The organism is Castellaniella sp. GW247-6E4, from assembly GCF_040276065.1.
GTDB lineage: Bacteria > Pseudomonadota > Gammaproteobacteria > Burkholderiales > Burkholderiaceae_B > Castellaniella.
The window spans coordinates 169,796-221,237 of sequence record NZ_JBELOI010000005.1; the positions used below are offsets into that span (position 1 = coordinate 169,796).

Below are 51,442 nucleotides of genomic sequence, written 5' to 3' on the forward strand. Positions count from 1 at the left end.
TCGGCGAGGGCAACGCGCCGCGCTCGGTCAATCACCAGGGCCTGCTGGCCGCGGATTCGATTTCCTTCGGACTGGCGCCGGGCGTGTCGCTGGATGAGGCCTTGCGCGCGATCGATGGCGCAGTCGCGCGCATCAACCTGCCGACCCACCTGGTCCAGGCGGGGCTGGACCAGAGTTCGAGCCTCATGCGCGACGCCGTCGCGCAGCAGCCCCTGATGCTGCTCGCCGCGCTGGTGGCGATGTACATCGTGCTGGGCATGCTCTACGAGAGCACCATCCATCCCATTACAATCCTGTCGACGCTGCCATCGGCGGGGGTGGGCGCCTTGCTGGCCCTGCGCATGGCCGGCATGGAGTTCACCCTCATCGCGCTGATCGGGGTGTTCCTGCTGATCGGCATTGTCAAGAAGAACGCCATCATGATGGTGGATTTTGCCTTGCAGGCACAACGCCGCGACGGCCTGGGTCCGCGTGAGGCGATCTTTGAGGCGTGCCTGGCGCGGTTCCGGCCGATCATGATGACCACCTTCTCGGCGATGCTGGGCGCCTTGCCGCTGGTGTTGGCGTCGGGCGCGGGGGTCGAGATGCGCCAGCCACTGGGGCTGACGATACTCGGCGGCTTGCTGGTCAGCCAGGTGCTCACGCTCTACACTACGCCCGTCGTTTATCTGTATATGGATCGTCTACGTGGTCAGCGCCGGCTGGAAGGGGGACTGGAACGTGCGGGCTCGTAGTCTGGCGGGCCGCGTTCGCGCGGCGATCCTGGCGGGTGCCTGTGGTCTGCTGGCCGCCTGCGCGTCGGGGCCGGACTACCAGCGCCCCGCCCTGGACATCGGCACCGCTTATCGACATGCGCCCGAGGGGCAGTGGCGCCGCGCCCAGCCGGGCGGGGCGGCCTTGGCCGCCGACTGGTGGCGGCTGTTCGGCGACGCGGACCTGGGGGCATTGATGGCATCCCTGAACCGGGACAACCTGGATATCGCCCGTGCCGAGGCCCAGTACCGACAAGCGCGCGCGACCCTCGATCGGGCGCGGGCCGGCTTGTTCCCCACTGTGGGGGCTTCGGGAACCTACGAGCGGGCGGGCCGGGGCAATGCGACGGCCGACAACCCTTCCAACGAATATGGCGTCTCGATGTCGGTGAGTTGGGAGGTCGATCTCTGGGGCAAGGTGCGTCGCGGCATCGAGGCCGGGCGCGCCGGGTTGGGCGCGGGCGCCGCCGATCTGGCCGCCGCGCGCCTGAGCATGCAATCCACCCTGGCTCAAACCTATTTCGCCGTCAGGGCCAACGAGGCGCAGGCTGCGCTGTTGGACCGCACGGTCGAGGAATACGAACGCGCCCTGCGGATGACCCGCAATCGCTATGCGGCCGGTGTGGCATCGTCCGCCGACGTGGCGGCCGCCTCGGCGCAACTGGACAATGCGCGCACTCAGAGGATACGGCTGGGCTGGCAGGGCGAGCAGCAAGTCAATGCGGTTGCCGTGCTGCTCGGACGCACGCCCGCGTCATTCACGATGCCGGCGGGCGCCGGGGTGCCCAAGGTGCCGACGGTGCCCGCCGGCATCCCCTCGACCTTGCTCGAGCGCCGGCCGGACGTGGCGGCGTCCGAACGGCGGGCCGCCGAGGCCAACGCGCAGATCGGCGTCGCCGAGGCTGCCTGGTTTCCGGATCTCACGCTGGGGGCGCAGGCCGGGTACCGGGCGGCCGAGTTTGTCGACTGGCTGAGCGCTCCGGCCCGTTTCTGGACCCTGGGCCCCACCCTGGCGCTGACCCTGTTCGATGGCGGCGCGCGGCGGGCGGATGTCGAGTCGGCGCGAGCGGGCTACGACGCCCAAGCCGCCGCCTACCGCCAGACCGTCCTCGATGCGGTGCGCGAGGTCGAGGATGCGCTTGCGCAGACCGATGCCATGGTGCGCGAGCAGGCGACGCAGGCCCGAGCGCTCGAGGCGGCGCGCGAGACCCTGCGCCAGATCACGAACCAGTATCAGGCCGGCCTGGTGGATTATCTGAGCGTGGTCCAGGCGCAGACCAGCGCGCTGTCGGCGGAGCAGTCCGCGCTCGACCTGCGGGCCCAGCGGCTGCAGGCGACCGTACAGCTCGTTGCCGCCCTGGGCGGCGGGTGGGAGGGCCTGCCTCGGCCGCTGCCGCCGGATGATGATCCCCTGGCCAGCGGCAGCGAGCCTTAGGGGCTGTCAACGCGGTCGACGTCCGCGCGAGGGTGCGTCCCCTGTGGGGGGGCTGGCAGGTCCCAGCGTTCCGCGTATCGCGGCGATGCCGTGCGCTCCGTGTCGGCGGGCGGTCTCGGCGGTGTCGGCGGATTGGCCGCCCAGGGCAAAGACCGGCCGTCCGGCCGGGGCGGCCAGGGCCTGAAAATCCATCCAGCCCAGCGGCGCCTTGCCGGCGTGGCTGGGCGTGTCCAAGACGTGCCCCAGGACCAGGAAGTCCGCCTCCAGGGCCCGCGCGTGGGCGATGTCGCGCGCGTCGTGCGCCGAGACCGCGAGCATGCCTGGCGGGCGGGCGTCCGTATCCGCGAGGCTGGCGGCGTCCGCGGCGCGCAGGTGCACCCCGTCGGCGCGCGTCCACCAGTCCCGCGGGTGCACGCTGTTGACCAGGCAGGGCGCCGCGTGCCGCCGGCAGAGAGCCCGCGTGGCCTCGAAAGCGGTCGCCAGCGAGGCGTGATCCCCCCGCCAGCCGGGTTCCCTGAACTGGACCAGGCGCGGGCCGGTGCGCAGCTCGTCCTCCAGCCGGGACAGCCAGCCGGCCAGGCCCTCGGGGCCGCCGATCGCGCTGATCCGGTAACGGGTGGGCAGGCGCAGCCATTTCAGCGGGGGCGCGGCCGCCGGCAGCAGCGAGCCCCCGTTGGGGGCAACGGGGTGGTCCGCCTGATCCAGGCGGATGGCGCCGGGATCGACCCACAGCAGCGCCTGATTCTCGAGGCCGCGGGGCTCGCCGTCCCAGGCGGTCACCTGGCAGAAGGCGAGTTCGACGATGTTCTTGGGGTATTCGTGGACGTGGGTGACCCAGGGATAGACCCGGGTCGCGCGGATGCCGAGCTCTTCGTCGAGCTCGCGCGCCAGCGCCTGCTCGACGGTCTCGCCGGGCTCGATCTTGCCGCCGGGGAGCTCCCACCAGTCCTCCCAGGGCTTGCCCTTGGGCCGCTGGCCCAGCAGCAGGCGGCCGTCCGCGTCCAGAATCAGGCCCGCCGCCACCCGCAGGTAGGGCTTGGCGTGGCTGGTCGCGTCGCGCCGGCCGGCATCAGACATGGCGGGCCGCCCAGTCGCGCGCGAACTGGCGGGCGACCCGGCCCGAGCGTGACCCGCGTTCGAGGGCCCATTGCAGCGCCTCGGTGCGCGCCTGCGCGATGTTGTCGGGGTCGCAGCCGTGCGCCTCGAGCCAATGTCCGACGATGTCCAGGTAATCGTCCTGGCTGAACGGGTAGAAGGACAGCCACAGGCCAAAGCGCTCGGAGAGCGAAATCTTTTCCTCGACGGTCTCGCCGGGGTGGATCTCGCCGTCGGCCTGGTGCTGGGCAGCGAGGTTCTCTCGCATGTACTCGGGCATCAGATGGCGGCGGTTGGAGGTCGCATAGATCAGCACGTTGTCTCCCGGCGCGGCCAGCGAGCCATCGAGCACCGACTTCAGGGCCTTGTAGCCCGGCTCGCCCTCCTCGAACGAGAGGTCGTCGCAAAAGATGATGTAGCGCTCTGGGCGGCCGGCAATGAGTTCGATGATCTGGCCCAGGTCGCCCATGTCGGATTTGTCGACCTCGATCAGGCGCAGGCCCTCTTCGCCGAAGGCGTCCAGCATGGCGCGCACCAGCGAGCTCTTGCCCGTGCCGCGCGCGCCGGTCATCAGCACGTTGTTGGCGGGCTTTCCGCGCAGGAAGGCGAGCGTATTGCGTTCGATGGCGGCTTTTTGCCGCTCGATGTGCCGCAGGTCATCCATGTGCATGGGTGCGATGCGCGCCACCGCATCCAGCCAGCCACGCGCGCCGCGGCGGCGCCAGCGATAGGCGCGGGCCGCCCAGTTGGTGGGGGGCGGAGCGGGGGGCAGCCAGGCCTCGAGCTGGGCCAGCACGCGTTGGGCGCTTTCCAGCAGGGGGTGCAATTGAGGGTCGATCAAGGGAGGTCTCCTGATTTGGATTCGGAAAGTATAATCTGGGTCTTTGTGGCCGCGTTTTGCGGCTGCCGCTTTCAGAAACCCGGGTTTGCCTTGAGACTCTCCGAACTGTTCGCACCCGTCGCCGACGACATGCTGGCGGTCGATGCCGTGATTCGCGCGCGCCTGGACTCCGAGGTCGTCCTGATCCGCACGATCGGAGACTACATTGTCGGTGCCGGCGGCAAGCGCATGCGCCCGGCGATGGTGTTGCTGGTGGCGGGTGCGCTGGGCTACCGGGGCGACGACCACCATCGACTGGCCGCCGTCGTCGAGTTCATCCACACCGCCACGTTGCTGCACGACGACGTGGTCGACGAGTCCGACATGCGTCGCGGCCGCGATACGGCCAATGCCGTGTTTGGCAACGCCGCCAGCGTCCTAGTGGGCGACTACCTGTACTCGCGATCCTTCGAGATGATGGTCGAGACCAACTCCATGGCCGCCATGGCGGTGCTCTCGGCGGCGACGACCATCATCGCCGAGGGCGAGGTATTGCAGTTGCTCAATGTGCATGATCCCGACGTGTCGCGAGAGCGCTACTTGCAGGTGGTGCGCTACAAGACCGCGAAGCTGTTCGAGGCGGCCGCCCAGGTGGGCGCCATCATCTCCGAGGCCACGCCGGCGCAAGAGCAGGCCGCGGCCACTTATGGCAGGCACCTGGGGACGGCCTTCCAGCTCGTCGACGACGTGCTGGATTACAGCGGCGACGCCCAGGCGCTCGGCAAAAACGTCGGTGACGACCTGCGCGAGGGCAAGCCCACGCTGCCTCTGATCCGCGTCCTCGAGGTCGGCACCCCGGCGCAGCGCGATCTGGTGCGCGGCGCGATCCGGACCGGCTCGGCCGATTTCGAGGCCGTGGCGCGGGCCATTTACGACAGCGACGCGCTGGCGTACACGCGCGAGGCCGCGCGCGCCGAGGCGGACTTGGCCCTCGAGGCCCTCGAGGCCCTGCCGGATTCCGCGTATCGGGAAACTCTGGTAAAATTTTGCTCTTTCGCGGTCGACAGAGACCGCTGAAAATAATCCCGGGGTTCTTTGGCGACAGTGTTTGCCGAGGGGCCGTTGCACCGTCGGGGTGTAGCTCAGCCTGGTAGAGTACTGCGTTCGGGACGCAGGAGTCGCATGTTCGAATCATGTCACCCCGACCACTGTTTCCAAAGCAAAAAGCCCTGATCATTCAGGGCTTTTTGCTTTCCGCGCCCACGCAACGCGGATCGGTGGCGGGGCTTGGCCGGGGTGGTGCAGTGCCCCTGCGAGGTTTGGTGTGCAGGTCTTGGCGTATAAAGACAATAGTGCGCCAATCGGCGTCAAAGCCGTCATCATTGACATTTTCCGCGCCCGGACACCTGAAGCCATGACTGACACCCGCGCCGCGCCCTATACCCTGTCCACCGCCTTTCCGACCTACGCCTGGACGCTGGAAAACGGGGTCGTTCGCCTGGAGGGTCCGCTTTCCAGGCCCGTAGCGCGGCGCCGCGCGCTGGATCTGCCGCTGCCCGGGCTGCCCGAATCCTTGCGCGTGGCCCTGCAATCGGATGGCGGTGCGCCAAGCCGGCCGTTTGCCGTCGGCCGGCGCGTCGTCCAGATCATCGTCACGCAACCGGGGGCGGGCGTGCTGTTGCACGTCACGCGCCTGCATCGCTGGGAGCACCGTGTCACCACCTACCTGAACTGGCTCGAGGAAGGCATTAACGCGCTTTCCGAGGCCTTTGTCCTCTATGACGCGGACGACCGCCTGTTGATCGCCAACCCCCAGTACGCCGAGCTGTACCCCACCATCGCCGACGTGTTGCGTGTGGGGGTCACCTTCTCCGAGATTACTGAAACGGCGCTGAGGCGCGGCCAGTTCCGCTATGGCGAAGATGCCGACGCATGGCTGAACAGGCGCCTCGAGTTCCATCGCCGTGGCGAGGGGTTTTTTGAGCAGCATCTGGATAACGGTCGATGGATTCAGTTGAGCGAGCGGCGCACCCGGTCGGGCGGGGTCACCAGCATCCGGGCTGACATCACATTGCTGAAAGAGCGGGAGGAGGCGCTGAGCAGCGCCAAGCAGCATGCTGAGCGTACGTCCGAATCGATGGCCCGCTTCCTGGCCATGTTCAGCCACGAAGTCAGCAACGGATTGAACGGCCTGGCCGGCTTGGCCCAGACGCTGGCGCTGGATGCGGAATCCCCGTCGCAGCGGACCAATACACAATTGATGTTGCAATCCACAAAGCGGCTGACGACGGTGTTGTCGGATCTGCTGGATTATCTGAAAAATGAGGCCGTGGGGGTGGCGATCCGGCTTCGCGCGACGGCGCCCCGGGATCTGCTCGACACCCTCAAGGCCGAGCTCGAGCCGCGGGCGACGCAGGGCCGCGTGCTATTGAAGGGGTTTATTTCAAAGCAGGTGCCCGAGTGGGTAGAGATCGATCCGGGCCGCGTGCTTCAAGTGCTGGTCAACCTGACCGGCAACGCCTTGAAGTACACCGAAAGTGGCGGGGCGATCGCCGTTCGGATCACCACGCAGGGCCGGCGCCTGCATTTTGAAGTCCGGGATCAAGGCGCAGGGATCGAGCCCGAGGACGTCGGCAGGCTCTTCGAGTATTTTTCTCAGACCAGTGCGCAGAAACCCGCCAGTTCCGGCATCGGCCTGGCTATTTGCAAGCAGCTCGTCACGGCGATGGGCGGCGATATTGGTGTCGATACCGAACCGGGGCGGGGCAGCACGTTCTGGTTCAATGTCCCGCTGCATGTGGGTGCGCCCGCACCTGCGCACGGAGAAAAGCCGGTTGCACGGGCTGATGCGGCGCTGCGTGTCGGGGTGGTGGACGACGATCCGCTGAATCTGACGGTGGCCCACGCGCTGCTGGTCCGGTCCGGCTACGAGGCCATGGTGCTCGACGATGCGCAGGATATCGTACGGGCGGTCAAAGACCGCGGCCTCGATGTGTTGCTGCTGGACCTGATGATGCCCAAAGCCTCGGGTTTCGAGATTGCGGCACGCCTGCGGGCGCAAGCGGATCCGGTTTTTTCCCGGCTGATTGTGATCGCGCTCACGGGGAACATCATTTCGGACAATCTTTCGGCGTGCAAAACCGCCGGCATCGACGCCGTTCTGCAAAAGCCGCTCTACATCGAGCAGCTGCAGTATGCCCTGACATGGGCCGCAAGCTTCGATCGCACCGCCCGGGCGCAGGCGCCTTTTGTCTTTTCGCCGATTGTGTTGACGGCGGTGGATGACAGTGGTCGGGGTCATGCCGAGTCGGCCCTGAGGCAGCTCGAACAGGATATCGGCGGCACGCGTTTTCGGCAAAGCGTGCGCTCTGCGCGGGATCTGTTCGCACAGGCGGCGCGCCTGGCCTCGGACGATCTCGCCGCGCTACGCGGCTATGCCCATCGTGTGGCGGGCACGGCCTCGCAAATGGGGTTTCATCGCTTGAGCGACCACGCGCGGACGGTGGAGGCGTTGCTGGCTTCGTCCTCCGGGCCGGATGCGCAAGGCGAAGACATGCATCGAGAGCTGGATAAGTTGCGCAGCGCCGCCGCGGACAGTCTGCCGGTTCTGGAGCAGGCCATGCGGGGCAAGTTTGGCGCCGCTATCCAGTCGTAGCAAGGGGTGGCAGGGGTGCCGCGGCCTGCGGGTCGATGCGGTATCCGATGCCTCTGACCGTCAAGATCAATTTATTCGCATTGCATTCCACGCCCAGTTTTCCGCGCAGGCGGCTGATGAGGGTGTCGACCGCCCGATCCGATTCAGGGCCGCTCGATACCGTGATGGCGTCCAGTATTTGTGCCCTGGAACAGACCCTTCCCTGAGAACGCAGTAGAAAGGCCAAGGCGTCGAACTCGGCGCGGGTCAGCCTGCAGGGCCGGCTGGTCAGGGCCGACACGACGGTACGCGACACCACGTCGACCCGCCATGGGGCGGCCTCGAGGTAACTGACCGGCGTGGGCGCCGGGCTGCGCCGCAAGAGGTTGAGAACCCTGTATTGCAGCTCGCGCGGGTTCAGTGGCTTGATCAGGACATCGGCGGCGCCCAGTTCGAACGCCGTAAGGCGGACATCCATATCCGCGCAGCCCGTGATGACCATGACCGGGATCTCGGAACGGCCCAGGAGCTTGCGCAGCAGCGCCAGGCCGTCCTCGTCGGGCAGGCCGAGGTCCAGCAGAATCAGGCCATAATTGCCGCCCGATATCCGATGCAGCATTTCGTGCCCGGTCGACACCGTTTCCACCGACCATCCCTTTGCTTCCAGGTACCCAGCAAGAATGGCGCGGAATGTTTCGTCGTCCTCCACTAGCAGGAGAGGGGTGTTGGTTGGCATCGATTTTTAGCCACATTTTAGACACAATTCAGAATCATATCAGACATGAATCGAAGGTACAGTGTCGATCCAGCCCTATATCTTTGAAAACTAAAGGAGACAATCATGTCTAAGCGGACCATCTACGCGCCTTCACGGCGTCAATTCATGCAGGCCGCGGCTGGTGCCGGCGTGGGCTTGCTGGCGGGCGCGTCGCCCTTCGCCGCGTTTGCCCAGCCCAGGGGCGAGCTTGTGGTGTCCAACTGGGGCGGCGACTGGAACAGCAACGTCATGAAGGCGTTGGAAACCCCCCTGCTGGAGGACAAGGGCATCAAGGTACGACGGGATTTGGCGAGCGCGCCCGCGCGCAAATCCAAGCTGCTCGCCGAGCGCAACCTGCCGCGCGGCAGCGTCGATATTGCTCACCTGACAGACGCCGACGCCTACGAGCTGCAGGTTCAGGGCGTCCTCGAAGAGATCGACTATGACCGGATTCCCAATGCCAAGAACCTGCTGTCCATGTCGGGCATGGACAATAAGTTCTTTGCGCCTTGGGTGTATAGCGGTGTGGAGCTGATCTATCATCCCGAAAAGATTTCCGCGCCGACCTCCTTCAAGGACTTGATGAAGCCCGAATACAAGGGGCGGGTCGGATTGATCGACCAGATTTATTTCAACTACCTGTATGCCTTCTCGCTGGTCGGCGGCGGCACCATGGGCAATATCGAGCCGGCCTTCCCGACCTTGCTCAAGCTGAAGGAACAGGTCGACCCCAAGATCTATCCCTCGCACCAGCAACTGGTCGCCGCCATGCAGTCCGACGAGATCTGGATCTCGGCGAACTACAAGGCGCGGGCCGCCCAATGGGAAGCGGACGGCCTGCCGGTCCGCGGCGCCTATCCCGCGGAAGGCGGCATCGCCATCCGCTTTGGCGTGGTGATTCCGAAGCGGGCGCCGAACAAGGACCTCGCCTACCACTACATCAATGAGATGCTGACGCCGCAAGCCTGCCACACGCTGGCCGAGCTGACCTACTACGCGCCCGCGATTTCCAATGTGACCCTGCCCGAAACGTTGTCCAGACAAGTGCAGTTCAGCGAAGAACAGCAAAGCCGCCTGCATGTGGTCAACTTCGAGTATGCCGCAAAGCACCAGCCGGAATGGCTTGAATGGTGGAACAAGAACATCAAGGTGTAGGGTTCGGTATGAACGGAGCTGCCCATCGTTCGTTGCTCAAGCCGCGCGGCCTGACCGCCGCCGCGCTGCTGGCACCGTCATCGCTAGCCGTCCTGGCGGTGCTGATAGGGCCGCTTTTCCTGCTGTTTCGCTATAGCCTGAATCAGTTCGATCCGACCGTCCTGATGGTCGAGGCCTGGTCGGCGGAAAACTACATCAAGTTCTTTTCAGACTCCTTTTACAGGGATGTCCTGTTTCGAACCATTTACATCGGGGTCGTCAGTACGTTTGTCTGCTTGATACTGGGTTTCCTGCCGGCCTACTTCATCGCCCGGACCCGTTCGGTGAAGATGAAAAGCATCTTGATCATCACGGTCATCCTGCCGCTGCTGATGGGCAATCCGGTGCGGGTGGCCGGCTGGCTGGTGCTGCTGGGCGACCGGGGCGTCATCAATTCTGCGCTGATGTCGACCGGCGTGATCAGCGAGCCGCTGGCCCTGCTCTACACCGATCTTGCGGTCATGATCGGGACGATTTCCGTGCAACTGCCTTTCATGATCATCACCCTGCAAAGCGTGATTGAGTCGATTAGCCCCTCACTGGAAGAAGCCGCTCTGGGGCTGGGTGCCAGCCACTGGCGCGTGTTCTATCGGGTCCTGTTGCCGCTGTCCACGCCTGGCATTGTCGTGGGCACGGTGCTGTGTTTCATGATGGGCATGAACGCGTATGCGACCCCGGTGCTGATCGGCGGGCCGACCTTCCACATGATGGCCCCCAAGGTCTACGAGCAGATCACCAAGGCGAACAACTGGCCGTTCGGGTCGGCGATTTCCGTCATTCTGATGGTCACGACCTTGCTGCTGACGATATTTTCGTCCTGGCTGGTCGGCCGCATTTCCCAGGATCGCATGATGGCGGCTAGATCATGAAGACACCTCTGCGTACCTGGTCCTATCGCGCGGCGGTGTTCCTGTCCCTCGGGTTTGTCGTGGCACCGCTCGTGGCGGTCGTCTGGGTCAGTGTGTTTTCCAACAAGGTGATCAGTTTCCCGCCGCTGGGCTATACCTTTGGCTGGTATGTCAACGCTTGGGAACTGGTCGATTTCCGCGAAGGATTCTGGCTGAGCCTGCAGGTCGCACTTGTGGCCACGGGCCTGGGGCTGCTGATCGGCGTCCCGGCGTCGCTGGCGCTGGCCCGCGCCGAGTTTCCGGGCAAGGCTTTTGTCAACACCCTGTTGCTGTCGCCCATGATGGTGCCGGCGATTGTGGCCGGCAGTGGCGTGTACATTTACTTCATCCAGATCGAGCTGTTCACCGGCATACAACTGGTCGCCACGCTGCCTGGGCTCATCATTGCGCACGTGGTCATTGTGATTCCCTGGGTCGTGCGCCTGGTGACCACCTCTTTGTTGTCCGCAAACGAAAGCATCGAAGAAGCGGCCCAGAACCTGGGCGCCACCCCGTTGACGACCTTTTGGCGGATCACGCTGCCGATTGCCCGTCCCGGCCTGGTGGCCGGCGCGCTGTTCAGCTTCATCGTCTCGTTTACCGATCTGGAGAAGTCCTTGTTTCTGGTGGGGCCGGGCCGGACGACGCTGCCGATCGCGATCCTGAACTACCTGGAGTGGAACCTGGATCCGACCGTGGCAGCGGTTGCCACCGTCCAAATTTTCCTTATTGGCTTTGCGCTGATCGTCTCCGATCGGTACGTGAAACTGAGCAACGCCTTTTAAAGCCGCCTATGTCTTATATCGAATTCAGAAACGTCACGAAATACTATAACCAGACGCGTGCGGTTGACAGCTTCAACCTGTCGATGGACAAAGGCGAGATGGTTGCGCTGCTGGGACCCAGCGGTTGTGGCAAGACGACGACCTTGCGCATGCTGGCCGGCTTTATCTCGGTCAGCGAGGGCCAGATTGCGCTGGATGGTCGCGAGATTACGCATGTGCCCGCGCATCAGCGGAATATCGGGATGGTGTTTCAAGGCTATGCTCTTTTTCCGCACATGACGGTCGCAAAGAACGTGGCGTTTGGCCTGGAGATGCAGCGACTGAAGAAAAGCGACATCGATCAGCGGGTGCAGGAAGCCCTGTCGCGCGTTCGCCTTGGCGAGTTTGCGGACCGCATGCCGCGCCAGCTTTCGGGCGGCCAGCAGCAGCGTGTGGCACTGGCCCGGGCCATGGCGATCAACCCCGATGTGCTGTTGCTGGACGAACCTCTGTCGGCGCTTGACGCCAGGCTGCGCCATGAGGTTCGCGCCGAGATCAGGCAACTGCAGCGCGAGCTGAACTTGACGACGCTCATCGTGACCCACGATCAGGATGAGGCGCTGAGCATGGCCGACCGGCTGGTCGTCATGAGCAAAGGGTGCATCGAGCAGATCGGCACGCCCGCGCAGCTTTACGAGACGCCCGCCAATCGCTTTGTCGCCGAGTTCATGGGAAAAACCAATCTGCTCGAAGGCTCGCGCGTCGAGGCCGATGGCTTTCGGACCCACAGCGGCATCATGCTCAGGACGACGCAATCGGGCGGCCGGGACGCCAAGTGCCTGAGCTTCCGGCCCGAGCGTGCGCATATTGTGCCGGCGGATGCCGCCGAGGATTCCTCTCTGAATTCGCTGTCGGCCACGATACGTCTGTTTACCTACTTGGGGCCGGTCGTCGAATGCCAACTGGGTCTGCCGGACGGGCAGTCCATCCAGGTCATGCTGCCCAATGTCTCCAGCACGACCTATACAACTTTTGCCGAGGGGACGCCCGTCAAGGTGCGCTGGTCTCCTGACGACTCGCGATTGCTGTCATGAACTACCAGGGGATGCCGGGCTGGCTGCGCAGCGCGTGTTCGGGACGCGTCTTTACCGAAGACGTCTATCCGGACGGCTGCCTGCATGCCGCCTTTGTGCGGTCGCCGCATGCGCATGCTTCAATTATCGACATTCATACGCGCATCGAGGGCATGGAGGGTGTCGTCGCAGTGTGGACCGCGGCTGACCTGCCCGGCCAGCCGCGGCCGATTCCCTGCATCATTCCGCTGAAAAACCGGGATGGAACGGCGCGCGCCGATCCCCCCCGCACGCTGCTGGCGCGCGGCAAGGTGCGCCATCATGGCGAGGCGGTCGCGATGGTGGTGGCCCGCACCGCCCGCATGGCCGAGGCGGCGGCGCGGCGCATCGACGTCGTGTACGAACCCTTGCCGCAGGTCACCCAGGCGGACTTGGCCCTGCAGCCCGGCGCGCCCCGGGTCTGGGACGACATTCCCGGCAATCTTTGCTTCGACTGGGAAACCGGCGATGAGGCGGCCGTTGAGGCGGCCATGCGGACGGCTGCGTCGGTCGTGGAGGCCAGCATCGTCAACAATCGCGTCGTCCCCAGCCCGCTGGAGACCCGCAGCGCGGTCGCCTGGGTCGACCCCGACACCGGAGAGCGCATCCTCATCACCCCCTCACAGGGCGCCCATTGGACGCGTGACGTCATTGCGCGCGATGTGCTGGGCTGGGATCCAGCGACGCTCGAGGTCATCACCCCTCGGGTGGGCGGCAGTTTCGGGATGAAGATCTTCGTCTATCCGGAGCAGGTCCTCGTCCTGCTGGCGGCGCAGCACCTCGGGCAGGCCGTGAAATGGGTGGCGTCGCGCACCGAGGCGTTCCTGAGCGACACCCATGGCCGCGACCATCACACCCGCGTCCGGCTGGCACTGGACGCTGATGGGAATTTCCTGGCGATACGGGCGGATACCGATGCCAATCTGGGGGCCTCCCTGTCCAACTATGGTCCGTTCAATCCGACCATGTGCAGCTCGCCGGTCCTGCCGGGCGCCTACCGATTCGGCGCCATGTACAGCCGTGTGCGCGGCGCGTTGACGCATACCGTTCCGCTCGATTCGTATCGGGGGGCGGGTCGCCCGGAGGCCAACTATGTGCTGGAACGCATCATTGACATTGCCGCGCTTGAGTTGAATCTGGATCGGGCGGCCTTACGCCGGCGCAACCTGCTCCGGCCCGCTGATCTGCCCTATACGACCTCGACGGGCGTGAGGCTCACCGGCGGCCTGTTCGCCGACAACCTGGAGCGCGCGCTCGAGAAAATCGACTACGCGGGATTTCCCGCCAGGCGCGACAAGAGTCGCGCCGGCAACAAGCTCAGAGGCCTGGGCCTGGCCAATTATCTTGAAACCAACGGCGGCATGGCCTTGGCGCGCGTGACCCAGCCGGACGGGGTGTCGCGCGAATCGGCCCGCCTCTGCTTCCGCCGCGATGGCCGCCTGCGCGCCGATGTGGGGACGCAAAGCAGCGGCCAGGGCCATCGCACCTCGTACACGAAGATCCTGGCGGATTATCTGGGCTATGACGCCTCGGCAATCACCGTGCACCAGGGACGCACGGATCGTCTGGCGCAAGGCATGGGGACGGGGGGATCCAAATCCCTGTTGTCCGGCTCGACCGCCTTGCTGCAGGCCGCCGATGCGGTCATCCTGAAAGCGCGCGAGTGGGCTGCCAAGGTGTGGGGCGTGCCGCTGGAACAGGTCCGCTGGGAGGCGGGGCGCCTGAGTTGCGGCGCGCGGCATTTCACGCTGCATGAGCTGGCCATCCTGGCGGTCGCCGATTTGCCGGAGGGCACGCCCCACCCCTTCGAGACCGAAGTCTGCGCCGCGATCACGGAGGGGACGTTTGCCAACGGCTGCCATGCCTGCGAGGTCGAAATCGATCCCGATACGGGTGCCGTGGACATTCTGAATTACGTGTCCGTCAACGACTTCGGCGTGATCATTTCCGACGACAAAGTCCGCAACCAGGTCGTGGGCGGGAGCGCGCAGGGCATTGGTCAGGCCTTGCTCGAAGACTGCCGTTTTGATCCTGATGACGGCCGGCTGATGACGGCCGACTTCGGGCGCTACCACCTGCCCCAGGTTGCCGACATGCCGCCGATGGAGGTCGTCCTGAACCAGGGCAGCGCCGGGGCCAATCGGCTGGGCATCAAGGGCTGTGGCGAGTCTGGCGCGAGCGCCGCGCCGCCCGCCGTCATGAATGCCGTTCAGGATGCCTTGAGCTCGGCGCTGGGCAGACAGGCATCGACGATTCAGATGCCCGCGACGCCTCCGGCCATCTGGGCACTTCTGCACGCTAAAGAGTCAAGGGCATGAACGACATGTTGCCATCGAACGAGCCGGCGCAACCTGGCTTCTGCCGCGTGAACACCGTCACGCGGCAGGGTGCTCCCGGCGGCGAATCCCTGCTGGAATGGTTGCGAGACGAGTTGGACTGCCTCGACGTACGCAAAGGCTGCGATACCGGTCATTGTGGCGCCTGCGCCGTCCTGGTGGATGGCCTGCCGGTCAAATCATGCAGTGTGCTTGCGCAGGAAGTGGGCGCCCGGCATGTCCATACCTTGTCGGGTTTATCGCTGCTCAAAGATCCTGCGGTAGTCGCCGTTTTGGCAGCCGTCGACCAGCGGCAACCGTTTCAGTGCGGCTATTGCGTGCCCGCCTTCGTGCTGGCCGCGATCGCGCTGTTGCGGGAAGCACCCGATCCGATGGAAGCGGACATTCATGCCGCCTTTGCCGGCCTGCTTTGCCGATGCACGGGTTATCTGCCTATTGTGGAAATGGTCATGCTCGCCGCCCGGTCCTTGCAGGACGGAGCGCCGGGTCAAGGGCGCGATGGGCGCACAATCTGAGCCGCGTGCGCCGCATGGCAGGCAGAAACGAGATGGTCATGATGGATAATCCTTTGAATTGGCACCGGCCCGCCGCGCTCGAGGATGCGCGGGCATTGCTGTTGCGCTTTCCGGACGCCGTGCCCATGGGAGGAGGACAGCACCTCATTCCACGTTGGCAACAGTCCGAGACCCCCGGCACGATCGTCAGCCTGAGCCTTGTGCCGGCAATGCGCGGTATCGAACGGAGCGGGCACACCCTCAGGATCGGTGCGGCTGTGACACTGAGCGAGCTTGCCGGATCGGCGGTGATCATGAACAGCCTGCCCGCCCTGTCGAGCCTGGCCGGCAACATGGGCGATCGGTTCATGCGCAACCGTGCCACCCTCGGCGGCGCACTGTGCACCACGTCCCAGGCGGGCTGCATACCCGCGGCCATGCTGGGCACAAAGGCAGTCGTGCATACCACGGCGCGTGATATTGCCTCGCAAGACTGGTTCCGGCCCCACCACGCGGGCCGCACGCTGGAGAAAGGCGAATTGATCGTCGGGGTGAGCCTTGAGATCCCGGATGCGGCAAGCCATCAGTGCCTGCGCCTCGTTCCCGGGCGCTTTGCGTTGCTGACCGTATTTGCGACCCGGACCGGGCACGAATTCGGGGTCGGCATCAGCGGCTTGGCCGCGTCCGCGTTTCGCGCGTTCGCGGCAGAGGCGTGGCTCGCCGGCGGAACAGCCGTCGATGAGGCGTTGGGCCGGATGCTCCAGGAACACCCGGCGCGTAGCGATATTTACGCCGGCAGCGCGTACCGGCAAGCCCAGACGAGGCGGCTGTTGATAAAGACCGCGGCGGCGCTGATTGCCGAGGCCCCCTGCGGGCCATCGGAGATGTGACGGGTCTGTTACGTCCTGCGCAGCCGGGCATTGCACAATCCGGCGGGTAGCCACTATCGTTAAGAGAGGCCGGGACGTCATGCGTGGCGGTGCGCGACGGGTGGACGTCCGGCCATGTGATATCACGGCTGCCGTTCTTCGGGCAGGCGGCCGGAGGTCCAGGCAATCAGGCGGATGCGGGTTTCGATACGACAGGGCAGGATGCGGGCGTTCACGGCATGTGCGCTGTGCGGCCTGGGGGTGTCGTGCGTGTCGCTGCGGTCAATGGCGGGTGTGGGCCCGGCTCTCCTGGATTTGTCCCCCCAGACCTATCCGGTGCGTCCCGTCCCGGAGGATGTGCCCATCGATCTGTCCGGCACCAGCGGTGCCGGGACCGGTGCGGGCCGGGTCGCGTCGTTCGGGCTGGTGCCCGCTGCGTATGCCTTGCGCATTCTGGACGGCCTCTACGGGCCGGACGGGGCGGTTGATGATGATCCCGCGGGTCGCGTCGATTCGGCGATCCCCGGCGTGGCCGATATCTGGTCCTTCGGGTCCAGGAGCTGGCGCTACGCCGGGTCCGCGGGATATGGCCTGACACTGGGCAACGAGCCTGTGCGCGCGCCCTCCTGGAGCCGGCCGACGCGCCTTGCGGGGGTGGGCGTGTACGGCGGCACGCCTCGCGGCATACGGCAGGCCGGCGGCTGGACGTATGCCGCCGCAGCCGGCGTGCTGGACGAGGACCCTTCCAGCACCGTCACGAGCGGCGGGCTGGCGTACGGCCCGGCAGCGTACGATGTGTCCTCGCAGTATGCGGTGGGCCCGGGCCTTTCCCTGGCCTCGCAGGTGCAGGGCATGCCGGAATTGCTGGCGCTGGGATTGGGCGGCGAGTATTCCGCGGGCGGTTGGGGCGCCGTGGCTCTCGGAGTCGCGCGATCCCGGCAATCGCTGGGCAGCGGCTGGCGCTATCAGTTGGGCTACAAGGTCGACGTGTTCAGCGATCTGGGGTTGTCCTGGGTCAACGAGCAGCGGGGCGCCGGCTATGCGGATCTGTCCACGTATCGCGAGGATCCGCTCGCTTGCGATTGCGTGCGCAACCAGTGGCGGCTGAGCATGCCCATGGGTCGCTGGGGCCGGCTCAGCGGCACCTACGAGCAGCGGAGCCGGGCGCTGGACGGGTTGCAGCGCACAGTCGGGCTGGCCCAGGGATTCCGCTATGGCCCGCACCTGAAGGTGCGCCTCGAGGCGAACGGGAATATCGCCACGGGCGCCTATGGGCTGGGCGCCCGCTTTTCGGTGCCGATCGACTAGTGCCCTGTTCGGTTCATCCGTACCTGGAGCGATCGCCTGACGGCGCCTCAGATATCCAGCACCAGCGGTTCGCCAGGATCCGCTCGCGAGACACAGGTGATGACGTATTGCCGGCGTTCCTCCGGGGTCAGGACGCTGTCGCGATGCTCCGGTTTGCCGGACAGGTAGGCAACCTTGCAGGTGCCGCAGGTGCCGTTTTCGCAGACCGAGTCGATCAGCACGGCAGCATCGCGCAGGGCGTGCAGGATCGATTCGTCAGCCGCCACGCTGACGTCCAGCTTGCGGCGCGCGGCGGTGACGGTCAGCGGCCTGTCCCCGGGCCGCGCCGTTGCGGGGTGGAAGTTTTCCTTATGCACCTGGACGGGATCCCAGTCTTGCAGATGAGATTCGATCCACTCCATGAAGCCGGGCGAGCCGCAAAAATACACGTGCCGGCCTGGCCGCGGCACGCCCAGCAGATCGGCCAGGGGTGGCGCATCCGCGGCGCCCGAGGAAATGATCAACCGCCCGCGCCCTGAAGCCAGGTAGGGTTCGAGCAGGTCGCGAAAGGCGACGTCTTGCTCGGTGCGTGTGAAATACAGCAAGCGGTAGTCGACCCCCCGCGCCTGCAGCGATGCCGCCATTGCCAGGAGGGGCGTGATGCCAATGCCGCCGGCGATCAACAGGTGGCTATCACCGTCCGCGAGCGGAAAATGGTTGCGCGCCGGCACCAGCTTGAGGAACCGCCCTTCGCGCGCGGACGTGTGCAACAAGCGTGAACCGCCGCGCCCCTCATCCTCGCGCTGCACGCCGATCAGATATTGGCGCCTATCCTCTGGATCGCCACACAGCGAGTAGTAGCGGGTTTTGCCATCCGGCAGCACAACGCCCACATGGGCACCCGCTTCATAGGCCGGGAGCTCGCCGCCGTTCAGCGCCACCAGGCGATAGGAACGGATGAGGTCGGTTTCCTGGCGAATCCGGTCGATGCGTACGTACAGGGGCTGAGAGGTGGCGAGCGCCGTGTCAGAGCCGCTTGGTGTAGCTTTCATCCAACATCCTCTGCATGTATTCGACGCTGCCGTCGCCTTCTCCGGCGCCCGTATGATCGCGCAGGATCTGGGCCGCGCTGGGCATGGCCGACAAGTCGGGCCAGCCCAGAGGGTTCCACAGGCTTGAGCGCAGCGCCGCTTTAGCGCAATGGATATAGCATTCGTGGACAGTCACACCCACGGCCACACCGACGCCGGGCGGCTGATTGCGCGGCGCCAATTGCTCGAGCAGCGAGCTTTCGGTCGTGATGATCGCGGTTCCATTGATGCGCAGCACTTCGTCGTAGCCCGGTAGCAGGAACAGCATGCCGATCGAGTCGTTTACCAGCAGGTTGCGCAGCGAGTCCACGCGCCGGTTGCCGGTGGATTCGGACCAGGCCAGGTGGTGATTGTCCAGGACCTTTACGAACCCTGGCTCGCCGCCGCGGGGGGAGGCGTCGCAATTTCCATCGCGGTCAGCCGTGGAGATCATGACATAGGGAGAGAAGCCGATAAATGCGCGCACGTGATCGTCGATGTCGGGGATCACTTTGTTCAGTACCAAGTCGGAGGGCGCCGGTATCCACTCTCGGAGCTGTTCCAACGTGTGGATGGTCTTGACGAAAGGGGATATGGTTTTAGCCGTCATGTTGACCTCAGAGTTTGCTTTGCGATGCGGGATCTCGATGCTATTATACTTATTGGATCCAATGGATTCAATGGATCCTAAAAAGCTTGGGCACGTTTCATTGATGCGAGGCGGCGGCAACCGATTGCCGCCGCCTCGCATCATCAAGACATAACAACGAGGAGCAATACATGAAGGCAATTAGAGTCGTCCTGGCGTCCGTTCTTGCGTCAGCGGCGTGCGCGGCCAGCGCGCAGACCGTTTGGGATTTCCCGGTCCCGTATCCGGATGGCAACTTCCACACGCGCAACATCGTCCAGTTCGCGCAGGATGTCGACGCCGCCACACAAGGCGCGTTGAAGTTCACCGTGCATTCCGCCGGCTCACTGGTCCCGCACCGGGAAATCAAGAGCGCGGTTCGGGATGGCCTGGTGCCGATTGGCGAGTTGTTCGCCTCGACGCTGGAAAATGAAAACGCGATCTTCAGCGTTGATTCGCTGCCGTTTCTGGCGACCAATTATGAGCAGGCCTGGAAACTGTACGAGGCCCAGAAGCCGCAAATCGAGGCGCACCTGGACCGCCAGGGCCTGTTGTTGCTGTATTCGGTGGCCTGGCCCGCGCAATCGCTCTACAGCAAGCAACAGTTGAACAGCCCCGATGATCTGAAGGGTCTGAAGTTCCGCGTCAACAGTCGGGCGACAGAGCGTTTCGCCTTGCTTGCGGGGATGACGCCTGTGCAGATCGAAGTGCCGGATATTCCGACTGCGTTCGCCACCGGCCGCGCCGATGCGATGGTCAATTCGCCCACGGGTGGCGTGGACGTCAAGGCCTGGGATTTTGTCGGCAATTACTATGAGGTCCAGGCTTGGTTGCCGCGCAACATCGTGATCGTCAACAAGCAGGCATTCAGCGCCTTGCCGCAAGCCCAGCGTCAGGCGGTGCTGGACGCCGCCCGCGTGGCGGAGCGGCGTGGCTGGGAGAGTTCCCGGGCCGAGGCGGACAAGGCGATTCAACGATTGCGCGCAGAAGGCATGAAGGTCCAGGCGCTGCCGGCCTCGCTGCAGGAAAAGTTCAGCGAGATCGGCGTCGCCATGGCCAAGGAGTGGGCGGCTGAGAGCTCCGCAGGCGGCAAGGCGATCCTGGATGCCTATCAAGCGGGCCAGTAAACAAAGGACATTCCCATGCTACGACGCATTTATGCTTGGGCGGCGGTGGCCTCCGCCCTGTGTCTGGTCGCCATTCTGGTCCTGGTCTGCATCGAGATTTCCGGGCGCGTGTTCAATGGCGCCCGGATCGCACTGGGCATGGACACGGTGAATGCGACTGTTCCCTCGCTGGCCGAGATTTGCGGCTATCTGCTGGCGGCAGCGACCTTCCTCGCGCTGGCCGATACCATGGCGCGCGGCGTGCACATCCGGGTCAGCCTCGTGCTGGAAAACTTGCGGGGACGCGCCCGCCAGGCGTGCGAGCTGCTTGTCTGCCTGGTGGCGTTTGGCGCCGCGTTGTCCTGCGCGTGGGGGATGGGCCGGCTGGTGATCAAAAGCTGGTATTTCGGCGATGTCTCCGCGGGGCTGGTGCCGGTGCCCCTGGCCTTGCCGCAGGCCGTCATGTTCCTGGGCCTGGGCCTGTTGTGCGTGAGCCTGCTGGATCGTTCGGTCGCGATCGCGCGTAGCCGGCCGGCGGAGATTTCCGGCGCGGCCGATCCGATGGGGGAATGATATGGATGCCACTTTTCCGCTACTGCTAGTCGGCGTCCTGCTGCTGGTGCTGGGCGCCGGGGTCTGGGTCTCGATCAGCCTGATCCTGGTGGGCCTGCTCGCGCTGTCGAGCAAACCCCTCCCGATGTTGGACGTGGTCGCTTCCAATCTGTGGAGCTCCAGTCGTTCGTGGGACTTGGCGGCCCTGCCGATGTTTATCTGGATGGGTGAAATCCTGTTCCGCTCACGCCTGTCCAGTGATATGTTTGCGGGCCTCGCGCCCCTGATGCAGCGCTTGCCGGGGCGCCTGCTGCACGTCAATATCATGGGCTGTGCCATCTTTGCAGCGGTGTCCGGCTCATCGGCCGCCACCACGGCGACGATCGGCCGTATTTCTCTGCCGGAGCTCGAGTCGCGCGGCTACGACGAGCGCCAGGCGCTGGGCTCGCTGGCGGGTGCCGGCACGCTGGGCTTGCTGATCCCGCCGTCCATCATCTTTATCGTCTATGGCGCCGCCATCGAGGAATCGGTGGCGCGCCTGTTCCTGGCGGGCGTGTTTCCGGGCTTGGTGCTGGCCGGCTTGATGATGGGCTGGATCATTCTGTGGAGTCTGCTGCATCCGCAGCGCATGCCGGACGCCGAGCCGCAGGTGTCTTGGCTGCAGGCCGTTCTCGCCTTGCGCAAGCTCTTGCCCGTGATCATCCTGATCATCGGTGTCATCGGCGTGATCTATACCGGCCTGGCCTCGCCCACGGAGTCCGCGGCCCTGGGGGTCGCGCTGAGCCTGCTGATCGCTTGGCGGCAGGGGGTGCTGGACTGGGCAGCCTTCCGGGAAGGCCTGCTGGGCGCGACGCGCGTCTCGTGCATGATCGCTTTCATCCTTGCCGGCGCCGCGGTGCTGACGGTGGCCATGGGCTTCACCGGCATCCCGCGCCAGCTCGCGGCATGGATCGTCAGCCTGGGATTGGGGGCCAATGAACTGTTGGTCGTGCTGACCCTGTTCTTCATCGTCCTGGGCTGTTTTCTGGACGGGATTTCGCTGGTCCTGCTGGCCACCGCGGTCATCATGCCCATGGTGATCCAGGCGGGCTTTGATCCCATCTGGTTCGGTGTCTACCTGGTCATCGTCATCGAGATGGCGCAGATCACGCCGCCGGTCGGCATGAATCTGTTCGTCATCCAGGGCCTGACCGGCAAGCCGCTGGCCGGTATCGCACGGGCGGCGGCACCGTCATTCTTGCTGCTATTGTCGATGATCGTTCTGTTGGCGGCGTTTCCCGGGCTGGCAACCTGGTTGCCCGATACGATGTTCTCCCGCTAACCCGCGCCGGGGCCGGGGGCTGCTCTACAATGCGGGCAGGCGCGCCGGTTCCCGGTGCGGGCGGCCCCACCCCCGGTTTTTAGAGTGTACTGATCATGCAACCAGATGAACTTGCCGAGCTGTTGCGCCGGGCGATCCGGGAAGGGATTCTGAGCCCGGGCCAGGCGCTGGTGCAGGAGGACCTCGCCAAGCGCTTCAAGGTCAGCCGCATCCCGGTGCGTGAGGCCTTGCGCATGCTCGTGGCCGATGGGCTGGCCATCGCGCGTCCGGGTCGCGGGCTGTCGGTGATGAAACTAGACGCTGCCGATGTTGCCGAACTCTACGACCTGCGCCTGACGATCGAACCGGCGCTCAGCCCTTATATCATCGCCAATGCCAGCCAGGCCGATCTGCAGCGCTGGCGCACACTGATCCGTGAAATGGATGGCCAGCCCTTGCCGCTGCACGAATGGGTACGGGCCAATTACCAGTTTCATTTGGCGCTCTACGAAGTCACCGGCAGACCCCATACCCTGCGCCTGATCCAGTCCCTGTTCAATCTCACCATGCCGTACTCGCGGCTATACATGCAGACCGCCCAGGCGCAGGAAAGCGCCGATCGCGAGCACGAGACGATGCTGGACCTGATCGATCGGCACGAGAGCGCGGCGTTGGCCGAGCTGATCTCTGTCCATTTGAGCACCGCGCGCGATGCGCTGGTGGCCTATCTCGGCAAGCAGCAGGGCGACGACGGTCTAGCGCTGCTGCAGGCGTGATGCGCGGGATGGTATTGCATTCCACTCGCGGGCGCCGATAGCGCTTGCCGCGGGTGTCGGGCCATCGGGACGGATGGCCGGGTTCCGGGTTTTCATCGCGCGTCGTCGGCCGAGGGGCGGTCGGTGCCGGGTCTTGCGACTTTATTGCCGGCGTGGCAGCATGCTATCCGCAGTCAAAACCACATATCATGTATAAAGCATGAATAATTCCTGGCGACCCCTGAAAGGCGGGCTGTCCAGGCGACAGGCCGCTCTAGCATAAGGAGACAGCATTGCAGTCCTCGACAGACTTATCGAGCCTTTCAGCAACGGTTCTGGGCAGCATGCTGGCCCGTCGAGAAATTGATGCGATTGAACTGGCGGAGCATTTCATCCGCCGCATCGAAAATTACAGTGATCAGGCGGTCTTTACCGCGACCACTTTCGATCGGGCGAGAAAAGAAGCCGCCGAAAGCGCCGAGCGTTACCGCAGGGGCGCTCCCCGTAGCGCCCTGGATGGCGTGCCGGTCGCCTGGAAGGACGCGATCGATGTCGCGGGCACGCCCACCACGGCGGGGTCCGCCATCTACCGCCATGCCGACGTGGCCCCTGTGGATGCGCCGATTGTGGCCAACCTGGCGGCCGCGGGCATGGTGACGCTGGGCAAGACCAATCTCAGCGAGTTCGCCTACTCGGCGCTGGGGCTGAATCCGCATTTCGGCACGCCACTCAATCCGCTGGCGCAGGACGTACCCCGGGTGCCTGGCGGCTCCTCCTCGGGGTCAGGGGCGGCGGTTGGCGCGCGGCTTGTTCCGGTTGCGATCGGCACGGACACGGGGGGTTCGGTTCGGGTGCCCGCCGCGTTCAATGGGGTGGTGGGCTACAAGACGTCCGAGCATCGGTTCGATCGGACCGGCGTCTTCCCCTTGTCGCAAACGCTGGATACCGTCGGTGTGCTGGCGCACCAGGTCTCCGACTGCCGCTTGGTCGACGTGGCACTGCGCACATCCGGCACCCGGCAGCCTGCCGGCGCAAGCCCGGCGCTGCGAGGCCTGGCGCTGATCGTGCCCGACAATGTGGTGACGGAAGACCTGCAACCCGAAGTCCAGCGCAATTTCATGGAGTCGCTCGAGCGGCTGAAAGAGGCGGGTGTCCAGGTGGTGTGGCGTGCGGTGCCGGAACTGGATGAACTCGAGGCGCTGCGCGCGGCGCACGGCGTCATTGCCTCGGCCGAAGCCTATTGCTGGCATCACGATCTGCTCGAGGGGGCGCGGGGCCGTGAGGTGGATCCATTTGTTTTTCGCCGCATCATGGCGGCCAAGGAAATGTCCGCCTATGATTTGCTGCGCCTGCAGCAGGGCCGCGCACGCCTGAGCCGATCCTTGTCGTCCTCGCTGGGCGACGGGCTGTTGGCGATGCCCACCGTCGCGCACGTCGCCCCCGCGTTGGCGCCTCTGGAGGCGGACATGAGGCTCTTCACGGCGGTCAATGGCAAGACCATACGCAATACCCTGTGGGCGAATATGCTCAATATGTGCGCCCTTGCCGTGCCCAACGGCGTCGGCGAGGCGCGGATGCCCACGAGTTTGGCGTTTTACGCCGTGGCGGGCAGGGAAGACAGTTTGTTGGACTTGGGCCAGGAATTGAGCCTGTGCGTTGCGCCTGGCGCAGGGTAATCATCACTTTGGAGGTAGTGGCAAAATGGCTAAGGAAATATTGTGCGGTTTTGGTGTCGACGTGGACGCTGTGGCGGGTTGGCTCGGTTCGTATGGCGGCGAGGATTCCCCCGATGATATTTCACGGGGACTGTTCGCCGGCGAGGTCGGCGTGCCCAGGCTGGTCAAGCTGTTCGATCGTTTTGGAATCAAGACGACCTGGTTCGTGCCCGGTCATTCCATCGAGACGTTTCCCGATCAGCTAAAGGCCGTGGTGGAGGCGGGGCATGAAATCGGCATGCACGGCTATTCTCATGAAAACCCCATCGCCATGACGGCAAAGCAGGAGGAGGACGTCATGGACAAGAGCATCGAGCTGATTACCCAGCTCTGCGGCAAGCGGCCGACCGGCTATGTGGCGCCGTGGTGGGAGTTCAGCACCATCACCAATGAGCTCTTGCTCAAGAAGGGCATCAAGTATGACCACAGCCTGATGCACCATGATTTTCAGCCGTACCGGGTCCGGGTCGGTGATTCCTGGACGAAAATCGACTTCACCAAGGAGGCCCGCGAGTGGATGAAGCCGCTGGTCCGCGGAAAAGAGACGTCACTCATTGAGATTCCGGCGAGCTGGTATCTGGACGATCTGCCGCCGATGATGTTTATCAAGAAATCGCCCAATAGCCACGGTTTCGTCAATCCGCGGGATATCGAGCAAATGTGGCGCGATCAGTTCGACTGGGTATACCGCGAGTATGACTATGCGATTTTCCCCATGACCATCCATCCGGATGTGTCGGGTCGCCCTCAGGTTTTATTGATGCTGGAAAGGCTGTTCGAATATATTAGCGGCCACGAGGGGGTCAGGTTCGTGACCATGGATGAAATGGCCAATGATTTTGACCGGCGCTTTCCCTGGAAGGGTGCCTGACCGTCGATTTGGTGCCGAGGAGGGGAAGCCGTGTGTGGCCTGTGCGGTATTCTGGGTGGCGAGGAACATTGGAGCGATTTGCCGCTGGCCGCCGCTGTCGATGGCGTATCGCACAGGCGCAGGAATGAGCGGTTGAGGCGCGTCGCGTATCTCAATCGCGTCCTGGTGGCTTTCTCGTGCTCCGTCTCGGACTGGCAGGGGAGCAAGTACCTGCTCAGCACCTTTACCGGAAAAACAGAATTGGTGGACAATCTTGGCCAGCTTTGGCCGGCGGTCGAGCGTCTGACCGGCGGCATCGCGGATCCTTTGTCACCCGCCGTACTCGAGCGGCTGCGGGGGCGGGCATGAGTGCGGCGCCCGACGCCGTGCGCCAGAAAATTCCGGTCAATGTCTTGACCGGATTCCTCGGCAGCGGCAAAACAAGCTTGTTGAGGCGCCTGCTCAACAGCGCGGAATTCTCGAATTGCGCGGTGCTGATCAACGAGCTGGGCGAGATCGGCCTGGATCATGAGTTGATCGATGTGATCGACCAGGAAACGGTTGTGCTGAGCAGCGGCTGCATTTGTTGCGGCATCCGCAGCGACCTGGTCGACACCCTGCTCGAGCTGAACGAAAAGCGCGACCGGGGCCTGGTACCCGCTTTCGACCGCGTGGTGCTGGAAACGACAGGCCTGGCGGATCCCGTTCCTGTCCTGAATACGATCATCAGCGATCCAAAGCTGCATTTTCATTTCAGCGTGGGGACTATCGTCGCGACCGTCGATGCGGTGCATGGCATGCGCCAGCTCGAGGAGCATCCCGAGTCGGTCAAGCAGGCGGCGGTGACGGACCGCCTGGTCATCACCAAGGCCGATCTGGTCGGGCCGGGCGAGGTCGAGTCATTGCGCTCGGCGCTGTACGGCATCAATCCCTCGGCGAGAGTCATTACATCGCGCAATGATGCCGGCGAGGCGGAAGTCTTGATGCACGAGGACTTGGGCGTGCCGGCCGCCGCCGCGCACGAGGTCGGGCGCTGGTTCGCCCACGAGGGGGCTCCTGTGGCGGCGCCCCCCATCAGCGGCCTGTTTGGGGGAAAAGGGCGGCGTCTGGGGCCGTTGCATGCCTCAGGCATCAAAACCGCGTCCCTCGTGTTCGACAAGCCCCTGGATTGGGCGGCATTCGGCGTCTGGTTCAGTATGCTGCTGCACTGCCACGGCGTCCGGATTCTGCGCGTCAAGGGGATCCTCAATATCCAAGGGTCGGATTTGCCCACTGTGGTCCACGGCGTGCAGCACCTTGTGCATCCTCCCAGCCATCTGCAAAGCTGGCCGAGCGCTGATCGGCGCTCGCGCCTGGTCCTGATTGGCGAGCTGCCATCGACCGCATCGCTGCAGCAGTCGCTCCAGCAGTTCATGGATTTGTAAGGCCAATCGGTCCGGCCTTTGCCCGATCCCGCGGTTCGCAGCCGTTTTCCCTGGAGAGTACCCGTCGCGGGCGCGCGCCCTTTTGATTTTCTGATTATCAACATATCGTGCATTATCGGTTTACTATTGAGCAATTATTCTCCAAACGATTTGTTTTAATATGCCTCGAGGATAAGAAAGCACGCTTGGCGGCCATTTTGGGGCGCCACAGGCGTCCTTCGGACACCGTGAATATTCCGGCCCGCAAGGTGCTCAAACCACACAGGAGGAAGACCGTGAAATTTGATCGATCAATCAAGTTGTTGGCGCTATGCGCGACCACATTTTTTCTGGCGGGCAATATCGCTTCCGCTGCCGATGCCAAAGCGCACTGGCGCGCCAGCGGCTCGTATCCCGAGGGACATTCGACGACCAAGGGGGCAAAAGTCCTCAAGGAGCAGGCGGCGGCGCTGTCCGGCGACACCATTCGTGTCGATCTGTTCCCGAACAATACCTTGGGCGGCGCGCTGGAGCAGGTCGATCAACTGCGCACCAATCAGATTCAAATGGCGTGGGGCTCCATTGGCTTCTATGACAAGCTGGTGCCCGAGCTGGGCGCCGCTATTTTGCCTTTTGCGGCCACGTCGCCGGAACAGGCAATCTGCCAGATGGAAAGCGGCCTTGGCAAGTTTTTAGAAGGCAAGATGGCCGAGAAGGGCGTGCTGGTGCTGGGCTGGGCGCAGGTCGGAGCCCGTCACATCACCAATAACAAGCGGCCCATTACCTCGGTCGAGGATATGGAGGGGCTCAAGATCAGGACGCTGCCCGGCGAAGCGTGGCAATTGACGTTCCGCGCGCTTGGTGCCAATCCGACGCCCATCGACATCAAGGAACTCTACCAGGCCATGCAGCAAGGCGTCGTGGACGGGCAGGAAAACCCATACGACAACATGGTGGTGCGCAAGTTCGCCGAGGTGCAGAAATACCTGTCCAATTCCGGCCATTTCTATGACTGGGCGGCCTATATGGTCAATAAGGACGCTTTCGATAAGCTCACCGCCGACCAGCAAAAAGCCATGCGTGAGGCGGCGGCCAAGGCGACCGCCGAGCAGCGGGCGATGTCCATGCGCGAAAACAAGGTGGCGCGCGACCAATTGATCGCGGCGGGCATGCAGTATCACGAATTGTCGCCGGCCGACTTGGCCAAGTTCCGCCAAGCCACGCACTCCGTATATGTCGAGATGCGCAAGAAGCTCGGCGATCAGGCCATGGACCTGGTTGAGGAAGGCATCAAAAAGTGCGAGGCGGCCTGATCTGAAGGCGAGGCCAGCGCCACCGGCTGCCCACTATGACGAAAAGTTCCTTCCTCTCGCATTACGACGCCATTTTGCGAATCCTCGATCGCGCGGCGTCCTGGATCGTGACGGCCTCGATGGCTGTCATGTCCACGGTTCTGCTGTTGCAGGTGTTTTTCCGCTATGTGATCAATGATTCGCTGGCGTGGGGTTGGGACGTGCCGCGGGTGTGCTTCATCTGGTCGGTCATGTTCGCCATCCCGTTGGGCATCCGCTATAACGCGCACGTCGGCATCGAACTCCTGGTCGATCGTTTCGGCGACCGGGCAAAGCGTTTTGTCGTATCGCTCAACGCGCTGCTGATCTTGATATTGTCCGGGGTGATTGCCTATTACGCCGCGTTGCTCACCGGCGATACCTGGGACCAGCTCATGCCTGGCATTCCGCTGAGCGTCGGCGTCTTTTATGCGAGCCTGATGATCGGTCAAGCGCACACGTGCCTGCATGTCGGGCGCATATTGGTCACGGGCAATCTGCCCAACGAGCATTGGAGCGAATCGTGATTTCCCTGACGATGCTCGTGCTCTTTTCCGTGCTGGCGGCGATCGGCATGCCGCTGGCCTTTGCCCTGGGCTGGGCGGGCCTGGCAGGGGTGTTGCTGGGCGGCTTTCCGCTGGAGCAGCTTGCCGGCAAGATGGTCTACGCCCTGGACTCGTTTCCGCTCATGGCCATACCCTTGTTCATGCTCGCCGGGCAGTTGATGGTGCGCGGCGGCATCATGGAGCGCCTGATAGAGCTTGCCGATGCGGTCGTGGGCAAGGTGACCGGCGGACTTGGCCTGGTGACGATCGGCTCCGCCATGGGCCTGTCGTCGGTATCCGGCAGCTCGGTCGCGGACGCCACGGCGCTGGGTGCGACCCTGGGCCCCGAGCTGGGCAAGTCCTACAGCAAGGCGTTTGGCGCGGCCTTGGTGGCGTCCGCCTCCAATCTCGGACCCATCATTCCCCCCAGCATCGGAATGATCGTCTATGCCGTTGTCGCGCGCGATGTGTCGGTCGGCGCCTTGTTCGTGTCGGGCATCGTCCCCGGGATTCTGCTCGGTCTGGGCTCCATGGTCCTGTGCGCCATTATTGCGCGCCGCAGAGGCTATCCGGTCAGCGGCGAAAAATTCAGCACGAAGCGCATCCTGCGCGAGTTGCGGCGATCGTTCATCGTGTTCCTCATGCCCGTGCTGGTCATCGGCGGGATCGTGGGCGGTGTCTTCACGGCGACCGAGGGCGCGGCCATCGCGGTGGCGTATGCGCTGGTGATCGGATTTTTCATTACCAAGAAGCTGCGTTGGTCCGACCTCGGGCCCTGCCTCTTGAACGCGGCCATCATTACGGCGATCGTCGGCGCCTTGATCGCATTCTCGTCTCAGGTGACCTATTTGCTCACCGCGGAGATGGTCGCGCCCCAGGTGGCCGAGTGGCTCACCACCCTGACGTCCGACCCGCTGCTGTTCACCTTCATGGTGATGGTGATGCTGATATTCGTCGGCATGGTGATGGAGGCCAACGCGGCGTACCTGATGCTGGTGCCCATCATTGCGCCGGTGGCGGCGATGTACAACATCGATCCCGTTTACTTCGGCTTCCTGGTGGTCATGAATATCACGATAGGAGGCATTACGCCTCCGGTCGGCATCCTGCTGATCGTGACCTCGGGTATTTGGCGCATCAAGGTCACCGAGATCATCCGGGAAATCACCCCATTCATCCTGTTGCAGTATGGCTTGCTCTTCTTGTTCATGCTGTTTCCGGAAATCATCCTCTTCCTGCCGCGCTTGGCGGGTTACTGATCCGTGTGGTTGGGCGATATGGCCGTACTTAACGCATTTTCAAGCTTGTTCGATTTCACCGGCCGGTCGGTGTGCGTCACGGGTGCGGCGAGCGGCATTGGCCGCGCGACGGCTGCGCTGTTTGCCGACCTGGGGGCCACGGTTTTCGTGGCCGACAGGGACGAGGAAGCCTTGAATGCCTTTGCGGCCGAGCGTCCGGATCGGTTGCGGGCGGTGGCATTCGACCAGTCCGAGCTTGCGTCGGTCGAGCAGTTGGCCCATGCGGTGGGCGCTGTCGACGTGCTGGTGAATAATGCCGGCGTCTTGCTGTACGAACCCTTGTCCGAGCTGCGCTGGGCAGATCTGTCACATGTGATATCCGTCAACTTGACGGGCGCCATCGCGCTGAGCCGTCTGGTAGGGCAGAACATGGTGGCTCGGGGTCGAGGCGCCATCGTGCACACCGGGTCTCAGCTCGCCTATAACGGCGCCGAGTTCCGGTCGGTGTATGCGGCGACCAAGGCCGGCATTTCGCAATTCGTGAAAACGGCGGCGCTCGAGTGGGGGCCCAAGGGCGTCCGGGTCAATTGCGTCGCGCCGGGCCGCACGTTGACACCCCTCAACCAGCACTTGCTACAAGATCCCGCCAGCCACGCCGAATCGCTGAAGCGCATCCCGCTGGGTCGTTTCGGGCAGCCGCAGGACATGGCGAATGCCTTCGTGTTTATGGCGAGCGATGCGGCGGCCTATGTGACCGGCCATACGCTGGTCGTCGACGGCGGCTGGATCCTGCCCTAGAGAATTCAATAGTCTGGACGTTTGATAAGGAAACATCATGAGCTCACGGTTGAAGAGAGTCGACGGTTTAAAGGATCTCAAGAAAATCGGATTCATTACGCCTTCGTCCAATGCGGCGCTGGAGCCGTTGACGAACCTGATGCTGCATCAAATTTGCGACCAGGTGTCCGTGCATTTCTCGCGAGTCCAGGTTCGAACATTGACTTTGGACGAAAAGGACGTCAACCAGTTTGAGTCGGCGAAAATGGCGGAGGCCGCCAGCCTGCTGGGCGACGCGGGCGTGGATCTGATTCTGTGGAACGGGACCTCGGGTGCCTGGTCCGGCAAGGGATTCGAGGCGGATCAGGAGATCTGTGCCGCCATCACGAAAACCACCGGCGTGCCGGCCTCGACTTCGTCCCTCGCGCAGTTGGAGGTGCTGGCGCAATACGGGATACAGAACTTCGCGTTGGCGACACCTTATGTCAAGGAGCCGGCGCGGCAAATGGCCAAGACCTATGAAAGCGCGGGTTTCAAAGTGGTCAGCGAAGCGCACCTGAATATCACCCAGAACACCATCATAGGGGCCACGTCCTTCGACACCATCAGGCAGTTGCTGCGCGATGCGGATTCGCCTGCGGCGGAGTGCATCGTCGTGGGTTGCACGAACTTGCCCGCGGTCGCCGTATTGGACGAGATGGAGCATGAGCTGGGCAAGCCCATCTTCGACAGCGTGGCGGTGACCTTGTGGCAGGCTCTGCAGATGGCGTCCATCACCCACCCCCTGCATGGTTGGGGCAAGCTATTGCGTGACCATGAGGTGCTGGGCGGCTTGGATGCGATCCTGGCCGAGCTGCTGTCGGCGACCTCCGCCAGCCGAACCACCATTCGCCTGGATATTCCTGAGTTGAATATCGGCGTGGACGATGTCTATGCGGAAGCGACGGCGCCGGGTGTGTCCTCGCTGAGGCTGGACTCCTCGCTGAATCAGCGCAGTCTGGCGACGGTCCAGTGGCTGGAGCAGCACAGGGAACCGCTCATTCAGGAGGATTGTGTCAACGCCGAGGTGCCTCCACCCAAGCCCTTGATGGGCGTTTATGGCGTCAAGGCGCAGGCGCTGGGGCCGCTGGTCTGGCGTGACACGCTTGTGGGATGGATTTCCATCCATCACTTGCCCGGCACGCGTGAATGGACGGGTCAAGACATCGCGGCCTTGCGTTCGGCCATGGATCAGGCGAGCCGCCTGCTTGAAAGCGCAGGGTGGGTGTAACCATGCCGTCGGCAAATCATGTGGATCGCGTCACGCCAAGCGGGTCTTGGGCACGCGTCGCCATCGATAACGGCGAAGAGCTCATCGGGCTCGCCTTGCTGACCATTATCGGCCTCGTCATGGTGGCCCAGGTGTTTCTTCGCACCTTGTTCGGGGCTCCGCTGAGCTGGCCCGAGGAACTTTCGCAATTCCTGTTCATATGGTGTTCCGCCTTGGGGGCTATTGGCGCTGCCAAGCGCCTGGGTTTGGTTCGTTTGGGTGTGGTCGCCGACAATCTGCCGCCCAAGCTCCGTGCCGCCTTCGACTACGTGGTGCTGTTGCTGATCCTGATGTTGCTGGCCATTCTTGGCTGGTACGGCTGGGGCCTGATGTCGCGGACGTCGTTTTCTTTTGCCACGCTGCCCCTCACGTGGGCGTCGGCGTACGCGGCGGCGCCCGTCATGTCCGTCCTGCTGGGCGCACGCTTGATCCAGCTCCAAATATTCCGCTATCGCTTTGTATTCATCGAGACCTTTCTGGTGCCCGCCGGTGCGAATAAACTGACGGGAGGCATGGAATGATTATTTCCACCATCGTGCTGCTTGGCGCCATGTTGCTGGGCGTGCCGATTGCGTTTTCCATCGCATTGTCCGCCCTGGGTTATTTCCTGGCCGTCAACGCGAACTTGCTGGTGCTGCCCCAGCAGTTCATCGGGCAATTGGGCAATATCCCCCTGATTGCCATCCCGTTTTTCATTCTTGCCGGCGAGTTGATGAACTGTGGCGGCGTCACCCGCCGCATATTTGCTTTTGCCTTGGCCTGCGTCGGCCGCGTGCCGGGTGGTCTGGGCCATACCAACGTCGTGGCGGGCATGATTTTCGCGGGCATGTCCGGCTCGGCGGTCGCCGATTTGGCCAGTGTCGGCAAGATCGGCATGAAGGCGATGCGCGACAGCGATTATCCGGACGACCTCAGCATCGGCGTCATCACCACTACGGCGACGATCGGGCCCATCATCCCGCCCAGCATCAACATGGTCATTTTTGGCAGCATCGCCAACGTGCCCATCGGCTTGCTCTTTCTGGGGGGCGTGATCCCGGGTGTGTTGACCGGGCTGATGCTGATGTTGATGTTCGCCTTCCTGTTTTGGCGCCGCAAGGTCAAGGTGAAGGCGGCTCCGGATGTGTCCTTCTGGCGGGCGCTCCGCGAGGGCTTCTGGTCGCTGATGACACCGGTGGTCCTGCTGGGCTCCATGTTCTCCGGCGTCGCCACGCCCACGGAAGCCGCCATTCTGGCGACCGTCTACACGCTCATCGTGGCAGGGCTGATTTATCGCGAGCTGACTTGGCGCAACGTGGTAGAGGCCCTGATCAGCACGACGACGCTGTCCGGCGCCATTATGTTGATCATCGGTTTCGCGGCCCCTCTGGGCTACGTGATCTCGCGCTCGCAGGTCGCTGGTGGATTGTCGGATTTCCTGTTGGGGTCTCTGCATGATCCAACGATGATCATGCTGGCCACGGCCGTGCTGCTGCTCATCGTGGGTTGTTTCATGGAGGTGGCGGCCGCGATCATTTTGCTGACGCCCGTGCTGGGCGTGGCGCTGATCGCCACAGGGCTGGATCCGGTCTATATCGGCGTGATGATGGTCTATACCTTGGGTATCGGGCTGGTCACCCCGCCGGTGGGGCTGTGTCTGTACGTCGGCAGCCAGGTATCGGGCATCAGCCTCGAGAAGGTCATCGTGGCGGTGTGGCCGTTCCTGATTCCTCTGGTCGTCACCATGATTTTGATCATCTTATTTCCGCAGACCATCACGTGGCTGCCCAATCTCGTTTACGCGAATTAGAACCACTGAAAGGAGAGGTGCCATGCTATTCATGAATTCATTCATTCGACGTCGTCTCAAAACAGTCATCGCCGTGGCCCTGGCCGGGACGTTCATGGCCGCCGGCAGTGCCTCCGCGCAACAGGCCTTGAGTATCCGGATCGGGCAGAATATTGCGGTGGGGACGCCCCTGGACCTGGGGGTCAAGCGCTTTGCGCAATTGGTCGAAGAACGTTCCGGCGGGAAAATCAAGGTGCAGGATTACCCCGCGGGCCAGCTCGGCAACGAGCAGCAGATGATCGAGGGCATGCAGATCGGCACCCTGGATATGGCGGCCATCACCGGCTCGACATATGGCAATGTCCTGCCGGAGGCCAATGTGCTGGGTATGCTGTATGCCTTCCGCGATCCCGCCCACATGCGCAGGGCGCTCGAGGGGCCGGTCGGCGACGAGCTGGCCGCCGCTTTGCTCAAAAAGACCGGCATTCACATCGTCAGCTCTTCCTGGTATTACGGGACGCGCCAGCTGACGTCCAATAAGCCGGTGGAAACGCCGGCCGACTTGGAGGGGATGAAGCTGCGTGTCGTTCCAGTCCCCATCTTTGAGGCTTACTGGCGAGCGATGGGCGCAACCCCCACCCCGGTCGATTTCAAGGACCTGTTCACCGCCTTGCAGACGCACGTCGTCGATGCCCAGGAAAATCCTCTTGCAACGATGAAAGGGGCCGGGGTCCAGCTCGTGAACAAGTATCTGACGCTGACCGATCATCTGGTCTCGAATGTGATTGTGGGCATGAGCGACGACCTTCATAGCCGGCTGTCACCCGAGCAACTGGAGCTGGTCAAGACGGCGGTGCGTGACGCGGGCATCTATCAAGACGAACTGGTGGTCAAGAGCGAAACAGATCTGCTGGCCGAACTCAAAGCCGGCGGCATGACGGTCATCCATCCGGACAAGGCACTGTTCCGCGAGAAGGTGAAAGACGTGCCCAATACCTTCGAGGGCGGCCTGCTTGCCGATCTTTACAACAAGATCCAGGCGGTGCAGTAGTTTGACTCGCTGTCGGCGGGCCGCTGGGCGTGTCCGGGTCGCCCGCGGGCAGTGGATTGGGAACGGTAACGATCAATCGTTGGATGGAATGGTTGGGTGAGTATGGCGGCACAGCATGAGGGGGCGATTCTCGTCACCGGAATAACGGGGCTCATCGGGGCCGAGGTCGCCAGGCGCTTCGTGGACGAAGGGCGCCGCGTGATCGGTGCCGACCGGTTCGCGCCCGCCGGCCTGCCGTATCCGGTCATCACTCACGAGCTTCCAGAGGCGCACCGGTGGCACGAGCTCATCGTGCACCACCGCATCACGAAAGTCGTGCATGCCGGCGGCATTTCGGGTCCCATGGTGATGCGTGACGCGCCCGCGCGCGTTTGCGACATCAATTTGTCCTCTCTGGTGGATTTGCTCGAGGCCGCCCGCATTCACGGCATCGGGCGCGTGGTGTGGTTTTCTTCCGTCAATGCCTATGGGGACCGCCCCGACATCGCCGTGGTGGATGAAGATACGCCGCTCTACCCGACGACGGTTTACGGGGCGACCAAGGCCGCGGGGGAGGCATTGATCAACGCGTACTTCGCCGAGCACGGCGTGGACGCGGTGGCGCTCAGGGTGACCTCCTGCTATGGCCCGGGCAGGACGACGTCCTGTGTCATTCGTACCCTGGTGCAGGATGCGATGGCGAAACGCGTGACAGTGATACGGGACGAGCCGGGCCGCACCCGCCAGCATATTTACGTGGACGATGTGATCGACGGTATCTGCGCGGCGCTCGATGCGCCTCGCCTGGCGCAGCGTGCCTATAACATCGGGCCGGGCGTTGCCCAAAGCCTCGATGACATCGTCGCCCAAGTCCGCCTCGCGGTGCCGAATGTGTCGGTGCGGGTCGATCCCGAGGGGATGGGCTGGAACACCTTCGGCCTGGGCCCGCTGTCCATCGGCGCGGCGCGGCGCGATCTCGGATTCAATCCGAAGGTCGGCCTCGCCGAAGGCGCCGCCCGGGTGCGCGATGCGTTGCGCGACGCGGCGCAAGGGGCCTGATGCGTGGTGTCAGCGGATATCGCCCGAATGAGCGTTCAGCCACTCTTCGAGGAATTGCACGCAGACCCTCACTTTGGCGGAACTGCTCAGGCGTGAGGAGTAAACCGCCCAGACGTTGGCCTCTTGTGAGTGATTGGGCAGCACCCTGGTGAGCTTCCCGGAATCCAGGCTGGCCTTCACGTCCCAGATGGACCGCAGGAGTATCCCGTGCCCGTCGATGGCCCAGTGGTGCGCCAGCTCCCCGTTATTGGTCGATAGAGGACCGGACACCTTCATGCTGACCGGGCCCTCCGGACCGGTGAGGCGCCAGACGCTGGATGATTGGTCGCGCTCGCGAATGACGATGCACTGGTGATTGGCGAGGTCGGCGAAGGAGGTCGGCTGGCCAAGGCGCGCGACGTAACATGGGGACGCGGTCAGAATCCGGTAGTTGGTCGCGATGCGCTTGGCGATCAGATTGGATTCCATGACTGTCCCGACACGGATATCCAGGTCGAAACCCTCGCCTATCAGGTCGACCGGCCTGTCCAGCAGTTCGAGCTGAATTTCCATCGACGGGTACTGCTTGGCCAATTGCGACAGGGCTGGCCCCACCCTGTTGCGCCCAAAACCCGAGCTGGTGCAGACTCTCAGGAGGCCCCGCGGCGTCGTTCGGGTCTTCAAGACCATTTCGGTCATCTGATCGACGTCTTCGAGAATACGCTGCGACCATTCGTAGATAATCGTGCCGTCGTCGGTGATCGCGACCCGCCTCGTGGTTCTGTGCAGCAGCTTGGTTTTGAGCGAGCTCTCTAGTGTGGCAATTCTCTTGCTGACGTATGCCGGCGAAACGCCCAGCTCGGTCGCCGTGGCGACGAAGCTGCGGTTGCGCACAACAAGGCAAAACAGGCGCAGGTCGCCGAGTAACGGCTGATTATTCATGTTATGTGTCTTGTGATTTAACGGAACCGCCAATTATGTCGCCAGCGCTGGATAGTATCATCGCATGGACGTTTCGGACAACAGCACAAGAAGGGCAAGATGCATAAGATCGCAGTGATTTCTGGGGATGGGATCGGTAAGGAAGTCATGCCGGAAGGGCTTCGTGTATTGAAGGCCGCGGCGGCAAAATTCGATATTCAGTTCGATTTTGAAACATTCGACTGGGCTAACGCCGACTACTATACCGAGCATGGCCAGATGATGCCGTCGGACTGGTTCGAGCAACTGCGGAGCTTCGATGCCATTTATTTTGGAGCGGTCGGCTGGCCCGAAGTCGTCCCGGATCACATTTCTTTATGGGGCTCTTTGATCCAGTTTCGCCGTGGTTTCGACGAATATGTGAATCTGCGCCCGGTGCGACTCATGAAGGGCGTCCCGTGCCCCTTGGCCGGGCGTGTTCCAGGGGACATCGATTTCTATGTCGTGCGCGAGAATTCCGAAGGCGAATATTCATCCGTCGGGGGTATGGTATTCGAAGGCACCGAACGAGAAATGGTGCTTCAAGAAGCGGTATTTTCCCGCAAGGGCGTGGACCGGATATTGAAGTATGCCTTCGAACTGGCCAAAAGCCGTCCCAAGAAACACCTGACCTCCGCGACCAAGTCCAACGGCATTGCCATCAGCATGCCCTATTGGGATACGCGGGTCGAGGAAATGGCGCAGGCCTATCCCGACGTGCACTGGGATAAATATCATATCGACATCCTGTCGGCGCATTTTGTGCTCAACCCCCAGCGTTTCGATGTGGTGGTCGCCTCCAATCTGTTCGGCGACATCCTGTCGGACCTGGGGCCGGCCTGCACCGGAACGATCGGCCTCGCCCCGTCGGCGAACCTCAACCCCGAGCGCCGTTTTCCGTCCTTGTTCGAGCCTGTGCACGGTTCGGCCCCGGACATCTACGGCCAGAACATCGCAAACCCGATCGCCATGATCTGGTCCGGCGCGATGATGCTCGACTTCCTCGGCAATGGCGATGCAAAGTACCGAGCGGCGCACGATGCCGTTGTTGCCGCCATCGAAAGGGTGCTGGGGGAAGGAAAGACCGTCACGCCGGATCTCGGCGGCCAGGCGAGCACGACGGACCTCGGGATGGCGGTCGAGGCGGCGCTGCGGCGGCTCTGATCTGAGCGCAGCCGCCGCGGGCCAAGGCGCGGCAGCGCCCCCTGGCCCGCTCGGCCTGCCGCCCATGCGCGGCAAGCCGTTCATCCTGCTCCTGCGAATGTAGCACCCCGCTGTTACCCCCGCGTGCCCGGCGCTCGCATAATGGGTGTAGCGGGCGCGGCCACGACGCCGCGCGGCAAATATTCCAGGAGACAACCATGAGAGAAACCATTGATGGGACGGCGGGATCCGCCGTCCCGCGCATCCGGCGCGGTTCGCGCCGCGAATTCCTCAAGGGTACCGTCGTGTTGGCCGGCACCCTGTCGGCGGGGACGCTGCTGGCGGCGCTGGCACCCTCCAGGACTTGGGCGCTCGAGGCCCAGGTCCTGGACAAGGGCCAGGCCCGCGACCTCTTGTTGATGGCCAAGCGCCTGTATCCGCATGAGGATCTGCCGGATGCGGTGTACGCCCTGCTGGTCAAGGACATCGACGAGGCCTGCCGCGCGGCGCCGGTTCGCGATCTGGTGCGCTCGGGCCTCGAGGCGCTGAATCGCGCCGCCGACGGTCACTGGGCGGCCGCCGCCCCCGGGCGGCAGGTCGAGATCCTAGAGGCCATGCGTGCCGATCCGTTCTTTCAAAAGGTTCGGGGGCAGTGCATCACGTCGATCTATGACAACCAGATGGCCTATAAGCACTTCGGCTATGAGGGCGAGACCTGGTCCAAGGGTGGCTATATCAAGCGCGGGTTCAACGACCTCAACTGGCTGCCCGATCCGCCTGTCTCGGCAAGCCCGCCACCGTTCGATGCCTGAAGGCGGCGCGGAATCGCAGAACGCCCATCGACGGGATGGCGCCTTTCGAACGCAGCATCGGCAGGAGGCAATCATGGCCAAGTATGACTATCAGGACGACAGTGTGGTCGTCATCATCGGTTCAGGGGCCGGCGGCGGCACGCTGGCGAACGAATTGTGCCAAAAGGGTGTCAAGGTAGTGGTGCTGGAGGCGGGTGGGCGCGAAAGCCCCGAGAGCTTCATTCAGGACGAGTGGAAATCATTCGGCCAGCTCGCCTGGCTCGATCCGCGCACGACGTCCGGTTCGTGGCGCGTCGCTCGGGATTTCCCCGGGCTGCCCGCCTGGATTTGCAAGACGGTGGGCGGGACGACGACCCATTGGGCGGGCGCCTCGCTGCGCTTTCAAGAGCATGAATTCAAGGCCAGGACGACGTATGGCGAGGTGCCTGGCTGCAAGCTGCTGGATTGGCCCATCAGCCTGGGCGAGATGGAGCCCTATTACGCGCGCGCCGAAGCGAAAATGGGCGTCACGCGCACCAACGGCATTCCGGGTCTGCCCGGGAACAACAACTTCAAGATCATGTACGACGGCGCCACCAAGCTCGGCTACAAAGAAGTCAGCACCGGGCGCATGGCCATCAATAGTGTGACGCGCGATGGGCGCGGGCCCTGTATCCAGCAGGGCTTCTGTTTCCAGGGCTGCAAGTCGGCGGCCAAGTGGTCGACCCTGTATACCGAAATCCCCAAAGCCGAGGTGACTGGCCGGCTCGATTTGCGGGCCCGCTGCCAGGCCTCCCGCATCGAGCACGATCAGCGGGGCAGGGCCAGCGCCGTCGTCTATTTCGACCAGGACGGCAAGGAACAGCGCCAGGCGGCGCGCGCTGTCTGCGTGGCCGGCAATTCGATCGAGACGCCGCGCCTGCTGCTGCTTTCGGAGTCCTCGATGTTCAAAGGCGGGCTGGCCAACGGGTCCGGGCAGGTCGGGCGGAACTATATGCGTCATACGACCGGATCGGTGTATGCTGTCTTCGACAAGCCGGTGCATATGTATAGAGGGACGACGATGGCCGGCATTGTGCAGGATGAGGCGGGCCATGATCCCGCACGCGGTTTTGCCGGGGGCTACGAACTCGAGACCATCAGTCTCGGCCTGGCGTTCTACGCGGCGTTCCTGGATCCGGGCGCCTGGGGCGCCGACTTCGCCGCCTATATGGACGACTATGTCAGGACGGCGGGCTTGTGGATCGTCGGCGAGGACCTGCCCCAGGAAACGAACCGTGTCACTTTGAACACAGAGGTCAAGGATCGATTCGGTCTGCCGGTGGCCAACGTGCACTATGACGACCATGCGAACGATGAAGCCATGCGCCAGCACGCATTCGCGCGCAGTTCGGCGCTCTACGAGGCGGCGGGGGCAAGGCGCACCTTTCATACGCCGCCCTATCCCTCGACCCATAACCTGGGGTCGTGCCGCATGAGCCTCAAGGCCGATGACGGCGTATGCGATGGGCATGGCCGCGCGCACGAGGTACCAAACCTGTTCATCTCGGACGGCAGCCAGTTCACGTCGAGCGCGGCCGAGAATCCGACCCTGACGATCGTGTCGCTGGCGATCCGGCAGGCGGAGACGATCGCGGACCGCATGTCGCGCAAGGAGCTTTGAGGGACTGATGCGGCGGCCGGCCTTCGTGTGGCGGGGCGGGCGCCCAAGGGTGGTTTCAGATAGGAGGCACCATGTGTCATCTCTATTCCAACACGGACCCGATCCAGTATGAATTCCGGAGCCGATCGGTGCGCATCGCCAAGGTCGTCACCAGCATCAAGCTCGAGAACCTGTTCTGGGACACGCTGTCGCAGCTTGCTCATGACGAGGGGATGACGACCAACCAGTTGATCGCCAAGTTGTACGACGAGGTCTACGCGTACAGGAACGAGGTGCCGAACTTCACCTCCTTCCTGCGGGTGACCTGCATGCGTTATTCCGAACTCAGAGGCCAGTCGATGCGGGATGCCCGGCGCGTGCTCGACCAGACAGGGCGACATGAGGCCCCGGCGGTGACGCGCACCGCGGAAAATCATTACGCGCTGCGAGAGGGGCCGCAACCCCTGGCCCCAACTATTCTCAGGAGACCATGATGGCCAAGAAACTGCTGATGCTGGTCGGCGATTACGCCGAGGATTATGAAACCATGGTGCCGTTCCAGACCTTGCAGGCGGTCGGGCACACCGTGCATGCCGTGTGCCCGGGCAAGAAATCCGGCGATACGATCGCCACCGCGATCCATGATTTCGAGGGTGCGCAGACCTATAGCGAGAAACGCGGCCACAATTTCACCTTGAACTTCGATTTCGACCGGGCCGATCCACAGGCCTACGATGGGCTGGTGATCGCCGGCGGGCGGGCGCCCGAGTACCTGCGCCTGAACGAAAAGGTGCTGGACATCGTCCGGGCCTTCGACCGGGCCGACAAACCCATCGCCTCAGTCTGCCATGGGGCGCAGCTCTTGGCGGCGGCCGGCATCCTCAAGGGACGTACCTGCTCGGCCTATCCGGCGTGCGCGCCAGAGGTCCGCCTGGCCGGCGGCATCTATGCCGACATCGGCATCGATCAGGCCCATACCGACGGCAATCTGGTGAGCGCCCCGGCCTGGCCAGCGCATCCCGCCTGGCTGGCGCAGTTCCTGGTGGTGCTCGGCACGCGGATCGCGCACTGAGGCCACGCGCGGGCGCCCGGTACGCAGTCTTGCCGCAGGCGGCGATCTTGCCGCAGGCGGCGACGGATTTGGTTAAGCTCATGCCTGACAAGGTTCGGGCGCCATCGCTGTTGCCGGCGCGCCCGTGGGTTGATCGATCTCTTTGGGATGAGGAAGGCATGCGTTTGAATGGGAAGGTGGTGATCGTCACTGGCGCGGGCCAGGGTATCGGAGCCGCAACAGCGCTGAAATTCGCCCGCGAGGGCGCGACCGTGGCGCTGTGCGACCTGCGCGAGGATGTGGTGGACCGCAGCATCGAGGCCTGCCGCGAGGTCGGGGCCCAGGCCGTCGGTTTTGCACTGGACGTTGCCGACCGGCAGGCCGTGGACGGCATGGTGGCCGGAGTCATCGAGCGTTTCGAGCGGATCGACATCCTGGTGAACAACGCGGGCATTACCCGCGATGCCCGCTTCGAGAAAATGACGGGCGAGCAGTTCGATTCAGTGATCGAGGTCAATCTCAAGGGCGTGTTCAACGTGGCCCAGGCGGTCGTCCCCGCCATGATCGCGCAGGGCCATGGCGTCATTCTCAATGGCAGTTCGGTGGTGGGGATCTACGGAAACTTTGGGCAGACGAACTATGCCGCGGCCAAGTTCGGCGTGATTGGCCTGACCAAGACCTGGTGCCGCGAGTTGGGCCCGAAAGGCATTCGGGTCAATGCGGTCGCCCCTGGTTTCATCCAGACGCCGATGCTCTCGACCGTGCCCGACGCGGTGCTGGCCCGCATGAGCGAGCAGGTACCGCTCAGGCGCTTGGGCAGGCCCGAGGAGGTCGCGAACATCTATGCTTTTCTGGCCAGCGACGAGGCGAGCTACATCAATGGCGCGGTCATCGAGGCCAGCGGCGGTCTGACGGTCTGACGCCGGGCGGGCGCCGAGATTCGGAATCATCCTGAAAAGAGCGGAGCGCGAGATGAATATTGCCGAAAGGCTGCGGGTCCCGGCCGGTTTGAGGGTCCTGGTGACAGCGGGTGCGGCCGGCATCGGCGGTGTCATTGCCCAAGGTTTTCTCGAGGCGGGCGCGCGGGTCCACGTTTGCGACATGGATGGCGAGGCCGTGCGGCGCGTGCTGCGCGAGCGTCCGGGCATGGGCGGCACGGTCGCGGACGTCGGTGTCCGGGAGGACGTCGATCGCATGATGGATGAGGCAGTCGCCGGGCTCGAGGGCCTCGACGTGCTGGTGAACAATGCCGGCATCGCCGGCCCCACGGGAGGCATCGACGAACTCGCGCCCGCCGATTGGGAGCAGACCGTTGCGGTCAACCTCAACAGCCAGTTTTACTGCCTGCGCAAGGCCGTGCCGTTCCTGCGGCAGTCCGCACAGAGTCCGCACGTCGTGGCCATGTCCTCGGTCGCGGGACGGCTGGGCTATCCGTTTCGCGCGCCGTATGCGGCGACCAAATGGGCGATCATCGGACTCATGAAATCCCTGGCCGCGGAGCTGGGGCCGCAAGGGGTGCGAGTCAATGCTATTTTGCCCGGCTTGGTGGCGGGTGGGCGCATGGATCGTGTCATTGCCGACCGGGCCCAGGCGCTGGGCATCGGTGAGGACGCCATGCGCGCGCAGTACCTGGAAAAGGTCTCGCTGCGCCGGATGGTCACGGCGCAGGATGTGGCCGCGATGGCGCTATTCCTGTCCACGCCGGCGGCGGCGAACATGACCGGCCAGGCGATCAGCGTGGACGGCAACGTCGAATATCTGTAAGGGGCCTGTTTAGGCACGCTGGCGATCAGGGTGCGGGCTTCAGAACGCGTACTTCAGCAGCGCGCTGCCGCCCAGGCCCTCCCGTTTGCCAGTGTAGGCCTGCACGCCCAGGCTGACAGTGAGTGCACGAGCCTCCTGGGGCGCGATCTCCAGCCCCAGTTCGAATATCCCGGTGTCGCCCTTCAGGCTCGGGGCGGCAACATCGAATCCGTAGACCGTGGCGCGGGCGCTGCCGTCGAATTCGTGCTCCCAGGCTGCGCCCGCATAGGCGCGGGTCTGTTCGCTGAATGCGTAGCCCACCCGTGTCCCGACCCGCATGCGATGCGAATCGGCGTCGCCGAAACGAAAGTCGCCGCCAGCGATCGAGACCTGGTCGCCGTCCTGGTGGTTCCAGAAATATTTGGCGTACAGATCGGCACTGGTGCGCGTGCCCAGGCCGGCCACATAGCCCAGGCCCAGGTGCGCGCCGTAGTAGGGCGCGGTGCTGTCGTACGAGGCATCCGCCCCCAGCGTCCGGGTGAGGTCGGTGCTGCGCCAGTCGGTGCCGGCGCGTCCCGCCCGCAGGGAGCCCTCGGCGTACGGTCCGAGCGGGCCGCGCATATCGATGGCGGCTGGGTCGGCGAAATCGTGACGCGCCATCAGGCCCACGCCGTAGTATCGGCTCTTGCCGCTGCCGCGCGCGGTGCCGCTGTCGAAGCGGTTGGTGCTGTTGTAGTTGCCGGTGCCCAGTTCGATGAAGGCGCCGGCGGCCAGGTTGCCGTATCCGGTGTCGAAACGACGGGCGGTGCCGAGGACGAAGGATAGGCCGTCGACATCCACGTGCGAGCCCGATTCATAGCGGGAGCTGCCGCCGCTCAGGGCGCCGAAGCCCGCCCATTGACCGGTCTGGGCGGCGGCCTGGGCCCGGCCCATCGCAGCGCCGGCAATGAGGTCGCCGCCCTGGTTGATGAGGGCCAAGGGGGCGATGCGACCCTCGAGCGGAGCCTTGCTTTCTTCGTTGACGCTGACCTCGGCAACGGTGGCGAACAGGTCCGTGCCGGTGGCCGTCAGGCCCCACTGGTAGGTGAGGGCCAGACCCTGTCGCCCGGTGATGGTTGTCGGGCTTGAGGAGTATCGATTGGTCGCCAGGTCGTCCGCGTGCATCAGCGTGATTTGCGTGCCGGGCCGAAAAGGCCCCGCGCCTTGCGCGACATCCACCGCCACCGTTGCATCGCACATGCAGGCCGTGTCGGTCAGTGTCAGCACCGGGGCGCCCGGCGCGGTGCCTGGCGGCAGGACGTACTGATAGTGGTCGAAGCCCGCCACGCCGGCCGCCCTGAGCCCGGTGCCGCGGATTTCGAGGGTATTGCCGCCGCCGGGGTTTGTGCCGTCACCGCCCATGAGGAAGGTTCCGCTCAGGATCGGCGAGCCTTGCAGGACGATCCGGTTGTCGGCGGCGACGCCGTCCGTGGCCAACCCGCCGAAGACCACGCTGTCCACCACTTGCGCCTGGTCACGAATGATGATGGTGTTGCCCGTGGCATTGCCGATGGTATTGCTCTCGCCGCCGATGATCGTTCCGCGTTCGATCCGCGCCTGGTCGCGGATGATGACGGTATTGCCCAGCGCGTTGACACCGCTGCTGCCGCCCGTGATGGCATTCGCGTCGGTGATGATGGCCTGGCCCTGGATATCCACCGTGTTGCCGCGCGCTTCTCCCAAATCGCTCGCGCCGCCGTAGATGAAGCTGCCGTCGGTGATTGCGGCCCCGTCGCGGATGATGACGCTATTGTCCGCTGCGTTGCCAAGGGTCGTGTAGCCGCCATATATCAGGCTGCCGCCCGCGATCGTGGCCTGGTCGCGGATGATGACCGCGTTGCCGGTCGCGCTGTTCAGCGCATAGCCGCCCATGATGAGGGTGCCGTTCCTGGCCGTGGCCTGGTCGCGCAGGGTGACCGTATTGCCGTTGGCCGCGCCGCCTCCAGTGCCGCCCATGATGATTCCGCCGTCGACAAGGGCCTGGTCCCGGATGAGCACGGTGTTGCCCTCGGCGCTGCCGGAGCAACTGTCGCCGCCAATCACGTTGGCGCCATTCACGAGGATGGCCTGGCCGCCGATGGAGACAGTGTTGCCTGTGGCGTTGCCGCTGCAGGTGGCGGACCCGCCGCCGAAGCGCATGCCGTCATAGGTCTGCGTACCGGTGACCGTGAGGCGGTTGCCGACCGCGTTGCCATCGGCATTGTTCATTCCGCCTATGATTTCGAGAACGGGTGTGTCAGGGTCGCCAGCCGACGGCGGCGGGGTATCGATCTGGACATCCCCGCCGGTCGCTGGGCTGGAGTCTGTGCTGCAGGTTCCGATGTAGCTGTCACCGGAAAAACCGCAGTCCGTGTTCGTGCTGCCGCCGCTATTGGCGGCCCAGACCGGCCCCGCGAGGCTCAGGGCCAATATGATTGCGATGATGGGGCCCCGCCGCTGCGGGCGGCGTTTCCACATGGCCCAATGGGGGGCTTCAAGGATGTGAAGGAGAGTGTGGGCAGGCATGTCGTCCGTGGGCATGGCGAGCTCCGTTGGCTTGCGTTCAGGTTGCTGAGATTGTGTGGCCTCTATCATTGATGTGTAAAGTAAAACTGCCACCTGTTACCAGAGTTGTTTTGCTTTTTCCCGCGGTGCGCCCGGGCTGCCGCACCTAACACACTCGAGGAGACACGATGAAAAAAACCCTGATGACCTTGGCCGCCTTGTCCGTGGTGACGCTCTCCGGCTGCGTGGCCATTCGCGCGGGCAAGGCGGTGGCGACACTGATCACCCCCAAGACCGTCATGGATGCGGGCACCGATGTGAAGGCCGATCTGCACGAGCGGGTCTATTTTGCGCAGTTCAAGGAGCACTCCATGGGCTTTGGCGACGACCCCGATGCCTGCGTCTACGATACCGTCATGGCGCGCTACGTGCGAAACTGGGATGAGGTGTCCGAGCAAGGTGTCGTGGTTCACCAGGCCGACCCGGACAAGCCGATCGGCTATGGACTGATCGCGTATCACGAGCAGTGTCCGGGGCGGCCAGGCCGCGACGTCTTCTTGACGAGTAGCTGGCACCTGCCTCTGTTCAAGCGCGCCAATGTCATCGAAAAGGGCGATCGGGTCGATGCGTCCGATTACTTTGTTCAGCCTAAGGCCGATCGGCCGAAATGGGTGCCCGAGGCGATCAAGCTGATCCGTGCCCAGGCGGACAAGAATGCCAAGGCGCAGGAGTTCCTTGCGCATGTCGGGGCGGACGGCATGCCCAAGGCCCTGCCCAAGTAAACCCGGCGCGCGCCGTGTCAAAGCGCCAGGGCCGCGCGCAGCGTGACGCGGTTGAAATCGTCCACCAGGATGTCGAGGTTCAACTGCCAGAGCCCCATATCGGGCAGCGCCGGTAATTGCACCCGCCAGGCGCCATCGGGCAGGCGCCGTGCCTCGCGGCGCAGCGGTTCGAGACCGGCGTTGGGGTTGTCCAGCGTGATGGTCAGGGCTTGCGCGGCCAACGGCCGGCCCTGGAGCGTCGCCAGTTCGATGGTCCATTCGGTTCCATCGGCGGCTCGACGGATCCAGGCGAATACTTGGTCGTTGGTGAGGGCCAGTGGGCTGTCGGCGCCGGACGTCATGTGCGCGGACGCTGGCGCCACGGCGTCCAGGCTGCGCGGTGGCGGGGTGAAGCGCCACAGCGACACAATGCCCAGGATCAGGATCGCCAGGACGATTTCGGCCCGGATCGCGTGCGCGAGCCGGCGCGCGGCGCGGATGTCGCCGGCCAGGGCGGGCGCGGTCAGGCGCCAGCGGTTGTCCGCCGCCAGGGCCAGCAGGACGAAGACCAGGGCAAGCTTGGCCGACAGCACCTGGCCGTAGGACGTTTGCCATAGGTCCGCCGGCTGGTCGAGTTGCAGGAGCGCGAGCGTCAGCCCGCTGAGGGCGAGGATCGCCACCGCCGACGAGATCCACCGTGAAAACCGTGAGAGGGCTGGCAGTCTGGCCAGCGTCACCGGGCCAGCGCTCGCCGCCGCGGTATTCGGGCGATCAGCCGGGCCCTGTACGCCGGCGGCTGCGAGATGCCGGTGCAGCCTTCGCGCCAGCGGCACCAGCGCGCCCAGCCAGGCGGCGGCTGCCATTACATGCAGGGCAATGGCGGGCCGGGACAGCCACTGGGGCGGGGCGGTACCGGCGTGGCCGCTGTTGGCGACCGCGAGGCCCAGCAGGATCAGGCTGCCCGCTGCCGACAGCCGCAGGATCAGTGTCCGGTCGGTGTCCTGTGCGCGATAGGCCGCGGCCAAGGCCAGCGCGGCAAAGCCTAGCGTGCCGGCATAGGGGGTGGCCAGGGCGGCGCGCCAGGTATCGGCCTCGGTCAGGGCACTCCAGGGGGCGTCGAGCAGATCCAGGCCTTGCAAGGCCAGGTCGATGAACAGGGCGGCCAGGCCGATCCTGATCGCCCGCCGTGCCCAGTCCTCGCGGGTTGGCGGTGCGGTGGCGCGAAACACGGCTGCTCCGCAAGCCGCGAGCAGGCACACGAAAGCCAGCAGGCGGCCCGCCCAGATCGCGACATCGCGCCAGGCCTGCGCCGTGCCGAGAGGGGAGGCCGCGGCCGCGGTCGGCGCGCCGACGGCGAAATCCAGTGTACCGCCGACAGGGTGGCCATCTGCGGAGGAGGCGCGCCAGGTCAGCAGGTAGGTGCCCGGCGCGGCGGCGGGCGGCAGGGTAATGCGCACGCGGCTGCCCTCGCTTTGCGCGGGGCCCAGGGTGAGGGGCTTGCCGTCCGGGCCGAGCAGGGAGAGCGCGCTGATGCCGACCGGCTCGCTGAACTCGAGCCACATTGTCGCCGGCGCGTGGTCCAAGACGGTACCGGCCGCCGGCTCTGCGGCGACCAGGACGGCGTGCCCGAAGACGGCCTGCGACCAGGCCGCCAGGCATAGCAGCAGCAGGGCGCCTAGGGTCTTCAATGGCTGTGTCCGTGCGCGGATGCCTTGCCGGGTGCCAGGAGCTTGACTCCGGGCGCCGGGCCGTCGACGCCGTCCTTGCCCGAGGTGTCGATCCAGCGGTCGGTGCCTTGCTTGCATTCCTGGACGACCGGGAAGTACAACGTGTCGCCGGGTTTCAGCGAGGAGGATAGCGAGACGCGGAATACGAACTCGTCATAGTAGGCGTCGGGCAGGTCGCCGCTCCAGGCGATCTCGCGCACGCCCGAGGTGATCGTGGCGTCGTGCAGTGTTTCAGGTTTTGCATAGTCGCCCTGCACCAGATCGAGCGTCCAGCCTGGTTTGGGTTGCGGTTTTACGGCCACGGCGCCGTCCGGCATGCGGATGCGGATGCGCGTCGTATCGGAACCTTGGCAGCCATGGGGCACGCGCAGCACGGCCTTGTAGCTGCTCCCGATGACGGCGCTGGAGGTTTCGAAAGTGATGTGGGCACCGGCCGGCGCCGCGAGGGCGAGGCCGAGGGCCAGCGCCGCGATGCCGATCGTCGGCTTTATGAGCTTCATGGAATGTCCTTTGCAATGGGAGGGTGAGCGCAAGCCGCGCACTCAAGAGATGCGTGACGCGGGCCGCGCGTTTCAGGGGGGAACGCGCGGCGCATCGAACTCATGGATGGGGCGGCGGGGCGCGCGGCCCCAGGGGGGCGCCGCGTTCGCGAAAGACATGTGCAATGAAGGTTTCAGCGATCCTCGGCAGGGCCTGCGCCACAGCCGCCAATGGCCCCAGAGCGGTGAAAGTGGTCAAGGGCGAACCCGACGCGTGGTGCGCCAGCAGGCATAATGCGCAGTCGTGGCCAGCGGGGCCGCGTGCCGGAATGGGCGCGCTGCCCGGACCTGAAGGATCGTGGGCGGTGCAGATCGACAGCGTCAGCATGCTCTGCGCCCGGGCGCCGGGGTCGGGCATATAGCCTTCCGGCACCAGGGCTCGCAACATCAGGGCGAGGCACAGCATCCAGGCCCACGTCCATGAGGCGGGGTGCCACGCGGGGGATTGGGCCGACGATGTCATGCGGGCAGTATAGAACGGAAACATCCGGGCTTCCCGGTCGTCGGCTTGCGCGCCATCAAGCGGGCGGCAAATTTTCTTGTCCCGCTTGTTGTATGACAACTAAAATAGTACCGTTTCGAAGGCGAGGCATCCGGTGATCTGCCTTTGATCTGTAGTAAAAATAAGCCTCCATTGACAAAGGACGCACCAGGCGGGAATAATCACCGGCCAGTCATACGATAACTTACCTTTTCATTTTTCCATGACGCATCCCTCTGCTTCCCACCCTCCCTTCGAGCGACTCCTGCTGACCGGCGCGGCCGGTGGCTTGGGCAAGGTTCTGCGCGAATCCCTGAGACCCTGCGCACGGATCCTGCGGCTGTCCGATGTGGCGCCGATGACGCCGGCGCAGGGGCCACACGAGGAGGTCGTGCCGTGTGATCTGACGGACAAGGATGCCGTCGATGCCTTGCTCGAGGGTGTGGACGCCGTGGTCCATCTGGGCGGGATTTCAGTCGAACGGCCCTTCGAGGAAATCATCGAGGCGAACTTCCGGGGCACCTACCATCTCTATGAGGCGGTTCGCCGTCATGGCGCCCATCGAGTGGTTTTCGCCAGCTCCAACCATGTCATCGGCTTTCACAAGCAGGGCGAGCACCTCGATAACGCCTCGCTTCGCCGGCCCGATGGCTATTACGGCTTGTCGAAGTCCTTTGGCGAGGATCTGGCCAGCTTTTATCATGACCGCTACGGCATCGAGACCGTCAGCGTCCGGATCGGCTCGTCCTTCCCGCAACCGCGCAATCGGCGCATGCTGCACACTTGGTTGAGCTACCGTGATCTGGCCGAACTGGTGCGCCGTGGCTTATTCACTCCAGGCGTTGGCCACACGGTGGTCTACGGTATGTCGGACAATCGGGATGTCTGGTGGGACAACCACGGCGCGGCGATCCTCGGCTATGCGGCGCGCGACAGCTCCGAGCCCTTTCGTGCCGAGATCGAGGCCCAACCCGCGCCGGCCGTCGACGATCCGGATGTCGTCTACCAGGGCGGCGCCTTCACCGCCGCCGGCCCCTTCGAGCACCAACCCGCGGTGCGCCGTCCGACGCGTTCGGCAGGCGATGCCGAGCTGGTGCTGCACGTGCGCAACGAGATTGGCGAGAGCCCGGTGTGGCTTGCCGGCGAGCAGGCCCTGTATTGGGTCGACATTCCGGCCGGCGCGCTGCACCGCTGGCGTCCCTCGGACCAGCAGCACACGAGTTGGCGCGCCGGCCAGTCATTGGCCTGCATTGCGCCCTTGCCCGATGGCGCCTGGGTGGGCGCGATGGAGGACGGGGTCTACCGCCTGACGCCAGGCGCCGGCCAGGCGCTGGGGGCCGAGCGGCTTGCCGACGTGGAGCATGCGCGCGCCGCCATGCGCTTCAACGATGGGCGCTGCGACCGCCAAGGGCGGTTCTGGGTCGGCTCGATGTTCACCGACATGTCGCAGGCCGCCGCCATCGGGGCTTTGTACCGCATGACCGGGCGTGGAGCGGACTTGCGGCTGACGCGCATCGTCGGCGATCTGGTCGTCCCCAACGGCATGGCGTTCAGCCCGGACGGGCGCACCTTGTATCTGTCGGATTCTCATCCGACCCGGCAGAGGGTCTGGGCGTATGACTACGACATCGAGGCGGGCATGCCACGCGGCAGGCGCCTGTTCATCGAGTCCCTGCCGGGCGGGCGGCCCGACGGGGCGGCGGTCGACGCCGATGGCGGCTATTGGATCTGCGGCAATGACGCCGGCCTGGTGTATCGCTATACGCCCGATGGGCGCCTGGACCGCAGCCTGCGGGTACCGGTCCCCAAGCCCGCCATGTGCGCGTTCGGCGGACCGGGGCTGGACACCTTGTTCGTGACCACGAGCCGGCCAGCCGGCGCCGCGCCGCACGCCTTGGACGGCGCCGTGTTCGCGCTGCGCCCGGGGGTGTGCGGGCTCGAGGAACCGTCTTATGTAGGGTGAGGGCGGTCCACAGGGACCTTCCAAGGCGGGGCATCTCCCCCACCTCGCGGCTTGCATGCCGCTCGGATTCGACCGGCACACAAAGGTCCACAGGGACCTTTCAAGGTGGGGCATCTCCCCCACCTCGCGGCTTGCATGCCGCTCGGATTCGACCGGCACACAAAGGTCCACAGGGACCTTCCAAGGTGGGGCATCTCCCCCACCTCGCGGCTTGCATGCCGCTCGGATTCGACCGGCACACAAAGGTCCACAGGGACCTTCCAAGGT

General features: G+C 64.3%; 48 protein-coding genes, 1 tRNA gene and 1 pseudogene (1 of these 50 only partly in view). 40 read left to right on the forward strand and 10 right to left on the reverse strand.

Annotated elements, in window-relative coordinates:
- Together ABS761_RS08275 and ABS761_RS08280 are read left to right on the forward strand one after the other, a co-directional pair.
- On the forward strand, window positions 1-734 hold the final stretch of the coding sequence (locus tag ABS761_RS08275; RefSeq protein ID WP_350407690.1) for an efflux RND transporter permease subunit. 2,365 nt of this gene lie to the left of the window's left edge; the window shows 734 of its 3,099 coding nt (coding positions 2,366-3,099); the start codon falls outside the window, past its left edge; its stop codon occupies window positions 732-734.
- A complete protein-coding gene (locus ABS761_RS08280) occupies window positions 721-2,187 on the forward strand; it encodes an efflux transporter outer membrane subunit (RefSeq protein ID WP_350407691.1) in 1,467 nt (488 codons plus the stop codon). Before ABS761_RS08275 ends, ABS761_RS08280 begins: the two co-directional genes overlap by 14 nt.
- 6 nt (window positions 2,188-2,193) lie before the next feature.
- On the opposite strand, the gene ABS761_RS08285 is transcribed toward ABS761_RS08280, so the two are convergent.
- Both ABS761_RS08285 and ABS761_RS08290 read right to left on the reverse strand, forming a co-directional pair.
- Window positions 2,194-3,264, reverse strand: coding sequence for a Nudix family hydrolase (locus tag ABS761_RS08285; RefSeq protein WP_350407693.1), 1,071 nt, complete (start codon window positions 3,262-3,264; stop codon window positions 2,194-2,196).
- Window positions 3,257-4,123 carry an ATP-binding protein gene (locus tag ABS761_RS08290; protein WP_350407694.1) on the reverse strand — a complete coding sequence of 289 codons (867 nt, stop codon included), beginning with the start codon at window positions 4,121-4,123 and terminating at the stop codon, window positions 3,257-3,259. The genes ABS761_RS08285 and ABS761_RS08290 overlap by 8 nt, the downstream gene beginning before the upstream one ends.
- A 90-nt stretch (window positions 4,124-4,213) precedes the next feature.
- Here ABS761_RS08290 and ispB point away from each other — a divergent pair, with 90 nt between their 5' ends.
- The 3 genes from ispB to ABS761_RS08305 all read left to right on the forward strand — a co-directional run bounded on the left by ispB (window position 4,214) and on the right by ABS761_RS08305 (window position 7,757).
- Window positions 4,214-5,179 carry an octaprenyl diphosphate synthase gene (gene ispB, locus ABS761_RS08295; protein ID WP_350407696.1) on the forward strand — a complete coding sequence of 322 codons (966 nt, stop codon included), beginning with the start codon at window positions 4,214-4,216 and terminating at the stop codon, window positions 5,177-5,179.
- Between the two features lie 54 nt (window positions 5,180-5,233).
- A tRNA-Pro gene (locus ABS761_RS08300) sits at window positions 5,234-5,310 on the forward strand.
- Between the two features lie 206 nt (window positions 5,311-5,516).
- Window positions 5,517-7,757, forward strand: coding sequence for an ATP-binding protein (locus tag ABS761_RS08305; RefSeq protein ID WP_350407697.1), 2,241 nt, complete (start codon window positions 5,517-5,519; stop codon window positions 7,755-7,757).
- On the opposite strand, the gene ABS761_RS08310 is transcribed toward ABS761_RS08305, so the two are convergent.
- Window positions 7,744-8,472, reverse strand: coding sequence for a response regulator (locus tag ABS761_RS08310; RefSeq protein ID WP_350407699.1), 729 nt, complete (start codon window positions 8,470-8,472; stop codon window positions 7,744-7,746). The two genes, ABS761_RS08305 and ABS761_RS08310, sit on opposite strands and share 14 nt — an antisense overlap.
- Window positions 8,473-8,577: 105 nt before the next feature.
- Between ABS761_RS08310 and ABS761_RS08315 the strand changes: the two genes are divergently transcribed.
- The 8 genes from ABS761_RS08315 (at window position 8,578) to ABS761_RS08350 (ending at window position 17,457) form a co-directional block, all read left to right on the forward strand.
- Window positions 8,578-9,648 carry an ABC transporter substrate-binding protein gene (locus ABS761_RS08315; protein ID WP_350407701.1) on the forward strand — a complete coding sequence of 357 codons (1,071 nt, stop codon included), beginning with the start codon at window positions 8,578-8,580 and terminating at the stop codon, window positions 9,646-9,648.
- An 8-nt stretch (window positions 9,649-9,656) separates the two neighbouring features.
- Window positions 9,657-10,556 (forward strand): ABC transporter permease, encoded by a 900-nt coding sequence (locus ABS761_RS08320; RefSeq protein WP_350407703.1) that lies wholly within the window; start codon window positions 9,657-9,659, stop codon window positions 10,554-10,556.
- Window positions 10,553-11,359: an ABC transporter permease gene (locus ABS761_RS08325; RefSeq protein ID WP_350407704.1), complete on the forward strand. Its 807-nt coding sequence runs from the start codon at window positions 10,553-10,555 to the stop codon at window positions 11,357-11,359. The genes ABS761_RS08320 and ABS761_RS08325 overlap by 4 nt, the downstream gene beginning before the upstream one ends.
- 8 nt (window positions 11,360-11,367) lie before the next feature.
- Window positions 11,368-12,432 carry an ABC transporter ATP-binding protein gene (locus ABS761_RS08330; protein ID WP_350407705.1) on the forward strand — a complete coding sequence of 355 codons (1,065 nt, stop codon included), beginning with the start codon at window positions 11,368-11,370 and terminating at the stop codon, window positions 12,430-12,432.
- Window positions 12,429-14,768, forward strand: coding sequence for a xanthine dehydrogenase family protein molybdopterin-binding subunit (locus tag ABS761_RS08335; RefSeq protein WP_350407707.1), 2,340 nt, complete (start codon window positions 12,429-12,431; stop codon window positions 14,766-14,768). Before ABS761_RS08330 ends, ABS761_RS08335 begins: the two co-directional genes overlap by 4 nt.
- Window positions 14,765-15,301: a (2Fe-2S)-binding protein gene (locus ABS761_RS08340; protein WP_350407708.1), complete on the forward strand. Its 537-nt coding sequence runs from the start codon at window positions 14,765-14,767 to the stop codon at window positions 15,299-15,301. Before ABS761_RS08335 ends, ABS761_RS08340 begins: the two co-directional genes overlap by 4 nt.
- A 38-nt stretch (window positions 15,302-15,339) precedes the next feature.
- Window positions 15,340-16,170, forward strand: coding sequence for an FAD binding domain-containing protein (locus tag ABS761_RS08345; RefSeq protein WP_350407710.1), 831 nt, complete (start codon window positions 15,340-15,342; stop codon window positions 16,168-16,170).
- Window positions 16,171-16,371: 201 nt separating this feature from the next.
- Window positions 16,372-17,457, forward strand: a complete 1,086-nt coding sequence (locus ABS761_RS08350) for a hypothetical protein (protein ID WP_350407711.1) — start codon at window positions 16,372-16,374, stop codon at window positions 17,455-17,457.
- A gap of 47 nt (window positions 17,458-17,504) precedes the next feature.
- Here the strand turns inward: ABS761_RS08350 and ABS761_RS08355 are convergent, their stop codons facing one another.
- Together ABS761_RS08355 and ABS761_RS08360 are read right to left on the reverse strand one after the other, a co-directional pair.
- A complete protein-coding gene (locus tag ABS761_RS08355; protein ID WP_350407713.1) occupies window positions 17,505-18,488 on the reverse strand; it encodes a PDR/VanB family oxidoreductase in 984 nt (327 codons plus the stop codon).
- The gene (locus ABS761_RS08360) at window positions 18,463-19,116 is read right to left on the reverse strand and encodes an MSMEG_1061 family FMN-dependent PPOX-type flavoprotein (protein ID WP_350407714.1); all 654 of its coding nucleotides are present in this window, start codon (window positions 19,114-19,116) and stop codon (window positions 18,463-18,465) included. Before ABS761_RS08360 ends, ABS761_RS08355 begins: the two co-directional genes overlap by 26 nt.
- 170 nt (window positions 19,117-19,286) lie before the next feature.
- Here ABS761_RS08360 and ABS761_RS08365 point away from each other — a divergent pair, with 170 nt between their 5' ends.
- The 17 genes from ABS761_RS08365 (at window position 19,287) to ABS761_RS08445 (ending at window position 35,872) form a co-directional block, all read left to right on the forward strand.
- The gene (locus ABS761_RS08365; protein ID WP_350407716.1) at window positions 19,287-20,261 is read left to right on the forward strand and encodes a TRAP transporter substrate-binding protein; all 975 of its coding nucleotides are present in this window, start codon (window positions 19,287-19,289) and stop codon (window positions 20,259-20,261) included.
- Between the two features lie 15 nt (window positions 20,262-20,276).
- Window positions 20,277-20,813, forward strand: a complete 537-nt coding sequence (locus ABS761_RS08370; RefSeq protein WP_350407717.1) for a TRAP transporter small permease — start codon at window positions 20,277-20,279, stop codon at window positions 20,811-20,813.
- Window position 20,814: 1 nt separating this feature from the next.
- On the forward strand, window positions 20,815-22,113 hold the full coding sequence (locus ABS761_RS08375; protein ID WP_350407718.1) for a TRAP transporter large permease: 1,299 nt from the start codon (window positions 20,815-20,817) through the stop codon (window positions 22,111-22,113).
- Between the two features lie 95 nt (window positions 22,114-22,208).
- Complete coding sequence (locus ABS761_RS08380) at window positions 22,209-22,868, forward strand: GntR family transcriptional regulator (RefSeq protein WP_350407720.1); 660 nt, start codon at window positions 22,209-22,211, stop codon at window positions 22,866-22,868.
- Between the two features lie 272 nt (window positions 22,869-23,140).
- Window positions 23,141-24,523, forward strand: coding sequence for an amidase family protein (locus ABS761_RS08385; protein WP_350407722.1), 1,383 nt, complete (start codon window positions 23,141-23,143; stop codon window positions 24,521-24,523).
- A gap of 25 nt (window positions 24,524-24,548) precedes the next feature.
- Window positions 24,549-25,433 (forward strand): polysaccharide deacetylase family protein, encoded by an 885-nt coding sequence (locus ABS761_RS08390; RefSeq protein ID WP_350407723.1) that lies wholly within the window; start codon window positions 24,549-24,551, stop codon window positions 25,431-25,433.
- A gap of 132 nt (window positions 25,434-25,565) precedes the next feature.
- The gene (locus ABS761_RS08395; RefSeq protein WP_350407724.1) at window positions 25,566-25,781 is read left to right on the forward strand and encodes a hypothetical protein; all 216 of its coding nucleotides are present in this window, start codon (window positions 25,566-25,568) and stop codon (window positions 25,779-25,781) included.
- Window positions 25,778-26,836: a CobW family GTP-binding protein gene (locus ABS761_RS08400; RefSeq protein WP_350407726.1), complete on the forward strand. Its 1,059-nt coding sequence runs from the start codon at window positions 25,778-25,780 to the stop codon at window positions 26,834-26,836. The genes ABS761_RS08395 and ABS761_RS08400 overlap by 4 nt, the downstream gene beginning before the upstream one ends.
- Window positions 26,837-27,111: 275 nt before the next feature.
- On the forward strand, window positions 27,112-28,128 hold the full coding sequence (locus ABS761_RS08405) for a TRAP transporter substrate-binding protein (RefSeq protein WP_350407727.1): 1,017 nt from the start codon (window positions 27,112-27,114) through the stop codon (window positions 28,126-28,128).
- A 35-nt stretch (window positions 28,129-28,163) separates the two neighbouring features.
- Window positions 28,164-28,673 (forward strand): TRAP transporter small permease, encoded by a 510-nt coding sequence (locus ABS761_RS08410; protein WP_350407729.1) that lies wholly within the window; start codon window positions 28,164-28,166, stop codon window positions 28,671-28,673.
- Complete coding sequence (locus ABS761_RS08415; protein ID WP_350407730.1) at window positions 28,670-29,950, forward strand: TRAP transporter large permease; 1,281 nt, start codon at window positions 28,670-28,672, stop codon at window positions 29,948-29,950. Before ABS761_RS08410 ends, ABS761_RS08415 begins: the two co-directional genes overlap by 4 nt.
- Before the next feature lie 45 nt (window positions 29,951-29,995).
- Window positions 29,996-30,727 (forward strand): SDR family NAD(P)-dependent oxidoreductase, encoded by a 732-nt coding sequence (locus ABS761_RS08420; protein ID WP_350407731.1) that lies wholly within the window; start codon window positions 29,996-29,998, stop codon window positions 30,725-30,727.
- Between the two features lie 37 nt (window positions 30,728-30,764).
- Window positions 30,765-31,976: an aspartate racemase/maleate isomerase family protein gene (locus tag ABS761_RS08425; RefSeq protein ID WP_350407732.1), complete on the forward strand. Its 1,212-nt coding sequence runs from the start codon at window positions 30,765-30,767 to the stop codon at window positions 31,974-31,976.
- Between the two features lie 2 nt (window positions 31,977-31,978).
- On the forward strand, window positions 31,979-32,536 hold the full coding sequence (locus ABS761_RS08430) for a TRAP transporter small permease (RefSeq protein ID WP_350407734.1): 558 nt from the start codon (window positions 31,979-31,981) through the stop codon (window positions 32,534-32,536).
- Window positions 32,533-33,804: a TRAP transporter large permease gene (locus ABS761_RS08435; protein ID WP_350407735.1), complete on the forward strand. Its 1,272-nt coding sequence runs from the start codon at window positions 32,533-32,535 to the stop codon at window positions 33,802-33,804. The genes ABS761_RS08430 and ABS761_RS08435 overlap by 4 nt, the downstream gene beginning before the upstream one ends.
- 22 nt (window positions 33,805-33,826) lie before the next feature.
- Window positions 33,827-34,834, forward strand: a complete 1,008-nt coding sequence (locus ABS761_RS08440) for a TRAP transporter substrate-binding protein (protein ID WP_350407737.1) — start codon at window positions 33,827-33,829, stop codon at window positions 34,832-34,834.
- Between the two features lie 102 nt (window positions 34,835-34,936).
- Window positions 34,937-35,872 (forward strand): NAD-dependent epimerase/dehydratase family protein, encoded by a 936-nt coding sequence (locus ABS761_RS08445; RefSeq protein ID WP_350407779.1) that lies wholly within the window; start codon window positions 34,937-34,939, stop codon window positions 35,870-35,872.
- A 9-nt stretch (window positions 35,873-35,881) separates the two neighbouring features.
- Here ABS761_RS08445 and ABS761_RS08450 read toward each other — a convergent pair whose 3' ends face one another.
- Window positions 35,882-36,793, reverse strand: coding sequence for a LysR family transcriptional regulator (locus tag ABS761_RS08450; RefSeq protein WP_350407739.1), 912 nt, complete (start codon window positions 36,791-36,793; stop codon window positions 35,882-35,884).
- 99 nt (window positions 36,794-36,892) lie between these two features.
- Here ABS761_RS08450 and ABS761_RS08455 point away from each other — a divergent pair, with 99 nt between their 5' ends.
- From ABS761_RS08455 to ABS761_RS08485, 7 genes are all read left to right on the forward strand, one after another.
- On the forward strand, window positions 36,893-37,975 hold the full coding sequence (locus ABS761_RS08455) for a tartrate dehydrogenase (protein WP_350407741.1): 1,083 nt from the start codon (window positions 36,893-36,895) through the stop codon (window positions 37,973-37,975).
- Between the two features lie 197 nt (window positions 37,976-38,172).
- Window positions 38,173-38,766: a tat (twin-arginine translocation) pathway signal sequence gene (locus ABS761_RS08460; RefSeq protein ID WP_350407742.1), complete on the forward strand. Its 594-nt coding sequence runs from the start codon at window positions 38,173-38,175 to the stop codon at window positions 38,764-38,766.
- 73 nt (window positions 38,767-38,839) lie between these two features.
- Window positions 38,840-40,408: a GMC family oxidoreductase gene (locus ABS761_RS08465; protein ID WP_350407743.1), complete on the forward strand. Its 1,569-nt coding sequence runs from the start codon at window positions 38,840-38,842 to the stop codon at window positions 40,406-40,408.
- A gap of 71 nt (window positions 40,409-40,479) precedes the next feature.
- Window positions 40,480-40,881: a ribbon-helix-helix domain-containing protein gene (locus tag ABS761_RS08470; protein WP_350407745.1), complete on the forward strand. Its 402-nt coding sequence runs from the start codon at window positions 40,480-40,482 to the stop codon at window positions 40,879-40,881.
- Window positions 40,881-41,459: a DJ-1/PfpI family protein gene (locus tag ABS761_RS08475; protein WP_350407780.1), complete on the forward strand. Its 579-nt coding sequence runs from the start codon at window positions 40,881-40,883 to the stop codon at window positions 41,457-41,459. Before ABS761_RS08470 ends, ABS761_RS08475 begins: the two co-directional genes overlap by 1 nt.
- Window positions 41,460-41,617: 158 nt before the next feature.
- Complete coding sequence (gene fabG, locus ABS761_RS08480; protein ID WP_350407747.1) at window positions 41,618-42,358, forward strand: 3-oxoacyl-ACP reductase FabG; 741 nt, start codon at window positions 41,618-41,620, stop codon at window positions 42,356-42,358.
- A 52-nt stretch (window positions 42,359-42,410) separates the two neighbouring features.
- Window positions 42,411-43,202, forward strand: coding sequence for an SDR family oxidoreductase (locus ABS761_RS08485; protein WP_350407748.1), 792 nt, complete (start codon window positions 42,411-42,413; stop codon window positions 43,200-43,202).
- Window positions 43,203-43,241: 39 nt separating this feature from the next.
- Here ABS761_RS08485 and ABS761_RS08490 read toward each other — a convergent pair whose 3' ends face one another.
- The gene (locus ABS761_RS08490; protein ID WP_350407749.1) at window positions 43,242-45,740 is read right to left on the reverse strand and encodes an autotransporter domain-containing protein; all 2,499 of its coding nucleotides are present in this window, start codon (window positions 45,738-45,740) and stop codon (window positions 43,242-43,244) included.
- Window positions 45,741-45,892: 152 nt separating this feature from the next.
- Between ABS761_RS08490 and ABS761_RS08495 the strand changes: the two genes are divergently transcribed.
- Window positions 45,893-46,486, forward strand: a complete 594-nt coding sequence (locus tag ABS761_RS08495) for a hypothetical protein (protein WP_350407750.1) — start codon at window positions 45,893-45,895, stop codon at window positions 46,484-46,486.
- A gap of 17 nt (window positions 46,487-46,503) precedes the next feature.
- On the opposite strand, the gene ABS761_RS08500 is transcribed toward ABS761_RS08495, so the two are convergent.
- The 3 genes from ABS761_RS08500 to ABS761_RS08510 all read right to left on the reverse strand — a co-directional run bounded on the left by ABS761_RS08500 (window position 46,504) and on the right by ABS761_RS08510 (window position 49,218).
- On the reverse strand, window positions 46,504-48,153 hold the full coding sequence (locus ABS761_RS08500; RefSeq protein ID WP_350407752.1) for a copper resistance CopC/CopD family protein: 1,650 nt from the start codon (window positions 48,151-48,153) through the stop codon (window positions 46,504-46,506).
- Entirely contained in the window at window positions 48,150-48,692 is a 543-nt protein-coding gene (locus ABS761_RS08505) for a YcnI family copper-binding membrane protein (RefSeq protein WP_350407754.1), read from the reverse strand. The genes ABS761_RS08500 and ABS761_RS08505 overlap by 4 nt, the downstream gene beginning before the upstream one ends.
- A gap of 100 nt (window positions 48,693-48,792) precedes the next feature.
- A complete protein-coding gene (locus tag ABS761_RS08510) occupies window positions 48,793-49,218 on the reverse strand; it encodes a DUF2946 family protein (RefSeq protein ID WP_350407755.1) in 426 nt (141 codons plus the stop codon).
- A 217-nt stretch (window positions 49,219-49,435) separates the two neighbouring features.
- Between ABS761_RS08510 and ABS761_RS08515 the strand changes: the two are divergent.
- Together ABS761_RS08515 and ABS761_RS08520 are read left to right on the forward strand one after the other, a co-directional pair.
- Window positions 49,436-50,254: pseudogene (locus tag ABS761_RS08515) on the forward strand (NAD-dependent epimerase/dehydratase family protein); the annotation flags it as partial.
- A gap of 12 nt (window positions 50,255-50,266) precedes the next feature.
- A complete protein-coding gene (locus ABS761_RS08520) occupies window positions 50,267-51,175 on the forward strand; it encodes an SMP-30/gluconolactonase/LRE family protein (protein ID WP_350407782.1) in 909 nt (302 codons plus the stop codon).
- The last annotated feature ends 267 nt before the right edge of the window (window positions 51,176-51,442 follow it).

What these genes read in the sequence shown, in the direction of transcription:
- ABS761_RS08425 (WP_350407732.1), top strand. Translation starts at nt 30,765, where the DNA reads ATGAGCTCACGGTTGAAGAGAGTCGACGGTTTAAAGGATCTCAAGAAA.
- fabG (WP_350407747.1), top strand. Translation starts at nt 41,618, where the DNA reads ATGCGTTTGAATGGGAAGGTGGTGATCGTCACTGGCGCGGGCCAGGGT.
- ABS761_RS08370 (WP_350407717.1), top strand. Translation starts at nt 20,277, where the DNA reads ATGCTACGACGCATTTATGCTTGGGCGGCGGTGGCCTCCGCCCTGTGT.
- ABS761_RS08400 (WP_350407726.1), top strand. Translation starts at nt 25,778, where the DNA reads ATGAGTGCGGCGCCCGACGCCGTGCGCCAGAAAATTCCGGTCAATGTC.
- ABS761_RS08315 (WP_350407701.1), top strand. Translation starts at nt 8,578, where the DNA reads ATGTCTAAGCGGACCATCTACGCGCCTTCACGGCGTCAATTCATGCAG.
- ABS761_RS08330 (WP_350407705.1), top strand. Translation starts at nt 11,368, where the DNA reads ATGTCTTATATCGAATTCAGAAACGTCACGAAATACTATAACCAGACG.
- ABS761_RS08495 (WP_350407750.1), top strand. Translation starts at nt 45,893, where the DNA reads ATGAAAAAAACCCTGATGACCTTGGCCGCCTTGTCCGTGGTGACGCTC.
- ABS761_RS08305 (WP_350407697.1), top strand. Translation starts at nt 5,517, where the DNA reads ATGACTGACACCCGCGCCGCGCCCTATACCCTGTCCACCGCCTTTCCG.
- ABS761_RS08310 (WP_350407699.1), bottom strand. Translation starts at nt 8,472, where the DNA reads ATGCCAACCAACACCCCTCTCCTGCTAGTGGAGGACGACGAAACATTC.
- ABS761_RS08325 (WP_350407704.1), top strand. Translation starts at nt 10,553, where the DNA reads ATGAAGACACCTCTGCGTACCTGGTCCTATCGCGCGGCGGTGTTCCTG.
- ABS761_RS08490 (WP_350407749.1), bottom strand. Translation starts at nt 45,740, where the DNA reads ATGCCCACGGACGACATGCCTGCCCACACTCTCCTTCACATCCTTGAA.
- ABS761_RS08430 (WP_350407734.1), top strand. Translation starts at nt 31,979, where the DNA reads ATGCCGTCGGCAAATCATGTGGATCGCGTCACGCCAAGCGGGTCTTGG.
- ABS761_RS08450 (WP_350407739.1), bottom strand. Translation starts at nt 36,793, where the DNA reads ATGAATAATCAGCCGTTACTCGGCGACCTGCGCCTGTTTTGCCTTGTT.
- ABS761_RS08455 (WP_350407741.1), top strand. Translation starts at nt 36,893, where the DNA reads ATGCATAAGATCGCAGTGATTTCTGGGGATGGGATCGGTAAGGAAGTC.
- ABS761_RS08360 (WP_350407714.1), bottom strand. Translation starts at nt 19,116, where the DNA reads ATGACGGCTAAAACCATATCCCCTTTCGTCAAGACCATCCACACGTTG.
- ABS761_RS08340 (WP_350407708.1), top strand. Translation starts at nt 14,765, where the DNA reads ATGAACGACATGTTGCCATCGAACGAGCCGGCGCAACCTGGCTTCTGC.
- ABS761_RS08285 (WP_350407693.1), bottom strand. Translation starts at nt 3,264, where the DNA reads ATGTCTGATGCCGGCCGGCGCGACGCGACCAGCCACGCCAAGCCCTAC.
- ABS761_RS08410 (WP_350407729.1), top strand. Translation starts at nt 28,164, where the DNA reads ATGACGAAAAGTTCCTTCCTCTCGCATTACGACGCCATTTTGCGAATC.
- ABS761_RS08335 (WP_350407707.1), top strand. Translation starts at nt 12,429, where the DNA reads ATGAACTACCAGGGGATGCCGGGCTGGCTGCGCAGCGCGTGTTCGGGA.
- ABS761_RS08380 (WP_350407720.1), top strand. Translation starts at nt 22,209, where the DNA reads ATGCAACCAGATGAACTTGCCGAGCTGTTGCGCCGGGCGATCCGGGAA.
- ABS761_RS08445 (WP_350407779.1), top strand. Translation starts at nt 34,937, where the DNA reads ATGGCGGCACAGCATGAGGGGGCGATTCTCGTCACCGGAATAACGGGG.
- ABS761_RS08435 (WP_350407735.1), top strand. Translation starts at nt 32,533, where the DNA reads ATGATTATTTCCACCATCGTGCTGCTTGGCGCCATGTTGCTGGGCGTG.
- ABS761_RS08475 (WP_350407780.1), top strand. Translation starts at nt 40,881, where the DNA reads ATGGCCAAGAAACTGCTGATGCTGGTCGGCGATTACGCCGAGGATTAT.
- ABS761_RS08345 (WP_350407710.1), top strand. Translation starts at nt 15,340, where the DNA reads ATGATGGATAATCCTTTGAATTGGCACCGGCCCGCCGCGCTCGAGGAT.
- ABS761_RS08440 (WP_350407737.1), top strand. Translation starts at nt 33,827, where the DNA reads ATGCTATTCATGAATTCATTCATTCGACGTCGTCTCAAAACAGTCATC.
- ABS761_RS08510 (WP_350407755.1), bottom strand. Translation starts at nt 49,218, where the DNA reads ATGTTTCCGTTCTATACTGCCCGCATGACATCGTCGGCCCAATCCCCC.
- ABS761_RS08465 (WP_350407743.1), top strand. Translation starts at nt 38,840, where the DNA reads ATGGCCAAGTATGACTATCAGGACGACAGTGTGGTCGTCATCATCGGT.
- ABS761_RS08365 (WP_350407716.1), top strand. Translation starts at nt 19,287, where the DNA reads ATGAAGGCAATTAGAGTCGTCCTGGCGTCCGTTCTTGCGTCAGCGGCG.
- ABS761_RS08375 (WP_350407718.1), top strand. Translation starts at nt 20,815, where the DNA reads ATGGATGCCACTTTTCCGCTACTGCTAGTCGGCGTCCTGCTGCTGGTG.
- ABS761_RS08320 (WP_350407703.1), top strand. Translation starts at nt 9,657, where the DNA reads ATGAACGGAGCTGCCCATCGTTCGTTGCTCAAGCCGCGCGGCCTGACC.
- ABS761_RS08350 (WP_350407711.1), top strand. Translation starts at nt 16,372, where the DNA reads ATGCGGGCGTTCACGGCATGTGCGCTGTGCGGCCTGGGGGTGTCGTGC.
- ABS761_RS08485 (WP_350407748.1), top strand. Translation starts at nt 42,411, where the DNA reads ATGAATATTGCCGAAAGGCTGCGGGTCCCGGCCGGTTTGAGGGTCCTG.
- ABS761_RS08390 (WP_350407723.1), top strand. Translation starts at nt 24,549, where the DNA reads ATGGCTAAGGAAATATTGTGCGGTTTTGGTGTCGACGTGGACGCTGTG.
- ABS761_RS08460 (WP_350407742.1), top strand. Translation starts at nt 38,173, where the DNA reads ATGAGAGAAACCATTGATGGGACGGCGGGATCCGCCGTCCCGCGCATC.
- ABS761_RS08505 (WP_350407754.1), bottom strand. Translation starts at nt 48,692, where the DNA reads ATGAAGCTCATAAAGCCGACGATCGGCATCGCGGCGCTGGCCCTCGGC.
- ABS761_RS08470 (WP_350407745.1), top strand. Translation starts at nt 40,480, where the DNA reads ATGTGTCATCTCTATTCCAACACGGACCCGATCCAGTATGAATTCCGG.
- ABS761_RS08355 (WP_350407713.1), bottom strand. Translation starts at nt 18,488, where the DNA reads ATGAAAGCTACACCAAGCGGCTCTGACACGGCGCTCGCCACCTCTCAG.